The organism is Lactobacillus rodentium (genome assembly GCF_003423665.1).
Lineage (GTDB): Bacteria > Bacillota > Bacilli > Lactobacillales > Lactobacillaceae > Lactobacillus > Lactobacillus rodentium.
The window spans coordinates 1-57671 of the sequence record NZ_BFBY01000006.1 but is presented as its reverse complement, the minus strand read 5'-3'; the positions used below and the strand labels follow the sequence as shown (position 1 = coordinate 57671).

The window sequence follows — 57671 nt, the reverse complement described above, 5'->3', positions numbered from 1 at the left end:
CATTGCTCGTCTTAGTAAATCAGCTTCTCCAAGTGAAAATCCAGCCAATACTTGAGCTGTTTGCATAACTTGCTCTTGATAAACCAAAATACCATAAGTAGGACTTAAAATTTCTTTTAAACTTGGATCAGGATAGGTAATTGCTTCTTTACCATGCTTACGATCAATAAAATGATTGATATTTTGCATAGGGCCCGGACGATACAAGGCATTTACGGCAACAATATCTTCAAAATTATCGGTATGCAGGCGGCGTAGGACGTTTTTTATTCCATCAGACTCAAACTGAAAAACAGCATCAGTTTGTCCTTCTTGGAATAGCTTTAAAGTAGCTGGATCATTCAAAGGAATTTTATGGGGATCAAGCTTAATTCCCTCATTTTTTAATAATGCTAGAGTGTTGCCTAAAATAGTTAAATTTCTTAGCCCTAAAAAATCGATTTTTAAAAGACCAAGGTCTTCAACATTTAATTTGGTTTGCTGAGTAACGGGAATTCCTTCCCCACTTGCTTGCAAACCAGCAATACTAGCAATTGAGTCATCAGTAATTACCAAGCCAGCAGCATGAATTGAGTAGTGTCTTGGCAGTCCCTCCAGATGTTTAGCGGTCGCAAACAATAATTGATTAAAGGTTGAATTATTAACCAATAATTGTAGATCTTTTGATTCCCGAAAAGCACGGTCTAAAGTTATCTGAGTTTTTGAGTAGGGAATCGCCTGAGTCCATTTTTTCATTTCAAATTGATTGAGGCCAAAAATTCTACCTACATCTCTTAACGCTTGTTTGGCAGCTAAGGTTCCGAAAGTTAATATTTGAGCTGCGTGATCCATGCCATATTTATGGAACATGTATTGAATCACTTCTTCACGCCGATTATCAGGAATATCTAAATCGATATCTGGCATTTGCTGACGAGCAGGATTTAAGAAACGTTCAAACAAAAGATTATATTTGAGCGGATCAACTTCAGTAATTCTTAAAGCATAAGCTACTAAACTTCCTGCGGCACTACCCCTTCCTGGTCCAGTAGTAATATCAACAGCATGAGCAAAATTCATTACATCCCAAACAATTAAGAAATAATCATCAAACCCCATTTGATTAATTACTTGGAGCTCGTAATCTAATCGTTTTTGATAATTAACTGGTATTTTTCCATTTTTAAAACGTTTAGCTAACCCAGTTTGTGCTAGATGATGTAAATATTCTTTTGAGGTGGGGAACTTTTCTTGTTTAAACTTTGGTAATTCTGGTTCTTTAAAAGTTACTTGGGCATTAAGTTTATCACTAATCTTTTTACTATTGGTTAAAGCATCTTCAAGGTCAAGTTGATGATAATCACTTACGAGTTCAGTACTGGACTTTAAATAATGAGATCCTGCCTGTTTAGCCAGTTGTTCAACATCTTGCAAATGACTATTGTCACCGATTGCTAATAAACTTTTTTGTAAAAATTGATCACGTGGATTTAGGTACTGAACATCTTCAGTTGCAACTAAAGGAAGCTCAAACTGCTGACTAACCCCGCGTACAAAGTTGATATAATTTTGTTTCGCTTTATTTGCATAAACTCCTAAATATAATTCAGAACTTGTAGGAAGTGCAGTTTTTAACTGACGTAAATAATCGCTGGCTAAGCTTTGATTTTGTTGATGCAAAGTCAAAAGTTCACTATGGGTATTAGCTGGGACAATTACAATTAAATCTTTAAAATATTTTTTTAATTCATCAAAAGATAATACTTTTTTAGCTTCCCCATTATTAGTTAAAAGATTGATCGCGCTTGATAAGCGCAAAATATTTTCAAATCCTTGATTAGTCTTAGCTAAAACAATTAAATCATAAAGATGAGCCTGGTCAATTAAACCATTAAATCGTGCTTGCATTCCCAAAATAGGTTTAATACCAACTTCTTTAGCGGCTTTATAAAACTCCACCAAGCCGTAAGTTACATTAATATCTGTTAAAGCAATTGCTTCATAACCCCGATCTTTGGCTTTTTGAGCTAAATCCTTAACCTTTATCGGACTTTGAAGTAAAGAATAACTAGATAAATTTTGTAAACCGATTGCGCCCACTTTACTCGCTTCCTTTCTACTCTTATAAGTATACCAAAGGCTTGCTATTTTTATTTTTTTAGACTATCATTTTGTTATCGAGCTTGTGAAAGAAGGGAATTCCATGCGCTTTATCGTAACAATATTTTGGGGCGAAATCTTCTTTGAAGTTATGGGCTTTATCGCCGCAAGTTTAACTTCAATGAAATTTGATCCTGTTCAATCAGCAATTATTGGCTTAATCTTCTCTATTGCCTATGCATTAATTATTCCTGCAATTAATGCTAAAAGTCATAAAGATGATTCAAAGTTTGGTAAATTGCTTTAGTTAAAGTTGAATTAAATATTAAAAAGAGGACTAAATTTAGTCCTCTTTTTTGTTAATAAAATTTGTAATTTTTCCTAGTATCAACCTTAACATCATTCTTAGTTAAGTATTCGCTAAACATTTGAACATAATCTTGGTCAAATGTCTTTTCAATTTTGTCCATACTATAACCTGGATAAAATCCTCCACCCAGTGCACGATAATTATTTACTGCTAATTTATAAATTTTATCTGCTTCAATTTCCTTCCCATTAAGCGTTAATTTAGTTAAACGATGACCAACGGGTTTAGATAAATCTGCTTCATATTGTACGGGATAAAACATATCAAAATGATAAAGCATCGGTTTTGGCTTAATCCAGCGATCAATAAATTTAATGTGACCATCTTTATCTTTTTCCAAAAAACCACAAGCATATTCAATAATATCTCGTAAATCTTTTCCGGAAATATTCACAATGCAGAGTTGATTAGCGTAAGGATAATTTAATAAAACTTCACGCATCGTGACATTTTTTGAAAATCCTTTAGCTGTTTCAGACATAATGGCAGTAGCTGAAATATCAGCCTTAGTAAACCATAATTGCATTTGCTGAATTAAGTTAATGAATGGTGCTCCCTTAATACGTCCTTCAATTGCATTGTCAATTGGTGCGGGCTCTGAAAGATGAGCAATTGGTTGATCAAGCCACTCTTGTGTCCCCTTATCTAATGGAGCGACAATTTTTTCAATTGCTGGATCAGGTTCGTAATCCTTAGTATCAATTAATTCGGTTTGCATATCTTTAATGCTTACTTGACCATTTTTATCTTTTTCTACTTCAAGAACTACTTTGGCAACTGCTTCTCCACGATATCCGGGTTGAACAATAGCTGTGTTTTGAGTAACCAAATTAAGGCGTCGATGTTGGTGACCGGTTAAAAAGGCATCAATTTCTGGAATTTCAGTTAAGATTTTATAACCTTCGTTTTCGCCCGTATGTGGTTCTGTTGCTTCTCCACTTAGTGGATCTGATTCAAAACCACCATGATAAAGTGCTACTAAAATATCAACCTGTGGTCTTAACTTTTTAGCTAATTTTTGTAACACTTTAAATCCAGATACAAATTTTAAGCCCTTAGTATGTTCTTCTGGTTCCCAATGAGAAATATATTGGGTGGTTATCCCCATAATTCCAATCTTTAATCTTGCCTTTTCAACAATCGTATAAGCTTGTCCAAAAGCCGGTTTATCTGTATTGGTAGCTAAAATATTATCATTAATGATAGGTGCATCATTATGATCAATATAATATTTTAAATAATCTAAACCAAAGTTAAAATCATGATTACCTAAAGCACGTGCATCATAGCCAATTTCGTTATATGCAGCTGTAAATTTAGCTAAACCATCGTCTAACGGTAACTGGTGGGTATACGAAGCCAGTGGTGAACCTTGTAAACAATCTCCACTATCAGTAACTAGAACATTTTCTGTCCCATATTTTTTACGTTCTGCCTTTACTAAAGAACTAACCCTACTTAAGGAAATTGGTGCCTCATAGTTTTCTTTATCTTGATAATCAGTAGGTAATAAAAAACCATGAGTATCGCTCGAGTGAAGTAAAACTAACTTCATAATTTTCTCCTTTATTTTTGGATAAAAAAAGACACCCAACGGTGTCTTTAATTAATCGTTATTTTGTTGCTTTTCATTAGCAACTTGACGGCCTTTGTAGAAGCCCTTTGGTGAAACACGGTGGCTTAAGCGGAATTCACCAGTAGTTGCATCATAGTGCATTGCTGGAGTAGCTAACTTAATATGACCACGACGTGAACGTTTCTTTTGTTTAGAAGTTTTTCTTGCAGGAACTGCCATTGTTTAAATCTCCTTTATTATAGAATTGAGACTTTTTGGACCTAAAAATAAGTCACTAAATACTCACGTATTTAAATCATACAATCTAAGGCTTGAGAAATCAAGTCTAATCTGATTAATCCTTTGAACTTTCTGAATTTTCTTTATTTTGCAAGCGATCTATTTCACTTTCCAATTCGGAAATTTTTTGATCTTTATCGGCAATAGTTTTTTCATATTGTTTTTTCATAGCCGCTTCTTGCTTCGCAACTGATTTATTTACTTTATATTTATCTTCACTATTGCCCAAAAGCCAGGACACAATTGCACCTAAAAGCATCATCAAGACTAATACTATAATCAAAGGCATTTTAGGTTGGAAAAAGCCAAAATTGATTGCAACCGGTTCAACATTTAAAACTACAAAAATTAGTAAAATTAAGGCAATAATTAAGCCTAAGACTAATTTAAATTGATTACTTTGTTTTTTCATCCTATCCTCCGCTGCTTATTTTCTGCTACCAAATTTTAAACTAGCCCAATCTCCTAAACTAGGGAAAATTTGATACAACTTGCCTAAAAAGGCAAGACTTAGTGGCAAATTCAATTCTCGACGATTAGTACCAAAGAAATGAACAATTTGCCAAGCTACATCATCAGGATCCATTACGAAACGCTTAACATTATCTAAATACTTACCTGAATGATCAGCTATATTAAAGAAATTGGTATAAACAGGTCCTGGATTTACTGTCATTACCTTCACATTAAATGGTTTTAATTCTAAACGTAAAACATTTGAAAATTGGATAACAGCTGCCTTGGTAGCACTGTAAACTGCTGTCTTAGTCGTAGGAATAATTCCGGCCATTGAACCAATGTTAATCACTTGTCCTTGATTTTGATCCATCATGACACGGGCAACTAAACGGGTAAAATACATTAATCCCAAAACATTAGTTTGGAACATTTCAGTAGTTAATTGGGGATTCATTTCCATAAATGGTTCAAAAACTCCAAATCCCGCAGCATTAACCAAAAAGTCAATATGATCAACTTTTTGAATAATTTCTTTAAAGGCAGCATCAATCTGATCTGCCTTACTTATATCTGCTGTTATTACAAAAGCTTGGGCTCCTGATAAACGCTTAGCTTCATCAGCAATTTCTAATAATCTTTCTCTACGGCGAGCAATTAAGATTACTGTTGCTCCTCGACTTGCACTTTCCAATGTAATAGAACGACCAAGACCACTTGATGCTCCTGTAACAATAACTACTTTGTCTCTTAATGAATCACTCATATTTTACCCTCTTAAGTCAACTTCAAATGAACTCAAATCTGTAGCTAAATGAACATTTTTAAAAATTTGTCGTGCTTCTTTTTCGAGTTCGCGTCCATTTTTTCCAGTATATCGTGCTGATATATGAGTTAAATACAATGTACCAACATTGCGCTTGGCAGCCACTTGAGCTGCATCAATGCAAGTAGAATGATAATAACGATGGGCCATTTTGGCATCTGCTCCACTAAAAGTTGATTCGTGGATTAAAACATCAGCATTATCAGCTAATTCACCAATGCTTGGCGTTGGCCGTGTATCATAAATCACAGTTATAATCCGACCTGGACGTGGTTCACCAACAAAATCATGACCATCTAAAATTGTTCCATCCTCTAGCGTAACCTTTCTTTTAGCCTTTAACTGTCCAAGAAGTGGTCCGTTAGGTACATGATATTCGGTAAGTTTGTCCATTAATAATTCACCTGGACGTGGTTTTTCAACCACCCTAAATCCAAAACTAGGAATTCGATGGTCTAATTTTGCCGTATAAACTGCGAATGAATCATTCTCATATATTAACCCGCTATCTTTTAAAATAACATACTTAATCGGATAAGCAACCTTTGTGCGTGAAACACGTAAAGAAGTTTGGACGAATTGATCAATACCTGGTGGTCCAAATATTGTTAACGGGCCTCCATCTCCTTGAAAAGAACGCGAAGATAATAATCCAGGTAAACCAAAAATATGATCACCATGATTGTGTGAAATAAAAATTTTGGTAATTTTTCGAGGACGAATATTAGTCTGTAAAACTTGATGTTGGGTTGCTTCCCCGACATCAAATAACCAGATTTCGTTTAATTCATCCAATAATTTAAGTGCAATTGAAGAAACATTTCGGCCCTTAGAGGGCTGACCTGCTCCTGTTCCTAAAAATTGTATTTCCATGTAACCCTATTTCTAATATCTACCCTTTTCAACAATCACTTTAGTAATATAGGCAGAATAATATTTTGATCCAGTTGGATTTGGATGTGTACCATCACCATACAACCAACCTTGATGTTTAGAAGCTAAATCATACCAATTAATTACAGTAATATTAGAATATTTTTTACTTACGGCTTGAATTGCGGCATTGACTGATCCCTGCCAATCTTTCGATGGGACATAAGTATTAATCCAGAAAACATGACGCTTTTTGCCAATTATCTTCATTAAGTGTTCTACATCATGATTACTGAATGGTCCATTCGTACCTAAGCCAATTAATACATTTTGACTAAGTGCATCTTGATCTTTATATTGCTGAAACAAGTCAATTGTCGAATCAAGTTGACGAGATACTGCTGCATCAATGATTGCATGAGGCATTAATTGTTTTAAGTTTTGACTAGAACCTGCCATTACTGAATCACCAATTGCTGTAACTCGAACTTTTTGAGCTAACTGTAAGTCTATTTGAGAAATCCCATAATGTTCGAATTCTTTATTTACGGGATGCTTTTTAGCGTTTTCTTTAGCTTGAGCCAAAAGCTGAGTTTTACTTTCATTATTATCTTGGTGATTTTGTGCTTCTTTGATTAATTTCTTGTTATCCCGTAATTGTTGTCCCCGATTAGCCTTAATTTGTTTTGCTAACGGTGAATTATTGGGATTAACAGCCTTGGCCGTATTTGACTTGATCATCGCTGCTGAACCAACAATGAAAATAATAGTGGCTAAAACTGCGGTTGCTTTTTGGATAAGGTTCGTTTGTTGTAGACTGATCACCTGCTTAAAGTACTCTTTGGTCTTAGCCCAAGTAATTTTTCCAAGTGGCTTTTCAATGTAGCGATAAGCTACTTCTGCCAAAACTAGGATAATTACAACTTCGATTACCCGGTATAACACTACGTGATCAGCGATATTTTTCACTTTATCTTCAAAGAAGATCATTACAGGAAACTGATAAAGATAAATACCATAACTTCTTGAACCTACCCACTTAAAGACTGGATTAGTTAACCAACGATTCCAATGACTACCGGGATGAGCGATAACGGCAACTAAAATCGTTGTAAAGAAGGTAAATAGAAGCATACCCCCATGATAAACAAAGCCTTTAATTGGATTTGACAAGGGCGTCATGGCAAGCCATAACATCCCAATCAAAGAAACTGCACCGATTCCATCAAGTAAGCGGGTACTTTGCTGATCAATATCTTCTCTTAAACGCCAGCTTGGCCAAATTACAGCCAACATCGCACCTAAACCCAAAGAAAAGAAACGTGTATCTGAGCCATAGTAAATTCGACTAGTATCAACGCCTGGCTTGAATAAAAGTGCCATTTCAAGAGCAGAAAGTAACGTTAAGACAGTTAATATCCAAAAACGTGTACTCTTTTTCTTAACATATTTAACTAGCAAAAATATGGCTAAAGGCCAGATGATATAAAACTGTCCTTCAATCGACATTGTCCATAAATGAGTAAATGGTGATTCATTGGCTGCAAAGCGCTCAAAATAACTTTGTCCATTAAATATTTGCCACCAGTTATATACATTAAGTAAGTTACTGGCAACAATTTGGTTTAATTTTGGTAATAAATTTCTTTGAAAAAGAAGAATATAAGAACTACAAAGCCACAATAAAGTTATCATCTGCGGATATAGTCGTTTCAGGCGACGCAGATAAAATCCTTTATTATTATATGTACCATTAGCCTCATAGGCATGAAACATATGATCTGTTACTAAATAGCCGGTTAAAACTAAGAAAATTGGTACTCCTAAATAACCACCCATAAAACGATTAGGATCCAAGTGGTATAAAATGACACCTACTACGGCAAGAGTACGTAAACCAGCGTATCCTGTAATAAATCGGTTCTTAGTTTTCAATTTAATTCCTCATCCAACAAAAATTACTCTACATATTCAAAAGTAAAGTCACCAATTGTAACATCATCGCCATTTTGCGCACCCTTTTCTCTTAAGGCATTGTCAACACCCATATTTTTAAGCTTGCGCGCCAATAGCATAACTCCATCATTATGATCTAAGTTAGTTCTTTGAACAAGACGTTCAATTCGTTCACCCGTAATTTCGAAACTATTTTCGCCTGTACGCGTAACTTCGAAATGATCATCTAACTTCTTCTTAGCATCATAAATATAAGCTTTTTCTTCAACACTTGCTTGAGCAGGTTGTTCAGCTTCTTGCTTAGCAATTTTATCAACTAAATCTGCCGCTTTACTCATTAATTCTTTTACCCCTTGATGAGTAACACTTGAGATCGGATAAATAATAGCATCTTTACCCATCTTCTTCTTGAATTCAGCTAATTTTTCTTCACTACCTGGAATATCCATTTGAGAAGCAACAATCAGCTCTTTTTTAGCGGTAAGATCAGAGGTATAGCCAGCTAACTCCTTACGGATTGTTTGGTAATCTTCATAAGCATCACGCCCATTGTTTGGATCCATTGAAACTAGATGCAAGATAACCTTGGTTCTTTCTACGTGACGGAGGAACTGAATTCCTAAACCGACACCCTTAGAAGCACCTTCAATTAACCCAGGTAAGTCAGCCATCGAGAAATCTCGTCCATCTGGAAGTACAACCATCCCCAAGTTAGGAGTTAAAGTTGTAAATTCATAAGCAGCGATCTTTGGCTTAGCTTTGGTAACAGTAGAAAGCAAAGTAGATTTACCTACTGATGGGAAACCAACTAAACCTACATCAGCTAAAACCTTAAGCTCTAAGCGTAATGTACGTAATTCACCATGTTCACCATTTTCAGCAATTTCAGGAGCAGTTCTTGTTGGTGTAGCAAAGTGAATGTTACCACGACCGCCACGACCACCACGAGCTACTAATAATTTTTGCCCATTTTCAACTAAATCTCCGATTAATTCATTAGTATTAAAATCATAAACTGTAGTCCCCATTGGTACTTTTAAGTAAACGTCTTTAGCACCTCGACCATACTGTGATTTTATTCGGCCATTTTCTCCGTTGTCTGCTTTAAACTTACGACGAAAACGAAAATCCATTAAAGTACGAAGTCCGGAATCAGCAACAAGATAAATGCTTCCACCACGGCCACCATCACCACCGGCAGGACCACCAAGGGGTACATATTTTTCGTGACGAAAAGCTACTGCTCCATCGCCACCCTTACCGGCTTGGACATCAATTTTGGTTTGATCTACAAACATCTCTATCCCTCCTTTTAAACTATTTCATCTAATATATAATACCACATCAAAAGGCTTACTACATATGCATTTAAAGCATTTTTTATAAGCTTAATTTTACTGTTTGAGCTTGGGGTAAAGTTAGGCCGGCTGCCCTTAACTCATCAATTGATGCTTCCTTAATTTTTTTAAGTGAGCCAAATTCCCGTAAAAGTTTATTGCGACTCTTAGGACCAATTCCTTTGATCTCATCTAACTTACTTGATAAAGCATTCTTTGCATGTGTTTTACGGTGGAAAGTAATTGCAAAGCGGTGCACTTCATCTTGAATTCGCGTCATCAAGTAAAATCCTTGTGACTTGGGATCCATTGGAATTAATTTTAATTCTTCTCCCTTAGTTGGATCACCAAAAAGCAAGTGATTAGTCCGGTGATGATCATCTTTGACCATTCCTGCTACGGGAATATTTAGATCAAGTTCATTTCTGAGGACATCTAAACAAGCCTCAACCTGAATTTGTCCCCCATCCATCAAAATCAAATCTGGCATCCGCTGTTTCTCGCGCTTTAAGCGGCTATATCTACGCCTTACTACTTCACGCGTATTTCTGACTTCATCACCACCATTTTGGTGTTCCACTTCCCCTTTAAGCTTATATTTACGATATTCATTTTTATCAGCCTCTCCGTCAGTAAAGACGACTAAGGCTGAAACAGGGTCAGTTCCTTGAATATGAGAGTGGTCAAAACTTTCAATCCGGTGCCCATAAGGTAACCCTAAAGCATCAAAAATTTCTTTTTGTGCTCCTTTTGTTTTACGGTTACCTAATTCTAATAAGCGGAATTTTTCATCTAATTTAAGTTTGGCATTATCATAAGCCATATTTAACAAATCACGTTTTTGCCCTCTTTGCGGAATGCGAACTGGTACTTTTAAAACCTCACTTAAAGCTTCAGTATCAGTTCCCTCAGGCACTAAGACTTCTTTAGGTAAAACATGATTTCTTTGACCATAAAATTGCGCAATAAAAGACATAAACTCTTCTGTAGGATTGCCCGTGTCAGTTAAAGGAAAGAGTTTAGTTTCACGACGCAAAAGTTTAGCCTGTCTAATAAAGAAAATTTGAATTGAAAGCCATGATTTATCAACGTAAAAATTAAAGATATCTCTTTGCGTATTATCTTTAGAAATTATCTTTTGTTTTTCAATCGTTTGTTCAATATAGTTCAATTGGTCACGAATTTCAGCTGCGCGTTCAAACTCTAAGTTCATCGAAGCTTCTTGCATTTTTGCCTCAAGCTCTTTTTTTGCAGGTGCAATATCGCCACTTAAAAAGCGTTTAATCTTTTTGATTTGCTCATCATATACTTCTTGAGGAACTTCTTTAAAACAGGCGCCTAAACATTGGCCCATATGATAATAAAGACATGGACGGCCTTGATGACCATGACAACGTCTTAAAGGCCAAACCTTTTGGATAAATTTTAAAGTGGCTTGTGCTGCATAAACATTAGGATATGGGCCAAAATAATAGCCCTTATCTTTGCGCACGATAGAAGTCAATTTTGTTTGCGGATCTCGTTCATTAGTAATTTCAATATATGGGTAACCCGTACCTTGCTTTAACTGAACATTGTAGTAAGGCTGATATTTTTTAATTAAAGTAATTTCAAGTAAAAATGATTCTTTATCTGAAGAAACAGTAATAATGTCAAAATCTCTAATTTCTTTGACTAATTCTGCACGCCGTCCTACTTGTTTACTCTTAAAATAAGAACGGACCCGATTTTTTAAATTCTTAGACTTACCAACGTAAATTACATTACCATTTACGTCTTTCATGAGGTAGCAACCGGGCTTGTCGGGCAAAAGTTTTAATTTATTTTCAATGTGTTCAGTTGCCATTTTTAACCTCCTCATAATTTATTAGCATTAAATAGTTTATCACGTTACAAACAATAAGTAAGTATAAAAGCTTAATCATAATATTTACTAAAGAATTTTCTCCCTTTAAAATAGAAAGAAAACAATTGAAGGGACAAAATTAATTTAAATGACAGTCTGGCTTACCCACTTTATCGAACAATTTGGCTACCTCGCAATACTTCTTTTAATTACCATTGAAAATATTTTTCCACCGATTCCTTCGGAAGCTGTCTTAACCTTGGCTGGCTTCTTAGTTACTAAAACTAAATTAACTGCCTTGGGCGTAATTGGTGCCTCAACTTTAGGATCCTTGGTTGGGGCAATTATTTTATTTGCCGTAAGTCGTTTTTTAACTATAGCACGCCTAGAAAATTTACTTTCTACCAAATTTTTTAAACTTCTGGGCTTTAAAAAAGAAGATGCCCAAAAGGCAATCAACTGGTTTGATAAATATGGCACTGGATCAATATTCTATGGCCGCTGTATTCCGGTAGTAAGAAGTCTAATCTCCATTCCTGCTGGGATCGCTCACGTTTCTTGGCCTAAATTTTTAACTTTAACTGCACTTGGTTCCTTAATTTGGAATAGTGTATTAATTTTTTTAGGATTATATACAGGGAAAAATTGGCAAATAATTGTTAAAATTTTTGATGATTTCACTATAGTTATTCTATTAATCATTATTATTGCCTGCGGTTACTTTGCTTATAAATGGTACAAAAATCGCATTCAAAGTAAGTAAAAGATGCTCAATGAAGCATCTTTTTTGTTTATTTACATCAATTTTAAAATTTTTTTACTATTTAAAGACATTATTTTCCCAAGATTTTTTAAAAACAACTATACTTATAATTGAAAGGAAAGAAAAAGAGGTTATTTATATGGATAATAAAAAATCTGTACCTAAGAAGCTTTCTTTTATTTCAATCTACTTTTTAGGTATTAATGCTGTTATTGGTTCTGGTACCTTCTTGCTACCATCAACCATCTATCATTATATGAATCTAGCAGCAATCGGGGTTTTACTTTGTACTGCAGTAACGGTTTCCATGATTGCCCTTTGTTATGCTGATTTATCAAGTCGTTTTACTGGTTCTGGTGCGGCATGGCTTTATTCTTATAATGCTTTTGGTCGTTTCTCAGGTTATGAACTCGGAATCTTCACTTGGTTCTTAGGTTGTACTACTTTATCTGCCGAAGTCGTAGCGATGCTAACTATTTTACGAAGTTTCCTACCTATATTTAAAAATCCAGTAGTCTATGGTGCTGGAGTAGTAGTTTTAATTTTACTCTTCTCCATCATTAACTTCTTTGGTCGTTCATGGGTCAAGGCCGTTAATAATATTTCGGCAGCTGCTAAGATTATTACATTAATCGTCTTTATTGTTGTTGGTGCTTTCTTTATCAAGATACAACACTATACTCCAATAATTCCTAAGGCTGCCTTAACCGGTGTTGGACCATTCTTCAAACATTTTGGAGCTGCTTTTACTCCTATTTTCTATTTGTTTACTGGCTTTTCATTTATTCCAATTGCCGCAAAACAAATGAAGAATCCCGAAAAGAATGTTCCGCGTGGTTTGATTGCAGTTATGACAAGTGTAACTATTCTTGACTGTTTAATGCTTTTGGTGGCAATCGGCTTATCAGGTGATAAACTAGGTGGTTACACTGATCCTTTGGCAAGTGCCTTAAAGACCGGTGTTGGTCAATGGGGCTTTGCCTTAATGATTGTCGGAATGCTCATTTCAATTTTTGGTGTTGCCTTTTCAGCATCATTTAATACCCCATCATTAATTGCTTCTCTAGCAACTGAACATAGCATGTTACCAAAATGGATTGGTAAAAAGAATAAGCATGATGCCCCTTGGGTTGGTATTATTCTTACTGGTATTCTTTCATTAGCCTTATGTACACAAGACTATTTATTCCTAGTTAACTGTACTGTGCTTGCTTCATTTGTCCAATACGTTCCATCAATTTTGGCAGTAATCAAATTCAAGCATACTAATGAATATCCTACTCACGGATTTTCACTTCCTGGTAAGTACACTATTCCAATCATCGCTTTGCTTATTTCATGTTATATGGTTACCAACTTCAACGCTAAGACCTTGCTCTTAGGTGCTGTTGTCGCTGTAATCGCTGCAGGTTGTTATTTCTTCATTGATAAAGATAAGGGTGAAGAAAAACGTCACGAAGCTTACCTTGCTTCATTAAGAAATGATGCAAATGATTTTGGTAAAGATGTTGCTGATTTAGGAACAGATATCAGTAAAAAAATATAATTAAAATTATTTGATCAAACAAAAATAGTGAATTAACTATCCTACGCGATAATTAATTCACTATTTTTATATTTAAATTTACTATTTAATTTCACTTAAAGCTTGATCAATTGGGGTGTCGCCAGATTCCATCATAATTACTTTTCCAATTGTATTATCAAATTTTAATAAATCAGCTAAAGTTTGGGCAACATCAGGAATTGGATTAGTACTTGGCTTAAGAATGTCGACACTAATTTTACCTGTCCCCTTTTCTTCCGTAAGTACCGTTGGCTGTAAAATTGTATAATCTAATTTAGTTTGATTAATTAAATAATTGTCGGCAAAAAATTTGGCAATATCATAATCCATAATCTCTTTTAGACCAGGTAAATTCCATTTTTCTGGTTGCAAAGAGAAAATAGAACTCAACATGATGTATCTTTTAATACCAACTTTTTCTGCTGCTTCCATCGTCTTTACTGCACCGAAAGCATCAGTTTGTAATAAATCCTTACCACGTGAACCAGCAGTAAAGTAAACAACGTCATGTCCCTTTATCAATTCAGCCAAATCGTCAACACTAGTATGTAAATCTAGGTGCTTTTTTGTTACTTCTGGTAGGTCAACAATATTATCTTCATGACGAGCTGCGGCAGTAACGGTATGACCAGCAGCTACCAGGTCTTTAATCAAATCACTGGCTACTCGACCAGAACCGCCAATAATAAATGCTTTCATAAGATTACCTCCTTCTTTTCTTAATCTTATTGTAACTCATCTTACATAAAGTAAGTTAAAATATATCTCAATAATTCTTTATAATAAAAATTGTTCAAATAAGCTTTTTCTTTTATAATAAGAATAATTAGAACTAAGGAGGACCATAATGGGTTTAACTTTTAAACGAAATGATGACTTAGAAAAAATGCTCGATAAATTTGCAATTATGCCTGATGAAGACAAGGATAAAGCAAAGAAAAAACCAATGAATGAAAAGGAAAATAATAAAGAAAATAAAAAAGATTAATTTTCTAACTTGGGAAAATTCTTAGGATATTTGTCCTGAGTTTTTTTATTTTGCATCTAATATCTATAAATACTCTTACTTGTTCACTATATATTAAGTGTTTTATATTCATGGATAGTATTTTTTGTTAACAGGATGCAATTTACCCCCCCCCACTTTTTCCACAAACATGTTATGCTAATATAGTAGGTTTTAGCTACAACCTCTCACGCTCACAATCTGTAGCTTTTTAACCTAGATAATTAACATAAATTTTAAACGCTATAAAGTGAGATGAGGAATTATGGAAACACGTCCAAAATGGTTACAAGTATTTAAAATTTTAAAACAAGAAAGTGTCTTTGATAAATGGGAATATCTCTATACTCCGATGTTTAACCAAAACACATCTTCTCCCACTCCCAAAGAATTTAAACAAGACAAAGCAAGCACGATTTTTACTATTACTTTTAAAAAATCACAAGATTTGTTTGCTTCAATCGCTGGTGGAGACATTAAAGCAGAGCCGGCACTTAATAATGCTGAGTTTGATGACATGTATACTACTCTGACAGGTGGAGTGATTAGTGCTGACGAATTAAACGAAAATGTACAGTAGAATAAAGAGTTGGTCCAAGCAACCTTAGATAAAAAGATTTCAAAAATGCAAAATATTGTTAAACTTAATTTCCCTGAAGAATATAAACAGGGTGAACATGATTGGGATGCCCTATTTAAATAGCTAGTGGAATTAGTCCACTAGCATTTTTATTTAATAACTATCTGATGCTTAACATATAAAAAAGTCGTAATTCAATATAGAATTACGACTTTTGTTTATTGAATTGCTTACATTAATTTCTTTCTTTTACAGTAAGCATACCTAAACCTAAAGCAGCTAACATTATACCTGAAATTAAAGTTAAGATAGTATTTTTACTGCTAGTTTGTGGTAAAGCACCGTCACCATCAACATGGCTAGTTTCATTTTCAATTACTGCAGCTTCAGTCTTAGGAGCAATGGCTTCAGGAACATTAGAGCCATCTTTAGTAATTACTTGACCCTTTTTAACATCGGAAACAGTTACTGGAGTATCAATTTGATCAGCTTCATCAACGTTAGTATCAGCAGTGTCGTTAGTTGTTACGTCAGCATCACTTGAGTTTTCTTCTTTAACACTTGCACTATCACCAGTAGTTTTGACATCTACAGCTAAAGCAGAAGCAGAGCCATCTGGGAAGGTAACAATAATTTGACCATAACTTAATCCTGCTTTACTAATATCAGGATTCATGTTCCAAACAGCTGTAGTACCTGCAGGTAAACTAGACCAGTTTGCTACTCCTGCTTCAGCTGATGGAAGTTGACCAACAGTAGTAGTAAGTTCTTGAGCAGTTAAAGGATAATTATATGCTTGAAGATCTTTATGAGCATTTAATTGATCTTGATCAATCTTTGCTTGATCAGTAGTATCTGCAGCCTTTACACTTTGGCTACTTAAACTTAAAGTTGCAATAAGAGCAAGAGCTCCCAAACCCATAAATAATTTATTTTTCTTAGTGCTTAATTTCTTCATTTTAAAATCTCCTCGATTGGGTTTAAGTTTGACTCCAACCCTTATTTCTATGTTTTTATTATACTGCTTTATTTACAAAAATGTTACATAAAAGTAACTTTTTTTACAATTTATTTACTAGCAATCATATAGGCGAAACGTAAAATCCCAGCCGGTAAATTCTCTTCCTTAATATTAGATAAATGCAGCATCCGTTTTGCTTTCTGATAACGCATCTGGTAAGTGCCATTCTCATCAAAAAATAAATTAAAGGAAATCGGCTGATCATGTTTATTAAGTAAGCGTGTTTTAACCAAATAATTGTTAGTTTCAATGCTAGTAATTGTAACTAAATTTTGGCTCCAATCATTCCAGATGAGCTGTAGACGTTTACTTTCTTCCATTAGCGCGCATTCAATTGAGCATAATCAACGACATTATCAAGCAATTCGGCGAAGTTTTGGACGGCAGAATTTAAGTTACTTAAGCCGATACCATTATTAACAAAGGCACCTTGGTTAGCAATCAAAACACCATATTCTGCTGCCATTCGAGCCAAATCATTCATTAAGGGTCTAATATTAGTAATTTGTGAATCTACTAAATATGAAGTCAAAATTTTATCAGTTAAGGAATAAGTTCCATCATCATTTAAAGTTAAGTAAAAACTGATACCATCATTTAAACCATTAACACGATTAGTTAAAACAATGTATTCATTTTCTTCATAAGGCTTAATAGCAATGTCATCATCTTTCCAGTTGTTCCAGCTACTGGAAAGTACATCAAATAAAGAATTATCAAACATAACAATATCTCCTATCTATCACATTTCTTTACTCTTATTTTAACTTAGGTACATTACCAGATTCAAAAATTAACTCTTTATCTAAGATAAGAAATTGCTACTTCTAGTTGGGCAAGATTATTAAGCATCAAAGGCAATTCTTTTTCCTCAACATCTTGGAAGATTTCATTGATTTCTTCATCAAAATCAAAGCCTGATCCAACTGCAACATCCACTGCCGCTTCATAAAAGTCTTCATCTTCTTGATTAGGATCTAACTTATACATGAGCCAACCATCATCAGAAACACGATAGCCGTTATCAAGTCCTTCGATAAAGCAATAAACTTTTTGTCCAAATGCATCAATTAATGGGGTTTCAACTTCAATTGTACTTTCACCCATGCGATAAAATTGTAAATTACTTTTAAGCCAGTTATAACTTGCCTGCGAAATATTTTGTAATTCTTTATCAGTCATTATCTTACGCCTTACTTTACATAATTATTTTAATGTTGCTAGTATCTTTGATTTGTTTTTTATAAACGAAAGAAATCTAATGGTAAGGAAGTTTTTAACCTCTCTCTTTTGCTTTTTTATAACTGGTGTTTCAAAAATAGTGTTAATCCTTTTTTATCTTCTAAAGTTAATTCACCAATATATTTAAAATCGACATCTTCTTTCAAGAGATTAACTCTTCTAATCGTATCAATATAGGAAGCTTTCTTCAGACCCGATATCTCCCAATTTTTAATTGGATAATATTTCTTCTTTATCTTCAAACTTTTATTAGCATACTTTGAAGTAATTTTGAAAACTGTTACAGATTTTTCTCCATCTTCGATAATTAAGACTGGTCTTCTCTTTCCACCCTGATTCCAACTGACATAAGCAGTATATATTGCATTAATCTTCATCAAAGAAATCCTCTAGTTCTTGTTTGCTCCTAATTTTTTCTTCAGGGATTTTTTTAACTAATTCTTTTAATTCCAAATCAGCTAATTGATCTGGAGTTAGTTTAAAGCTAAATGGAATTTCACCTGTCGCAGCTATTTTCTTATATAATGAATTAATTACCGCCGTAGGAGTTAACCCTAATTCATTAATAATCATTTCTGCTTGAATAGCGACTTCTTTATTTACATTTGCCTGTATTCTTTTAGTTTGTGACATTTATACTCACCTCATATTCATTTTAGCACTTTTTCAACCCTATTAACCACTCCTCAGTATCAATTATCCTCACTTGCACTAAAAAATGGTCCAGATAAAACTGGACCATTCTAGTCTATTTACATCTTCCCACCAAAGACTGGGAATACACTAGCATCCCCATAATCCAATGGCTTCATCTTTTTCAAAATTTCCATATCTACTGGTGAAATTTCAAAATCAATTTCACTATTAGCTTTCATATGTGCTGGATTAGCAGACTTTGGTAACACCACAGTATTTAATTGCCAATCATAGCGAATACATAATTGAGGTACTGATACGCCGTATTTTTCAGCCATCTTAACAATCTCTGGATCCTTCATTGCTGCACCGTGAGCAACTGGAGAGAAACTTTCGACCACAATATCGTTATCTTGACTATATTTTATTAAATCAAGGGGCGTTGCTGCAATATGACAAAGAATCTGGTTAACCATTGGTTTAGTTGATGAATTATTGATCAAATTATCTAAATCTTCCTTTTCAAAAGAAGATACCCCAATTGCGCGCAACTTTCCTTCCTTCATAGCATCTTCAAGTGCACGCCAAGCTTCTAAATTACCTTCAAAATGGCGATCACTTGATTGGTTCACTTCATTCCATGGTTGGGGATTATGAATAATCATCATATCCAAATAATCCATCTTCATCTTTAGTAAAGTTTCATCAATTGAAGCCTTGGCATCCTTGTAGTTCTTTATTTCAGCCGCAACTTTAGAATTAATAAAAATTTGATCACGCGCAATGCCGCTCTTGCGAACACCTTCACCTACTCCAGTTTCATTACCATAAGCCTGAGCAGTATCAATGTGGCGGTAACCAATTTTAATTGCCTCTTCAACAGCTGTTGGTGTTTGGGCATCAGGAATTTCCCAGACACCAAGTGCTAGACGAGGAATCTTTACACCATTGCTTAAAGTATAAGTATCATCAAAAATAGTCATTTATCTTTTCCTTTCTATATCTGTACTAATCACTAATAGTTTAACAACAGATATTTAAAAAGAAAAATACTTAGAATCTATTAATTTTGATAACTTTTAGGTATGAAAACGGATAGTGATTCAATTATCGACATAACCCATCAAAAAGTATCTTAGCGAAATATTACATTCAGCAAGTTACTACGGGCTGCAATTACCATTTTACCCGTTAGTCAGCTCAATTAGTCTCATATTATTCATTGTCTTTATCTAAATTTATTAAGTCATGACTTTGAAGTTTTGCCGCATTTACTTCTCTTTGTCCTGCAACAATTTTTCTCATTAAATACTGATTAGACTGAATCTCGATTGTTTCAATCATTGCATCGTATTCATTTTTACTTAGAATTAATCTCTTCATTACACTTTCTCTTTTTAAAACCAATTGTTCTTAAATAGTCAAGAATTCTTTATAATTTTCTGGAAAATGCATATCTTGTAAAATTCCAATAAAACTAACAGATTGAAAATCTTCTTTATAGAAATCTAAAAGCCTATCTATATCTCTCGCCAACTTTTTAAATTCTGCTTTATCGAGTACTACTTTTAACGACATAATTAACTCAAATACTCCTGCTTGATCCGAAATTGGTAACTTAGGCAGATTTAAAATACTTTTTAATGATTTTAATTTCGAAGATTTATACATATATTTTGAATATGTTATTTCATTATGCGCTACAGCATTTCTAAATAGATTTACTAAGTGATTAATTGCTTCAATCGTGTCTGGTGTGATAGAGTTCATTTTCCGTTGTGAGTATTCTCGTTTATGTCTTTGGGTAAAATTCTTTGCAATATTTATTTTTACTTCATCAGTACAGTTACCGTAAAAATAATTTAAATCGCCAAATGTTAAAAAATCTACTAAAACCCAAAGTGGAACATGTCTATGCTTATTAACATAATGTTTTATCGCATTCTCTTTGTGATCGGCAACGGATCTATTTATTACTGTAGATAAAGAATTAATTGTCCTTAAGACACGTGCTACTTTTTTTGGATCATCTGTAAAATTATCCATAGCTAAATAAGAATGTCTTTCAGGATATCTTTCTGAAAAATAATATGAAATTTGGGCCCCTAAACTAGTTTCATAAAATAATAGCCCATTATATAAAATTGATCTCAATTCCTTATCTAAATTATATAAAGATAATATTTCATTAAAACTAGCTCCAGGAATAAACCTTTCAGGATGAATAACTTTTCCATGAGTATCTTTAGCCAAAAACAAAGGTTTATACCCGTTAATTAGTGTATAATATCCTATTTTTTCTAAAGCACGTTTTGGTTTACCATTAGTAGGAACTTCTAAACCTCTTTCCCGTAAAATTTTTAATTGTTGATTATAAGTTTTAAAGGGTTTGCTCTCTATCATTATTTTCTCCATAAAAACAAAAGTCTTGATATAAAATCCTAAAATAGAACTTTATTATCAAGACTTTGCTTAGTTTAGAACCTACTCCTACTGCCTCTAAACTTGATCTGTTAAGTTAATTATACTTCAATTTAGGTAACTCGTAAACTAAAATCCATTGATTAACATGATACTCTCTTAACCATACTTCGAGTAAAATAATTTAATTTACCCTTACTTCCCAAATTCATCAAAGAAACCTTGGTCTTTCAAAATTTCAAGATAGCGTGCAATGGCATCTGGCCAAGTTGGTAATTGCTTAAAGCCGTTTTCTGTCAATTTACTCTTATCTAAACGTGAATTAAAGGGACGATCAACTATTGACAAACCGCATTCTACTAACAGACAACATTTTTCAAAAAATCTTTTCCAAATGAAGTGATAATAATATCTTTATATAACCACTCTCCGTCTTGCTTATTTTGAACTTTTGTATTCAAAATTTTTACTATATTATCATCTTCTATTTTGGCTTCAAGTCTTTCGTCTGTATCATTTATAATACCGAAAGAATCTAATACATTAATAGAAGATTTAAAATCAGAAAGTACCTTCTTTTCTCCACTAAAATACAAAAAATAATCACTTACAAATTTATCGATAAAACCATTCTTAAAAAACGCCTTATGGGCATGTAATACCTTTTCACCATTTTGATGAACTAATTCTCTCAAGAAAATAGCATCGTTATATCCAAGTTGTGAAAGAATATAAATATACCGAGGAGTAATAGAACTATTTCTTCTTTTATCGGCTAAACTGGCTACTAAATTAGCAAACATTACTCTTAACTCTTCTTGGTTTAATTGATAAACAGAGTTCTGTAGGGTTTCCAACACTAATCCTAATTTACTTGAATCTCTACAGTCTTCAGGTATCTCTTTCATCTTTTGAGTCATTTGAGTTAATAGATTTTTTAAATCCTGTTCATTAACTGCCTTATACTTTATTGGTTTATGAAATATCCAGTAAAGTATTCCACTTATTCCTTCACCTAAAGTACCCAAAACAGGATTCCAAAATGCTGTAAGAGATTCATTTGGAAGTAAATTATATAATTCTTTGAACTCTCCTAAACTCATATTTTCCTCTATTCTTTTTTCCAACAAAAATTTATAATTACTTTTATATTCAAAACAATATGCTTAAAAAGTATCTAAAGTATACCATTCTTACAAATTTATTTTTGAAATCAAAATAAAAATTTCCTTACCAACTCTCAATAAGACTCCAACTTTTTCTTAGTTAAATAATATCTATCGCCATACATCGTCCACTTTAACGGGAGTGCCAAATTCCACTTGTCTTCATTAATAAATTTTCGTTGTACATTTAATCTAGACAGATCGCTATGCGCAGCTTCTTTTTTCATAATTTTGGTTCTTACCTTTAAAAAGGTTAAAAGGTATTTTCTTTCTTCAGTTCTATTTTTTGGCCTTTTACTTTGTTTTAAAGCTTCTCTCCTAATGCCACCAAAACTACTTTTATCATTTCCAGGTCCATGAACTACTAAAGCATCATAATAAATATATTGTCCTAACGGAGATAAGTTATCTTTTTTAGCATAATGAACGGCAGGATTTAAATACATTTCTTTTCCAATCTTATCTTGTGCTTCAATAAATTTTGGATCTTGAGCAGACCGTTTCCATGCTTTCACAAAGCTATTTCCCAACTTACCGTGTGAAGAAGTTCCTTCTACCTTTTTCAAGGCTGGAATAAATTTTACTAACTTATTCTTAGGTTCGAGTTTTTGATATTCCTGCACTACTTTTAATAAATCACCGGTTCGACTAGTAAATCCTACCAATCCTGCCGTATACCCTCGACCATCGCCAATATCTTCAATATAGCCATAGCTCTTTTGATAATTCAAAGTTGAATTTTCTGCACTAGCTACTAGTGAAAACACCGTATCTCTTAATAATTTATTATTACTAATAGTTTTGGCAGTATCAAAATTAGCAGAACTCTTTATATTGTTACATCCACTAAAAAGAAGAAATCCTAAAATAATAGCAATAAAATTTAATATTTTATATTTTTTCATTTTATAATTAACCTCTTACCTAATATTTTAAAGGTTAAAAAACTTTGGTACAAAAAAACACCTCATAATTATTAGATTTATCTCTAACAATTATGAGGTACTTCAAAATGTAGCCAGTCTTAGTGTGCCATTTTCATCATGATCACTTTCAGTATCAGGTAATTCTGCGTTGGTGGCATGATAATAACCATACTTATCATTTTCAATCATATCCACTAATAAACGTGCAAAGTCAAAAGTATAAGTTGTAATACTAGTGATAAAAATGATCAACGTTAAGATTATTATCCATAATAATATCTCTATAAGTAGGCGTGCTTAAAATACTATTATCATTCAAATACTTAATAATCTTTTTACATCTTGGATCGAAAAAATGTTCATTAAGAAAATCTATAAAAAATACAATATCTCTATTTACCAATTCTTCGTCTTTATCGGTAACAATTTCTTTAAAGTATTCAATCCAATTCTCTCCTAATTCGGCTATTAATAGTAATATTTGATTATTATCAATAACTGGATTTAAATTTGTAATTACAGTATCAATTAACTTGAAATCTTTTCTCCTTTTTAACCCCTTAATTAAGTCAGGCAGATTATTCCTAGAATCAAAACTCTCCGCTGAATATTCTTCATCTTCATTCAACAATACTTCTGTTATCGTTGAAGAATAAACTAGTCCGTAATTCGCTTGTGCTAAATTTAAATATTGAATTACTTTTTCTGGATTATCGACGTCTTGATCCTCCTTAATAATTTTTTGAGCTAATATATCCATTATAAATTCTCTATCTTTCAAAGTTAGATCAAAATATTGAGTTGTAGATATATATTCTGAAATATTCTTGTTTATTAAACCAGAACTTAATAAATAAGATAATAATGGATGATTTTCTAAGTAACTTATAATTGAAACAGATACTTTTGAAAAATTTTCTTTATTTTTTAATTCTTCTATAGATAAGTGAAGGAGCCATGCAAATGATAAATCTTTAAATATATTCGAATCTTCACTTGAAATTTTCTCAGGATCATTTTCCTTTTCTTTTATTTTTACTATCTCATTTCTCAATGTAATTTCATTATTGAAAATCCAATTCAATTTTGATTTTCCATATTTTAAATCATTAAAATCTTGAGGATAAACATTTTTATATACAATAGCTCCAAATAATTTATCATAATCATAAGTTTCTTTTTCATCTTCCGTTACCAATTTTTGTACAAAAGTATCTAAATCAGAAATAATATTAACAATCTCACGTCTATCATTTATAAAAATGCCCACTCCTGAAATAAAGTTCGATTTAATGCGTATTTTTCCATCTTCATCAACTAAAGAATCGTATTTTTTTATTTCTTCTTCAAAAAACTCTGCTGCATTAGATATATTATTAATTGGTACCATAGATAAGACATAATCAAAAAATTTACTCTTATCTTCTGCAGCTTTATTTTCATCTATTAATCTTAATTCATCTTCGGTTGAATTGTTTAGATCTTCACTTAAAAAAATCCCATCATCTAAGGTATATATAAACTTCACTCTAATTCCAGCATCATTTAGATTTCTATTTAAACTTCTTAATCTTTGAAAAACTGTAATATCTCCAAATCTATCCATATCTTCTAGTATCAGAAATCTCTTTTTTGATTTGATAAAATAATATTTTATTTCATCCCCATATAATATAAATAAATCTTTATTATCCGTTGTTGTAGATATAGTACTTAATTCTACCAACCCTAAATTAGCTCTTAAAGTATATGAATATTTGACCAATGCATGAGTTAGACTGGGGAATATAAAATATAGTAATATACAAAAAAGAATAAAAATGATGAAACGAACTAACTTATCTATTTCAAATGAATGGTTCCATAATAAAATGCAATAAAGTCCAATTACTGTAATACAATAAAAAAGATTTATAGTTTCCTCATCAACGGTTTTCATTCTTTTAATTCGTGAATCAGGAAAATCCTTTGGATCTTCAGAAAATAGAAGCTGATTAATAATATTTTGTTCTAGTTCTGTTTCAGAATCATCACTATGTTTATTAAAAGAAGGAACAGAAATAAATTTCACTTCATCTTTCCTATCAGTAAAAAAGCTTCTGAGAAAACTCGTCTTTCCAGTGTCATATGCAGACGTTATCGCAATATTTTGAACATTAGGATCCTCAATAGTCTCTTGAAGTTTATCCCACTGCGGTTGGCACTCTTCTTTTGTTAAATTATCTAAAGGATAAAGTGCCCCTTTTACCCTAGATTCTTTTAATTTTTTCTTATTATCTTCCATTCATTATCTCCATAAATCAAAATTTTACTAATGATATTATAATTGTTTCACATATTAATTCATACTGAATACTTAATTTCTGGGATTTAACCAAAATCTACATCTTATCTTTAAAATTCTATTCTCCAGAAATAACAGGAGTAAAAACTAATTTTGATCAAGCTATAGTGCTTCAACAAAAAGAAAAAATTATTGATTATAAATTACTTACATTGGATGAACTTAATGAAATGGTAAAACAGAGCATCATTATTGATAGTTTTTCACTTGCAAGTATTCTACATCTTAATTATAAATACAATCAAAAAGGGACCTTATAGTCCCTTTTTGATTAAGCAAGTATACTGATTAATGAAATCAATTAATTCTTTATAGCTTCACTTTTTTCATGTTCTCTTTTACCTACAACATGTCTTCTTTCTCTATAACAGGATCTATCCAATCTGCTTTGCTCCTTAAGTTTTTTAACTTCTAAATTCAACTATTTTTCCTTCTGTATAGTCCAATAACAAAATATGGAGTTTTGACCCAAAATTTCAATTGCTTTATCCTCTTTTAGATCAAAACTCTATATACTTTTTATCTTTAGTCAAAATGTGTACCCGATCTAATCCCATTTCCTTAATTATATCTTTTTGATCTGGATGATTCATTAAATAATTTCTAATTAAAATTTCTAATGAAGCGTCAAATCTTTTAAAAAGAAAATCAGGATCTAATAAATATGATAAGAGTAACAAAATTCCTATTCCACAATGATATTGTCGATCACTTGGAATCAATTTTTGACCATTATAATATGCTGTATATGGAAACCTTAATTCTGGGTCATAGTAATTAAATATTATTCCTTCATGAGCTGCCTGATTTCTATAACCTCTATATAAATTTATCATCGGCAGTAAGAATACTGTTGCCTCTTCAACATTTATTTTAGATTGAAATACTTCAAAACCAGGTCCAAATTTCATATATAAAGCAACCTTATATTTTAAATCTTCACGTAATAAACAATACCAATCTTCAATTTCATGAAAATATAATTTGGGAATTATCTCTGCTACTTTAGGCTCTCGATTTAATTTGTTTCTATATTGCTTCAATCTCTTTCTTAACCATTTTCGAGTAGTTTTAAATAAAACTTCTCCCTTTTTATTCTTATACTCATATTTTTCTTCAAAATTACCTGATTTAACATAATTATTATAGTTAGGAGAAATATAAGAAGATATTATTTCAATCATCGCAGACTTCAATCGCAGCTCAAATAGTTGCATTATACTAAATACTTCTTTTCGGAGATCTAAATCAAAGAAAAATAAATCTACTATATCTGATAATTTTGTACCAATTTTATAATTTTGAAATGAATCATAAAAAAATGGAGAATACTTTAATATTACATTTTCATACCCTAACTTTCCAATTACATCAACTATATTATATTGTGAATCTATTATTAATCCTTTATCTTCTAACTTAGCTTGAATTTTTTCTATCTTTTTAATAGAAATTGTATAATTAAAATTATTATCTGACATTTTTAACCTACCTAACTAATACCTCGTTTATATCTACTTTATTCTCTTAAATATTATTTAATAAAATATTCATAAGGATATTCTTATACGAAAGTTTCTTTATCGACTTATTGATCATAACAAATGGCCATGTCATATAAAAGGGTTTTATGCACGATAAACAATAGCCTATCAAACCAAAATTTAATAAGATAACTATTATCACTTCAGTTCATAAACTATTTAGAAATGGTTTTGCTTTAATTGCTAATAACAAACTATATAATTTGTCAAAGTAAAACATATAAATCAATTAATTAATCTTATTTTTATGCAGAAATAAGAAGTCCCAATCTTTTTACATTAAAATCTTCTACCTCTACGCTTCAGAAATTGAAATGATGGTGATTACTTATGCCTTCTCTGATTAACAAAGTTTAGAATGTTGTTCTGCTAAACTATCGGCAAACAATGCATCAACCTTTAACTACCTTCAAACATAACTATTTAGGTATATTAAATGTCTTTACTTCTACTTACTCAGACAGTGCCTTAAAAGAGTTATGCGCAAAATTAAACAAATTGGACGTACTGCTTATGGTTATAGTAATTTCAAACATTTATTAATCAGAATTAGGTTGGAACAAAATAGAGTAAAAGAAAAAGAATCAAGCGAATTAATCGCTTGATTCTCTTCTAACTCTCATCATAAACAAAATTTGACAGAGAGCCGAATTTACATAAAAAACAAAAAAATCTTATCGGAATTTTATTCTTCATAACAGTTACTTACTCCTCTTTCTTATTCCTTACTCTCATCAGTAATATCGGACTTTGGAATATTTTTCTTAAAAAATAACTTTTTACAAATATATTCTTCAATAAAAAGTAAAAATAGCGCAAATATAAAGGTTAGAAAAATAATTATTATAGTAAGAGCTATTATTTTTATATAATTGTCGATTTTATTAATATAATATAAAAATTGAGGTACAGTATTTTCTAAAAAGGGAGATAAAATTTTAATTATTTTCTGAGTAATTGTATCATTATAAAAAATCACATTTACAAAAGTAAATAAAATAGTAATATTACCCAAAAATAGCTCAATTTCTTTAGCAATCAATTCACCATTACTCTTTTTTATTAAAGAACTATCCTTCTCGAGATTATTGATAAAAACATCTTTTTGCTTTAACGTAAGCAAAATAATTGCATCAATACCATATATTGCCCCTAATATAACCTTTAATCCTGTATATGTCCCCCAAATTTTCTTTTGAATTGTCATAATAAAAATAAAAATAAAGGAAATTACACATAACATCCACGAAAAAATAATTATTTCTTTATCATACCTTTTTATATTTTCTTTATATGATTTTAAAATAATTAATAAAGTACAAGATACAGCGATTAAAGGAAACCATATGTTTATCCAATTAAAATAATAAGGAAAATAAAATATTAGAAGTGATGATATCCAAATCATTACAGTTAAATAAAAAATTGAACTTATTATTATATCAAATACTTGGAATTTTATTAAATTTAATTTTTCCCTTTTTAAAGTTCTTTCTTTCATTTTTTCTAATCTATAATACAAATAGATTAATATTCCCCAAAATATAAAAGAAGAAAAATACAAATATTTTATAGATAAAAGTTGAGATAGGCTTATTGCAATAGATAGACCAGCTAGTAAAAAAAATAATATTAAAATCCAGCATATACTTGTTTCTCGAAGAAAATCTTCTTTAATATTTTGTTTTTTATTTATTCTTCCCTTTCTTAAGTTTAAGATAATTAACAATCCAATAACTAGGAAAAAAATAATTTTTTCTAGGAGAGATATTTTCCTAATTCCTAGACTCGAATTAATAATTCCTATAGTAAGAATTCCAACGCAATTAATGGATATGAAGAATGACTCTGCATACATAATTCTTTTTGAATAAGATCTGCTCTTAGACCAAACAGATAATAATATAACTATGAAAGCAAAAGATACACTTCCACCTAGCAAAAGCCAATTTATACCTATACCAAAAATCCAATTTATGTGTTTCTGAAAAACATACAAAACTATCAATAATAATTCTATTACACTCATTCCACTAAATGGGATACTTTTTAGAAAACCATCTTTTTTCAATTTAATGCTTCACTCTAATCTCTTTAAGACACTACAATTAAACTACTTTATCTAAATTTTTTAATATTTTAACTCATAATAATTGTTTTGATACTCGTGTTCTTTTGCCCACGGAATTCTTTATAAAGAAAGTATCCCATCTAAATATTTCTTTCCTGCAATAATTGGAATAACTTCTTTGCTTAACATAACTAGTCCAACGGATGCTGGTAATCCTAAAACAGATAATGTATTAATTATTTTCCACAATAAATCAGTAATATAGAAAATATCTCTTTACCAAAAAATTTCGCTTTCCTCACCTCAGAATGAACTTTTGAAAAAGAATTAAATTAAGTCTTTAAATCTATCAAGTAGCTTAATTAAAAATATTTAACTCACTATTGTAATTATATTATTTCTCAGCTTCTTCTATAAATAAAAATATTTGTGTATAAAATGAACGATTCTCATATTTTTCCCACTCTTTAATTAGACTGCTTACGATTATAATCAATAAAGCCGCTATTATACCAAATGGGATTATTCTCACTATACTTAGTAACCCGTCACCTATACTAGTATATTTTTGTCCGTTCTCAATATTATTAAAAGAATCTATCAAAGGCTGAAAAATACTACCAAATATAATCGAATTATTTAAAGAAGATATTATTAGTGCAGTCATAGATATCAAAATAGCACCTATATTTAAAAAATGGTTTTCCTTTTTTTCTAGAATAGTATTCTTTAATTTTAAAAAAACAAAAATATTTTTCTTTTTTAAAAATTTTAAATTTCTTATAATAAGTTTTCCATTTATTTCACTTGCTTCTTCAATTTTAGTGGGTGATAAAAAAGTTCGTAAAGTATAATTATTTTTAGCAATATCCTTAAGTTTATTCAACTGCGATATTCCAAATTTTAAGTTAAAAAAATTATAAAAACTACCTATATTTTTATTTTTGTACTCTTCATTGAAATTATCATCTGAAAAGGATATTCTCATATAAAAAATTAGAACTGCTATCATTAGAATAAAATATAAAATTATACATATTAACATCCACAACTCAAAATAATAACTTAATAAATATAATATAAGATATCCTAAAAACAATAGTACATCATTAAATTTTAAAAATTGTATTAATACTTTAATACAAATACCTAAAATAGAAGGAAAATAAAAAGATATCAAACTATATATACCCACTATTCCTATATATTTTAACCAAGTATACCTTGTTATAACATATACTTCTTTTAATTCAAGAATAATATTATTTAAGTTATCAATGTATGCATTACAAAGAATGCATTGCAGAATACTGTTTCCCAACATAATGAGAATACCAATAATTTCGGATGGATTATGACTTAAAAATGTTAAACTTAGTAATAACAGACCAAATGCGCAAAAATATATTATTAATGATATAAATATTTTATCCTGATAAACTCCTTTACTTGTAATTTTATAAGAATTTGAAGTTGTTTTTATCTCTTTATCTTTTTTTGTAAATGTAATTTACTCTCTTTTTTCATATATATTTAATTAGTAACTTACCTCATGAGTATTTTCAATTTGTACCTATACTAATATTAAAACTATCCAATCAATCTATTTTCTTCCAAGAATCCTTTATCTCTTTATCAAACTCTTCAAAAACTTAAATTGTCCTGTAATTATTACACCAAAAATAAATAAGATCGAAATATAAATTCCCTTAACTATTAGTGACAAAAATAAACCAGAAATATGAAATGGATAAAAAATAGTAGCAAATTCCATTAAGATTCCAAGACAGATATATGGAAAAAGTTCTTTCAAAAATTCAAGAATACTCTTTTTAAAACCAAGTTTAATCAAGAAATAAAAACTAACTACAAAATTCAAAATATAAGAAATTGAAATCCATAATGCTAAACTATAAATAGTTTTACCTATAAAAATTCCGCCAATTATTGAAAGAACTGTTGTTACCGTATTAATACATCCTGTAATAAACAGCATCCGTGTATTTCCTAAAGCTTGAAACAAACCACCATTACTTGAATTAATGATTTGAGTTGCAATTGAAATACCTAATAATTGAAAAACTACTACCGAATTTTGCCACTGTTTACCATACAAAATACCTATTATTTCAGGAGCAGCAAAAATACATACTGTTTGCGCATAAATACCAACAGTTGCCAGTAATTTTACTACACGCATATATTTCTTATACATCAAATCAACTTGATGTTGATAATCAGATAAAACTGGATGCAATACTGGTGTCAAAATTCCTGTTAAATTACCTACTGGATATTGCATTAAGTTATATGACTTATTGTAGTATCCTAAATCCGTACTTCCAAAAAATTTTCCAGCTAGTAAGTTATCTAAATTTCTAGAAAAATAATTTAATAAACTAAAAGCAAATTGATATCCTGAATAACTTGCAACTCTTTTTAATGGTGCAAAAGAAAATCTTAAACTAAATCTTGGCTTTGTTGTAATAAAGTTCCAAACAAAAGTTAAAACAGCTACCAAAATTGCCTGTGCTACTAAAGCGTAATATTTCCAGCCATAATATGCCAATCCAATTGTTATTACTACTGAAATCACATAAACAGCAACTGTTCGTACCGCAATCGTACCAAATTTCTTTTCTCTATTTAAAATTCCATTTGGCACCATATTAAGCCCATTAAAAAGTAGCGCAATACTAAGTAATTGCCCAATACCTACATAAACATGATTATGATAAAAGCTTGCAATCCAGTACGCTAATAACGCAAAAACGCTCATCAAGGCAACAGATAAATATACTGTAAAACTATAGATATCATCTATATCTTTTTTTGTTAAGGACTTAACTTGAATAATTGCCGCACCTAATCCCATATCTGCTAATGTTGTAAAAAAAGTAGTAAACACTGTTACGACAGCAACTATACCATAATCGTATGGAGTTAATAAACGTGCTAAAATTACTTCAACAATAATTTGAAGTAATATTTTAGAATATTTACCTGCTGCATTGATAATTGCAGCTTTTTTTAATGAATATGGTTTATTCTCCATTAGTTGCTCCAATATTTTCTATTTCTTTATGGGATGCTAAATAGGCAGCAAATATAAAAATTGAAAAGTTTAATGCGTAATTCATCATATAATTTTCAGTTAATCCCATTATTGCAAATAAAGTTAAGTAAATTTCTATTCCCAAATTTCTATCTTCAAAAGCTTTTCTTTGGGCAAAATAATACATAATCCCAAACAAAATTAATACTATTAGTCCATTTACAATTGCAATATAAGCATAAGAATTATCTATTCCAAACCACTTTAAAAGTCCATAAGAACGACTTGCTTCATTCCACGAAACAAATTCAATATTTTTTGTTCCCCATAATTTTAGGCCATATAAATTATAAAATGAAGTAATATAGTCTAATCTATTACTGACTAAATTATTGATCCCATAATAAATAGAATTCTGTGTATTTGAAAAGTAAATCATTGCACTTAAAGTGATTATTGCATTAAAACAATACATTAAAATTGGAACTTTATAAATTATTTTATTTAATACTAATGAAATAACTTGATATTTCTTTCCAATTACCAAAATCATTATAAGGAGACCAAAATAAAAAGAAGCTCTCGAGTTTGCATAAAAATATGTATAACCTATTAAGATAAACCAAATCAGAATAGAATACCATTTCCACTTTTTATTCCATCCATAGCATAATCTTATAAATAAAAGAATAATGATTTTATTTCCATAAGAATTTGGAGTAACAAAACCCATAGAATGTCTTGTAAGCCCATTTCTATATATAACACTATCGATTATTAAATTGCTCCAGCAACCTACAAAAACTAATAAAATACTTGCAAACATCGTAAAGTAAGTATACCTAGCAAAATCTTCTATTTTTAAAGTACTGGGATAAGCTATGATTAACAAGAAAAATGATATTGGTAATAATAGACCATCATTTATTTTGATTAATATCTCTACAATCATAAAAATAAGAATAAAGAAAAACTTCTTATTAGTTAACTTCTTAAGTTGAATAATTAAGCTAATAAGAAGTATCATCATCAAAAATAAAGAGAGCCCTTTATTTATTTTGTTGAACAAAGCTCTTTGTCCCAAACTAAAATTTGCATCCCTAATTATTCCTAAGAAAATATATAATTCCGCACCAAATATGTATAAAATCTCAGAAATATCAAATTTATTAACTTTTTTAACCATTTTTCTCCAATTATAAACATACAGAATTACTTTTTATTTATATTTTGTAAAATACCTTTTGAAAAACTGTATTCTTTCTCTAGTTTTTTTAAAGCTGTATCATTATTATTTTCATTAACATTAATATTCGATAGAGCTGTAGCTTGAGTATGAGGTATATCAATCCTATTTCTCTCAAGAATTGCTGCTCCATCGCAAATTACTGTTGATACTCTAGAAATTACCTCAATATTTTTCAACCATAAGTCATCTACTTGTATATATTTTTTTATCTTTTCTTTATCGGTAAGTAATTCTTTTTTCAATAGATGCGGAGGATATAATATGCCACCCACACCAGTAGCAACAAGATCCATTCTCGGTGTATTTTCAGACTTACTATTCCAGCTCCATTTATTATAGGGGTTAATTAAATTATTTGTAAAAGTTATTTGATGAGCACGGGTTGCAATCACACTCTTTTTAAAATTTAAATGACTATTCCATAAATATTCAATTAAATGCTTATCATAAATAACATCATCGTCTACTGTGATAATAAAGTCATTGGGGAATTGTTGCATGGCATAATAATATTTTTTATGCGGTCTTAAATCCTCATCTACCCATTCTATTTTTAAATTATTTTTATCAACTAATTTAGTTAGTGCCATGGGCAAATTTTCTTTTTCGTCTTTATAAAGATAAAGAATTATTTTATCGGGTACCTTTGTTTGTTTCAACAAACTCTTTATCGTTAATACCACACTTGCTAAACGTTTATTATAACTTGTCAAAGATACAATAATTCTGGGAGATCTTGTTTCCCATAATTTAATTTTTGGAGTAGATTTCTTAATAAAAAACACTTTAATTTTATTATCTAATTTGTTAGGAATATGCTTTAACTTTCGCATTCCCTTTGTTACTACATTCACTTTTTATTACTAACTCCTTAAAAATTAAATGTAATGTCTACCTAATCTTCTCTAAAAATATCTCTAGTATAGACTTTTCCTTTTACATCATCTAAATTATTACTATATCGATTAGCAATAATACTATCAGATAATTTTTTGAATTTATCTAAATCATTTACCACTTTATTACCAAAGAATGTTGAACCATCTTCTAAAGTTGGTTCATAAATAATTAACTCTGCACCTTTAGCCTTTACACGTTTCATAACTCCCTGAACAGAGCTTTGACGGAAATTATCACTATTTGCTTTCATAGTTAAACGATAAACACCAATCGTAACTTTCTTTTCTTTACTTGCATCAAAAGTATTATCTTCATCATATGCATAATAGCCGGCTTTATCCAAAACTTGATCAGCGATAAAGTCTTTACGAGTATCATTCGATTGGACAATGGCACTAATAAGATTTTGAGGTACATCTTGGTAATTAGCTAATAATTGCTTAGTATCCTTTGGTAAGCAGTATCCACCATACCCAAATGAAGGATTATTATAATAATCACCAATACGAGGATCTAAGCCAATACCATCAATAATTTCTTGAGTATTAAGTCCCTTTTCCTCCGCATAAGTATCTAATTCATTAAAGTAACTTACACGAAGAGCTAAATAAGTATTAGCAAATAGTTTAACTGCTTCTGCCTCAGTAAAACCTAAAATTAAAGTAGGAATATCTTTATCTTCTGCACCTTCTTGAAGTAAAGACGCAAAGGTATTAGCCGCTTTTACTAACTTAGGATTCTTCAAATCAGTTCCGACAATGATTCTAGATGGATGAAGATTATCATAAAGTGCATGACCTTCACGTAAGAATTCCGGACTAAAGATAATATTTTCAGTATTAAATTTTTCACGAATTGATTTAGTATATCCAACAGGAATTGTTGACTTAATAATCATAATTGCATTAGGATTTACTTCTTGAACTAACTTAATTACAGCTTCTACAGCAGATGTATCAAAGAAGTTCTTTTCACTGTCATAATTAGTAGGAGTAGCAATTACTACAAAATCTGCATCCTTGTATGCACTCTTACCATCAGTAGTAGCCTTTAAATTTAAATCTTTGTTTGCAAGAAAATCTTCAATTTCTTTATCAATAATTGGAGAGTTATGGTTATTTATTAAATCAACCTTCTCAGACACAATATCAACTGCTGTTACCTTATTGTTTTGTGCTAATAAAGTCGCTAAACTTAAGCCAACATATCCTGTACCTGCAACTGCAATTTTTAAATTCATTATTGACTTTCTACCTCTTATAATTAATTTTCTAAAATTTCCTGATAAACCTCAAAAACCTTTTCTGCATTTTTCTTTGCTGTATAGTTTTTTACCACATATTCTTGCCCCTTCACGGCAATATCTTTTGCTTCTATCTGCTGAGTGAAAATTCTTTTTAAAATTCCAGCTAAATCTTCTTCATCATTAAATAGTAACCCGTATTTATTATCTTTCAGAATTTCTGCTGTAGCAGCTGAATTACGCCCAATAGTAAGTAGCCCATTCATCATTGCTTCAACTGTTACTCTACCAAATGCTTCCGAAACTGATCCTAAGATAAATATATCTGCTTGTTGATAATACGGACGTGGATCTTGAGAAAATCCACAAAATTCTACATTTTTCTCGAGGTTACATCTAAGTACTTGTTTTCTTAAATTTTCTTCTTCTTCTCCCTTTCCAACAATTTGATATTTAAAATTAGATATTCCATTTTTTTTCAAAATAGCTAGAGCTTCAATAACTAGTTGATGTCCTTTCCCCGGATAAAGACCACCTACCGTTAAAATTTTTATATCTTTATTTTTAAATAAGTCATGTGAAGAAAAAAATTTATTATCGTCTATTCCATTATAAATAGTTTGGATTTTATTACCAAAAAGTGGTTTGTATTTTTTATTTATAGAATCCGAAATAGCAATTATTTTATCTGATTTATTCATTAATGCATAACCACTTTTTTTATTCCATATTCTTCTTAATTGATCTTCTTCTAAAAATTCTCTTATATGCCAAACTACTGGAATCTTTAACTCAAATGCAGCTTTTGCTCCTATGTAACCCCACGAAGTATTATCGTGAACAATATCTGGCTTAAATTTTTTCAATTCTTTCTTTATTTTATTTTTTGCTTGATTATTTAATATCTTTTTTATATTCCATTTAATTCTTTTATTTAAAGAATAATATTCATTAATAGAAATTGTCCAACCATATGAAGGAATAATTTCATACTCTAAATTATTCTCTTGTAGTAATTCGATCCCATTTCCATCATACGGTAAGTATACTTTAGCAATTACATTATAATTTTCCTCAAGGATTTTTATTAAAGTAACCATACTTCTAAAAGCACCTGATACCAAGTCATTATCTGATGGAAAAAATGCGACTCTCATTTATTTCTCCTCTAAATTTCTTGAAAGATTTAATGCTTCATCAATAACTTTATCCATATTGTAATACTTATATTGACCAAGACGACCGCCAAAAACAACTTTATCTTGTTGTTCAGCTAATTCTTGATATTTCTTATATAAATCATTATTACGCTCATTATTGACTGGATAATATGGTTCATCCCCACGTTTCCAATCTGCTGGATATTCTCGGGTAATAATGGTCTTATCTTTATCACCTTTACCAAATTCAAAATGCTTATGTTCAATTACACGAGTATATGGAATTTGACGTTCAGTATAATTAATTACTGCGTTTCCTTGATAGTTATCTAAGTTCTTTTCTTCAGTTTCAAAACGCAAAGAACGGTATTCAAGCTCACCCAATTGATAGTCAAAGAACTTGTCAATCATTCCCGTATAGACAACTTTATCAAAGTTATTTATATACTCATCTTTTTTATCGAAAAAGTCAGTATTTAATTTTATTTCAATATTTGGATAGTCTAACATTTTCTCAACCATCTTGGTATATCCACCAACTGGGATACCTTGGTAGTCATCATTAAAGTAATTATTATCATAAGTTAAACGAACAGGAAGGCGTTTAATAATAAAAGGTGGAAGTTCTGCAGCACTTCTTCCCCATTGCTTTTCAGTATAACCCTTGACTAATTTTTCGTAGATATCTCTACCAATTAATGAAATAGCTTGCTCTTCAAGATTTTGTGGCTCTTTTCCAGCCATTTCTTGACGTTGCTCATTAATTTTATTCATTGCTTCTTGCGGTGTTCTTACTCCCCACATTTGACTAAAGGTATTCATATTAAAAGGTAAGTTATACATCTTACCTTTATAATTTGCGACTGGACTATTCGTATAACGATTAAATTCAGCAAATTGTTGGATATAATCCCATACTTTTTTGTTTGATGTATGGAAAATATGCGCACCATATTGGTGCACTTGAATTCCATCTACTTCTTTGGTATAAATATTTCCTCCAATATGATTTCTTTTTTCGATTACAGTTACTTTATGTCCTTTTTTGGCTGCTTCATGTGCAAAAACTGAGCCAAAAAGACCTGAGCCCACTACTAGATAGATTTTCATTTTTTCAATCCTCTCTTTAACTTTATATATGCTTTCATAGTTATGACGCTCCACGTTGGGCTCATCAATCCCCTAAAAATTACCCTATTAATTTTTGAACTATCATCAAAAGCCAAAATTTTCAAATCTTTCTTTCTCAATAATTTAATCATATTATTATTTTTGGTATCAAAATTATTTTTTACAAATTTGCTGGGTAATTGAGCTTCTAGACTGAGTATTATTTTTAGCAGTATATACATAAAATACATGTAATCATTATCAGCCTGCACATTATTTAATTGGTCATACAAAGAATTCCATACCTCTAAAGTGTGCTCAATCCGTTTCTTGACTTGAGCTGTCATTGTATTTCCAGGTCTATCCATCAAATAATATGCCAATGGTTTATCAATGTAACCTACGCTTTTAGCTTCACTTAAAGCCATGACATAAAGAATTGTATCTGTATAACTTATTTTATGAGGAAATTTTATTTTCTGGGTAATATTCGTGCGGTATAACTTTGCATGTGGTGACACTTCTCCAAAAGCAAACATAGCGATTTGGTGGGAATCAGTATATTTTTTATTTGGAACTATGTGTAACTTTTTTGGAAAACTAGATATATATTTTTTACCTTTTTTGTAAGAATAAACTTTATACTTATCTCCTATTGCAATATCTAAAGTGTTTTTTTCAGTAAAATTATATAGACTTTCTAGAGCATCTTTTGTTAACCAATCATCAGGGTCACAAATTAAAAAATATTTTGATTTAATATGCTTTATACCATATTCTAGAACTGATCCATATCCTCCATTTTCTTTTTGCTTTAATTTAAATCTCGAATCCTTTTTCACAAATTTTTTAGCTATTTCTTTTGAATTATCAGGTGACCCATCATCTATAATCCAAGCTTCAAAATTTTGATAAGTTTGTTTTTCTATACTTTTTAAACATTTTTCTATATAATTCTCTACATTATAAGTTGGTATAATAATTGTTATATCAGGTTTCATTAAACTCTCACTTTAAATTACTATCAAAATTTATATGGTACAAGTACGTGGTATATTTCCTTTAATTTAACATATAAAATTCCTAACTTTTTTCTATTATCTTTTAAACACTTTATTTTTATATTTGTGGTTAATCCTCCTTCTACATTTAACTCATCAATAAATTTATTGATTTTTTGTAAGTATACTTTTTTAACGTAGCCCTTTTTAAAGACATTATTTGCATAAATTGCAAATAACGAACTAATTGCTTCCTTTTTTAAAGATAAATTATCTTCAATTCCTAAGTAGTTTAAAATCTTTAACCTTTGAAAATATAATTTTATAGTATCATCTATACTTTTAGATGGATTTATCAGCATTCTATTTATACTTGTATTTGTATCCAAATCGTAGTAATACAAATTTTTCGGTACATATAAAATACTAGGAGAAGTTAATAATAATTCTGTTACAAACTTTAAATCTTCTCCAGAAGAAATATTAGTATCAAATTTTAATTTATTTTTAATTAAATACTTTTTTAAATAGAATTTACTGACAGACCAATTCATAATACCATCTCTTAAAGCCAGTTTTAATAAGTCCTTGGATGTCGGTAAATTTTTTTCTATGTCAAAATATTGTACTTTTTTTGCTTGATTTGTATTTACGATAACATTATAGATTATCAAATCTTTTTCTTTATTAAAAACGCTACTATTAAGATTTTTAGCAATTAAGTAATCATCTGAATCAACAAAAAATATGTACTTTCCTGTTGAAACATTAATTCCTTTATTTCTAGCTTCACTCACTCCCTTATTCGACTGAAAAACATAAAGTTCATTGTCTTCATGTAGATATTCCCTATACTTTTCACTGTTTACTTGTTTAGAGCCATCATCTATTAATATTATTTCATACTTGATTGCCTTAATTTTTCGAATCGAATCAATACATCGTTGAAATTTTTTTAATGGCGTATTGTACACCGGGATGATAAATGAAACGACCTTCTCTTCTCTATTCATCTCGACAAATCTCTTTTCTAATCATCTACGATTTAATTATAAGCTCCCTTTTATTTTTCTATGATAATTCTTATAACTAAATTTATATATTGAATCTAAAATAGATTTTTGATTAATAAAACTCTTGCTATCTAGAAGATTACTTAATACATTGGATAGTTCTAATACATTTCCCGGTTTATATAAAAAGCCATTGTTTTTAGTTACAATATCCTTTACTCCAGTTGGACAATCTGAAGCTACAAGTACAATACCCCTACTTGCTGCCTCACACAATACCATTGGTAATCCCTCATATTTTGAAGTTAATACAAGAGCATCAGCTTCTTTAATTTTCTTCCATACATTTGTACTAAATCCATGAAAAATGATATTTTTTCTTTTATTTTTATCATCAATTAAATTTAATAACTCTTTTTTTAATTCGGAATCAACGGCTCCATATAAATCTACTTTATAATCTTCTTTTACTAAATTTAATGCTTTCATCAATTCAGACACATTTTTTTGTCCATCATAATCTATACGACCAATATAAATAAAATGATTATGGATCCTACTTCTTTTTACTAAAGGTACATTCTTTAAATCAATCGGATTGAAAATGACATTTATTTTTTCAGATGGAACTCCCAATTCTTCTAATTCTTCTTTAATTCCACTACTTATAGCCCAAAATTTATCTACATTTTTTAAATATTTTGGATTTACATTTTTCATTTTATAAGAATAGTGATACCAGGCAATAATTTTAGTAGTTGGAGAATACTTTATTTTAAATTTCGATGCTAAATTCCAAATTACAGGATTTGTGGCAATAAAATAATCCGGTTTTTCATTTTTTATTATTTTTCGTAATAAATTTGGCATTATAGTTACATACGCACCTAATTGAATAATTCTCTTATCAGAAAAGTTATATACTCTTTTTTCCCAATTTTTTATCCAATCTAGATATTTACTTCCTCCAAAACTTACTAATTTCCAGTCAATTTCAGAATCATTAGCAACGACAGCTTCATAAAAATTCTTTATAACTGTTTCTGTGCCTCCTTTCCCTGAGAGATAAGGAACAGCGACAATTGCTTTTTTCACAACACTACCTCTATCTTTTTTTCTAAAAATGCGTCTGTTTAGGTCCAATTCCTAATTTTCGATTTACAAATCCTATAGCTTTTTTTACAGTCTGTTTAGGTCCAATTTGCCCCCAACTTATTTCTTTATAATTTTGTTGGGTGGTGTAAAGCCAAACATCCATTAATAACTCTGAAATATATCCAAAAACTCGCTGTTCTTGAACAGAATAATCAGAAATATCTATTTCTTTTTCTACCTTTTCAAGAACTCCAAAAATAAAAGATGCATATGAATTAAATGCTTCTTTTCTCATTATAAACATATTAAACATATGCGCTTTTCGTTTTTTCATTACTTTATCAAAAGCAGCTAAATACTTTGGAAAGAATTCTTCAATAACTTCTCTAGTTTTGTCCAATGGCTCTTGGTGATGCGCATGAATATAATGAGAGTAATTGGTTTCAATATAATAATTTCTCTGCTTTGGAAGTAATACACTGTATTTTTTTAATAAAGTATTTACCGTTTCAATATCCAGTACATTATCCAAATTATATGGTTTAGATTCAAAAAAAAGACGTCGATAATGAACTAATCCAATTGCATCGACATCTTTTAAGTTCTTCCATGCCCAATAAATAGCAGTTAGCTCATTATAATAAGGATTTTTAGAAGAAATATTAATTCCTTCATCATCTCTCTGATACTCTATTCCTTGAGTATAATTTTTTTGTGCCCCCACCAAAATGGGGAGATAATCTTCTTTTGTTGGCATTTGAAATTTTTTATGAGCTGCTACCAGGATTTTTGTTTTCATATAAATTCTTTCTTTTCTTCAATTATCTATCTCAAACAAAAAAGCAGTTGCTACCCCAGCTAACTGCTTTAAAAAGCCCCATCTTTTTTAATGATACTTTTGATTGTTTTAAAAAATATCTTTAAATCATAGCTTGCTGATGCTTTATCAACATATTCTAATTCCATATCACATCTTTCAGGATACTTGATATTGCTACGTCCACTTGCTTGCCACAAACCAAATACTCCAGGTTTTACAGACAATAATTTTTTCTTACGTTGACCATACTCATTTAGCTCTTCTTTAACTACTGGTCGTGGACCCACCATACTCATTTCACCCTTAAGTACATTAAGGAACTGCGGCAGTTCATCCAAAGATGTTTTTCTTAACCAACTTCCAATTTTAGTAATCCTGGGATCTTCTCCTTCCGGAAACTTATAACCGGCAGCAACATATTTCTCATATAACTGAGGATCAGCTTTCAACTTTTTCTCAGCATTCATGATCATTGATCGAAATTTGTAAATTTTAAAGAATTTACCGTTTTTTCCTACTCTGACTTGTTTATAAAAAATTGGTCCGTGATCTTGTCTTTTAATCAAAAACCCAATTATCACAAAAATTGGTGATAGTACAACTAAACTACATCCACTGACGAAAATATCAAAACTACGTTTCAAGAAATGATAAGTAGGACGTTGATTAACTTTCCTAGAAGAAAACATAACTTTTTTCATTTCGTTATCTTCTCTCCTTTTATTATCTAAAATATCCAAAATCTCTTCTTTTTTCTCAACGTTTTCCAATCTAAACTCACTTGCTCCCCATTAATAAAGTTCTTCGCATTTTGTTTAAATTTTTCTACATCCGATTGATTTTGCTTAGCTAATTTATTATAAGCTTCAGTCATCTTTGATTCACGTTTAGCTAAGCTATGAGCATCAGAAGCAAAGGTTGCTACCTGACCAGCATCAATTAAACGTTCACTCAAATCCGCAATTTCTTTACCAAAAACGCCAACATAAGAACTTGCAGTGACTTGAGTTAAACACCCTTGCTTTAAGAAAGTTTCTAATACTTCTGGTTCATGTAAGATCCGATTATTTCGTTCCGGATGGACAATGATTGGTGTAATACCTCTTCCCAACAAATTAAAGGTCATATTCTGTGCGTAAGTTGGTACATCTTCACTAGGAAATTCTAGTAACATGTACTTGCCATCTTCATCACAAAATAAAATATCATCATTATCCAAGGCATCAGGAATATCAGCTGATAACCTGACTTCTTGACTAGCAAAAACAGTCAGTGGAATCTCAGCTTCATCTAGCGCCTGTTGGAACTCACCAGTTAATTTAATGACATCATTTTTATGGTTATTATGCCTACCATTTAAATGGTGTGGTGTCATTAAGGCATGAGTAATCCCATCAGCTACAGCTGCTCTAGCTAGGTCTAATGAAGTTGCCATATCAGGCGAACCATCATCAATTCCTGGCAAAATATGCGAGTGAATATCAACTAAAACCATGACTTAAGCCTTCTTTGAATCTTGTTCATAACCATAGCCGTAGCCATAACCGTAACCATAGCCATAGCCATCAGCACCTGTCCGCACATCATTCATAATGTAGCCAAGAATTCTTGTTTTAGATATCTTAAGCATTTCAACTGCTCGTTTAATTCCAGCCTTTTGGGTGACATTTTGACGAACTACTAAAACAATCCCATCCATTTCACCAGCAAGCACTTGCGAATCTGAAATTTCTAAGATTGGTGCCATATCAAAGATCACTACATCATAGTGACTTGAGACATTCTTAAGAAAAGCTTTCATTCGCTTAGAAGATAATAACTCTGCTGGATTAGGTGGAATCGGACCAGAAGTTAAAACTGAGAGATTAGGAATCACATCAGCATTAACTACTTGGTTCATGTAGATTTCATCAGCTTCTGAAGTTAAGACCGTGGTTAAACCAACAGCATTTCGTAACTCAAAGGTTTGATGCATGGTAGGACGGTGCAAGTCAGCATCAATTAATAATACTTTCTTACCCGCTTGTGCCATTGTAATTGCCACATTAGCAGTTACGGTTGATTTACCTTCAGAAATATTAGCCGAAGTAAAGGCCATCGTTTTAACCTTTTCATCAACACTCATGAAGTTGATATTAGTTCGAATAGTTCTAAATTGTTCCGCAATCGGACTCTTAGGTTTTGCAATCGTGATTAATTTGGCACCATGCTTCATGGTTTCATTGGTACCACGTTTTTTTCTAAATAAAGCCATTGATGTCCTCCTTAAACACGTTTATTACGGCGATTGCCCTTATCTTTATCTTTGTTAAGACTAAAGCTATTTGATAAGGCAAAGTGAGTCACAGTACCTAAGTTAGTTAAACCAAGTTCATTACTCAAGTAATCATCATCGCGCACAGTAGTATTCATTGCATCCCTAGTAATGATAATAGCTAAAGCAATGATAAAGCCAAGCACTAAACCAGCTAAGGTGAATAACTTAGTATTAGGGAAACTCTTAATACCCTTAGTCGCACGAGAAACAATCGTTACGTTGTTAACATTCATAATCTTAGGAATTTTGTTCTTGAATGAGTTGGCAACCGCATTGGCAATGGCCTTTGATTGATCTGGTGTAACTGCAGTTGCAGTAAGAGTAAAGACCTGTGAATTTTGTTGAGTTTGGACTGAAACAGCCTTATTTAATTCCTTAGCTGAATAGTCATAACTTTGACCATCACGTTCAGTCACAGCTGGCTTAGCCGCACGAACTCGACGACGTACGCCATCTGCACCAACAACATACTTAGCCTTTTGTGCTTTTTTAACAACCTTAACTGGGTTAGCTAAGTAGTCAGAAGCATCATTCAAAATTACAGGACTAGTAATAATATCCTTATAAGTATTGATCATTTGCACATCAGCTTGTTGGGCATTGTAAAGTGCGTTCGGATCACGGTCTTTTTTCTGGTTAACCAAAATTTGAGCACTAGAACTGTATTTTGGTTGAATAACAAATTCTGATAAAGCAAAACCAATAATGCCTAAGCCCACAGTCCAAATAATGACTGATAAAATATGTTGTTTAAATAATCGCCATAAGCGCAACAAGTCAATTGAATTATTTTGCGTTGCGTTGTTGTTATTTTCCAATCCTATTCTCCATCCTCTACTACGGTTATTTTGTTAAGTCCTAAGTTAGCACGAATTTCGTTACTTATCCGTTGACGTTCTTTTTGGTTAATGAATTCTTCTTCCATTTGACCAAATCTTGGTGTGTCAATCATTTGACCCTTACCTTGAGCATGATCAGTTGAAGTGTGATCAGTAGCTTTACGATAGTTCATTGCAATCTTCATCATTTGACCCATGGTTAAGTCAGTTTGCATGTTACTTGCCATAGAATTCATGAACTTTTGATTCAATAAAGTAGTTGGTGAAACTGACTTCTTAAGCAGGGCAACAATCACACGACGTTCACGATCTTGACGACCATAATCATTATTTGGATCACCATGACGAGTTTGGGTAAATGCCAAAGCCTTCTTACCATTGAGGTGGTACTTGTGACCTTTAACAAAGCTGTAACCCATATTGTTAAAAGTTAATGGTGAAACAACATCAATACCACCAACTTGGTCGACACCCTTAACTAGACCTTCCATATTAACTAAGATGTAACCATCAATTGGCACACTGTAATACTTATCTAAAGTCTTAATGGTTTCAGCCACACCACCTTCGGCGTAAGCAGCATTAATCTTAGTGAAACCATCTTCAGGATAACCTGGTAGCTTTGCCTTCATATCACGTGGAATTGAAACAATCTTGGTTTGATTAGTCTTGGGATTGATGCTGACCATCATGATCGTATCGGTTCTACCTTTATAATCACGACCCATCGCACCAGTATCAGTACCTAATAACAAAATATTGATTGGTTTCTTTTCATCAAGTAACTTATCAAGCTTAGCGCGGTTTTTATTACTTTGATTAGTTTTGGCAACGGGTGAATAAGAACTATTAGTAGCATCCCGCAAGTTCTTATACATAAACCCACCAACTAAAACTGCAGCAATAAATAAAACACCAATAATACCGCATAACCACCACCAGAATTTTCTCAAACGGCGGTGATGATGATGTCTATGATGTTTCTTCTTCACATTGTTATTTTTATTTTCATCCATGTTAGAAAGTGACTCTCTCTTCTCTAAGATTGTAATGTCAGCAATGTTGCTGTGATAAGTTTACAATAAATTCATACTTTTTACACCCTCTATTTTAAATTTGTTATTAAGATTTGAAGTTTTACTTGTTTTTTAAAATTGTTGTGAATCACTGCTATGCCAGTTATAATAACACTTTTTGATAGTACAAGTTGGTCCAAATTTTTGCATTAAAAATTTTCTTTTTGTTGTTTAAATACTATAAGCGTTATTTTATAATTTGAAGAATTTTTAGTTATAAAAAAACAACCTCCATCAATGAAGGTTGCTACTTTAATTTTTTGATTGAACTTCGTTAGTTTCTTTTTTATTGGCTGTTAATCTCAAAATAGTGATTACTAAACCAATCACCATATTTACAATTGAAAAGATCAAACTAATTCGTTTTAATGTAGAAATTTCTTTATCTTTCTTGTTCATAACTTCCACTCCACTTCTATTTTTATTTTAATTGTAACGCTGGGAAGTTCTATCTGCTAGTAAAAGCTTTTTATCGTTTGAAAAAGACGGTCAAAATTGACCGTCTTTACTGTATGTGTCCTATTTTGCTTTCATTTAGATGTTAATTAAAGTTGCTCACGTAATTTGAGCAAGAGTCTTTTCTTAACTCGCTGTAAAGTAATTCTAGGTATGCCAGATTCTTGGGCAAGTTTAGTAATAGTTTTGTTGGCAAGTAAATGTTCAAATAAAATTACAAATTCAACTGAATTGAGTTTTTTGATTTCCTCTTTTAATACAACTAAGTTATCCCAATCAAGTTCTTTAGCAGTTAAGGTAAAACCTTCTTCTAGATTAGTGTTCCGTTCTTGGCGTTTTTGCACCTTCCGCAAACTATCAATTGTTTGCCAAATAATTTTTCTAAAGGCCAACTTATTTACTTCCTGTTCTTCTTTATCGGCCCACTTGTCTAATAATTGCGCGTACAGCAGAATTCCATCTTGAAGTAAATCTTCATAATTAATGTAATCTCGCCTTACTGAAGCTGCCTTTAATGCTCCAGCGACTAACTTTTTATTATTCCAAGCTTTCATAAAACTTGTCTGACTAATCATCATGTGACAATCTCCTTTTTTCTTGTCACAAGCGCTTGTGCACTATTAGATTAGCAAGGATAGTTTTTGAGCAAAAACCAAGGTGAATTGCAGTTCAAAAGGCATCCCTCCACAAATCTAACCCTCAAATCAAAATGATATTTTTGATTAAATCAACCTTAGTTTCGATTTAACCTGGAGTACAAAAAAATCAGCAAACTTAATTGCTGATCTAATATTTATCTATTTTTGCTTCATAAAATTGTAAGTTGCCTTACCATCAAGACTAGTATAAAGAATTTTACTTTGATCTGTAGGGTCAATTAGTGAAATTGGCTCATGGACCTCTAAAGTATCATAAATATTACTGGAGAGGTCATCAAGGACCTTAGTTAATTGCCTCCATCCCTCAGGATCCAATCCTTCTTTTATTTCAGTAATATTCTCTTTTACACTTTCCGTAAGTGGCAGGAAAGTGAATATTTTCTTATTTTCATCGTAGCCAAATTGAACTTCGCCGTTAAAGTTATCATTCAATTGCTTTACTGCTTCATTAATCAAGAATTTTTTACTTGCCTTTTCCTTATAAGCTTGACTAACATGACCAGTCGCAAAAGCCTCGATATTTTTATCTTCTTTCACTTTATATGGTTTAATATCGGCCTGTTTTACTGCATGGTCAAGATCTTTTGTAATTTTAAGTTCACTGTACTTTACGTTATAGCCAGTAACAGCAAATATCTTAACTTTCATATATTTATGCTCATCGAGATTTTGATTTTGTAAAAGAACTAAACCGGTTGAAATACATAATTTAAATTTATGATTCTTTACTTTGGCATAGCTTGTATCTTCACTAGAACCAAGGTTAGAAAATTTACTGCGTCCTGATATAGGTGCCTGTGCTATCACTTTTGCACCATCAGGTGCATTGGTTGTTCCAGTTACTTCAACAATTGAACGAATATCAAGATCTGATGTTTTCACACTGTTTATCTTAGTTGGATAAACTGTTAGCCCTTTATAAGTGGTACCACCCCTACTTACGTTTTTCTTAGTGCCACACGCAGCACTTACAATCCCAATCAAGGCAACTATCGCCACTAAAGAAAAATATCTTATTTTTTTCACAACTTTTATCCTCATTCTTTCATAAAATAACTCGCATTATTTTATCATTTTTAAGAATAAAAAAACAACCAGCATTTTTCTAGCTGATTGTTATTAAAGCTTAGTAAATAGAATCTGGGCGTTTACTTGCTCTTCTTATTAACTTTAGATCACTTTCATTGATCGGCAAATCAAATAGGTTACTCATCGCGCGTCCAATTTGTTTAAAGTCAAGGTCTTCCAATCGGGCCATAATCTGTTTGAGCATAATTTCATCTTGATTAAGAGTTGGCTTAGGAATTAAATAGCCTTCATTATGTAAGATTGATTCTCCGCGCCTAATTCGCTTGCAGGTATGGAGGTGCAGGCCCATCTCACGAAAACTCTCTTTAATAATCTTACCCAAAATCCAATTATGGGTAATGCCCTCTCCAATTCTTAGAGGTAAATGATGACAGCAATTACTGAATTCAAAACGATAACCACTAGCAGTAATAAACTGAATTACTTGTTTTCTTACTTGGTAATCACTCATTTGGTGCAGACTGATCCAATCAGTATTTTGATCAAAATAGCCATTGAGTGAAAAATAGGCCGTCTGCCACACCGAAATAATGTGGTGATATTTAAAACCTAACATCTCATTAATATGTTTTTGAAAACTAGCACCAAAAAGTAACTTATTCTTAAACAAGTCATGCACTAGCTGCTGACTCGACTTTTTACATAAAACAATTCCTTTTTCTTGGTCAAAAATAACCGCCTTAAACTTGCCGAGCAATGGTTCGTCAGCAAAATTATAAAGGGCAATCATCTTGGGATTAATACTATAAGTAGAATCCTCATGCATATACTCTGCCAAACCCTGCTTAGCTTCAACTTCCTTCTTAATCTTTTCTTTTGACCAAATCTTCTCTTGGGGCAAGCCAGCTTGGTATAAACTTAAGTTAGTTTGTCCTTTCATATTTTTCTCCTCTTCAATATATTTTTTATAAAATATAGCATAGCAAGAAATAAATTTAATAGGAACTGTTATTTTTGATTTTTTGCAATTTGTATAGTAATAATAGATAAGATGAGGTGAAAAAATGAGCTTAATTTACACAAGAATGGCTAAAGAAGCTGATCTTAATGAAATTATGGTAATTATTAGCAGCGCCAAGCAATTTTTAAAAAATGCTGGTTCTTCTCAATGGCAAAATGGCTATCCTACTGGTGAAGATATCCTGCAAGATATAAAGCAAAAGCAGGGCTTTGTGTTAATTGTTGATGGCAAAATCGCTGGTTATTGTGCTACTATTGTGGGAATTGAACCTACTTACCTTGATATCAAAGGAGAATGGCATAATGATACTGATCCCTATGCCACCATTCACCGGATGGCAATTGCAAGAGAATACCGTGGTCAACATTTAGCAAGTTTTTTATTATCGGATATCATTTCTATCTTTGTTGCCCAAAAAATTAAAAACTTTCGCATTGATACTGGCAAGCAAAATCAAATTGTGCAGCACTTAGCTACAAGCCACAATTTTAAACAACGAGGAATTATTTCAGTGACCGAAGACCCAATTGATCCTGAACGTCTTGCTTTCGAATTAAATCTATAAGCAAAAAGCTGCAACTTCAAGAATAAGTGAAGTTACAGCTTTTTTAATTATCTGTTGCCGCTACATCGGCTATTTGGCTATTGTCATAGCTTCTAATTTTTTCTGCCAATTTAAATTTTCGATCTAGATCTTTTAAATGAATGTCATTTTCATTTTGCCCGACATTATGATTAAAAAGACCTTGAGCCTGGGTATGAGGAATTCCCTGTCGATTGGCCTCTAATTTTTGATCACAAATTACTGTAGGAACTTGGGCTTGAACTTCGGCCGCTTTTAACCATAAGTCATCCACCGTGAGATAACGTTTGATTTCGCTTAAGTCTAATAAAAAGTCATAATCGAGCAAATGTGGTGGATACAAGATACCGCCAGCACCAGTTGCAATCAAATCCATTCGGGGTTCATTCGTTATGGTTGCTTCCCAGTCCCATTGATTATAAGGCTGAAAATTCCCATCTTCAGTAAAAGTGATTTGATGTGCCCGCGCGGCAATAATGCTTTGTGGGAATTTTAAATAAGTAGCAACTAAAATCTCTAAGAGTTCTTGATCATAGATAACATCATCGTCGACAGTCACAATTAAGTCATCCGGATATTCTTGGATTGCGTAATAATATTTTTTATGTGGGCGTAAGTCCTGGTCAATAAAGTGGAATTCTACTCCAAATTGTTTTAAGTCCAATAATTTACTTGGCAAATCGGCTTCAGTTAAATCGTTGGTAAGATAAACTATGATTTTGTCTGCTTTTTGAGTTTGATTGATTAAACTTTTAAGACAGATATCTAAGGTTTCTAAGCGTTCACCATAACTAGTGACAGATACAATTAATTTTGGTTTCAGTGTTAGGTCAGATTTTTTCATATGGCCTCCCGCTAATTTTAAATCTTCCTTTTCTTACCTTAATTATCCGCGATCTGTCCCCTAACTCATATTTTAATGCCCACAAATTATCACTCTTAACTTTTTCTCAATAAACAAAAAGACTACTAGATAAAACTAGTAGTCTAATTTTTACCAAACGAACAAGCCCATCATTGCTGCTGTTAATAAGGAAACCAGAATTCCTGATAAAAGCAAATAAGCAACATTCTTTGAAATTAAAGTATTCTTTTCTTTATTTACAATTCCTTTGAAACAACCGATAATCATCCCCAAGGTGGAGAAGTTCGCAAAACTGGTCAAGAACGCTGTTAAAACTGCTTGATAGTGTGGTGCATAGGATTTTACATGGTTAGTAACTTGGCCCATGACTACGAATTCATTGGTTACCAACTTGGTTCCCATATGTTGTGCGAATTGGAAAGCATTAGTAGGATTAAGTCCCATCAGCCATGCAAATGGGTACATTACAATACCTAACAAGTGTTCCAATGAAAGCCATGGGTTGACCAAGCCTAAGAGTTTATTAATCAAAGCTGCTAAAGCAACGAAGGCAACTACGTTGGCAGTAATAATTAAGATTAATTTACCTGCCCCTAAGATTGAATCGCCTAAGAATGAAAAGAATGGTTCTTTACCAGGCTTTGGCTCCTCAGCAGCCTTCCCACCTTCAACTTCTTCTTCAGCAATTTCTTGACTACTTTGCATCTTGGCAATTGTATCTTCTTCGGGCGTAACCTTAACTGGATTAAGCATTGCAGTTACAATCAAGGCATTAATCACATTCAAAGGTACGGCAGTTAAAATATATTGACCAGGCATCATCTTGGTGTATGATCCAATAATTGAAGCTGTCACACAAGACATTGACATCATGGCTAAAGTCAAATTACGTTTCGCATTAATTTGTTTTAATTGTAATGATGAAACTGCTAAAGCCTCAGTGTTACCTAAAAACATCATCTCAACTGCGAAGAATGATTCAAACTTTGGTTGACCCGTAATCTTTGATAGGCCTTTACCGATCCATTTTACTACCCAAGGTAACACTCCGATGTAAGTTAAGATATCGAACAAAGGAACGATCATCAAAATTGGCATCAAAACTTGGAAGAACCAATCCATTTGTTTGACCTCAACCATGCTTGGAAAGGCAAATTTAATTCCTTCGTAGGACACTTCCATCAGCTGATTAAATCCAGCTGCTGCACCTTCAACAATCGCACGACCAACTGAGAAACTAGTCAAAAACCAGGCCAGAACCAGGTTGAGCACCACCATTGTAATTACGCCACGCCAATTAATCTGCTTTTTATTTTTTGAAAAAATAAAACCGATCAAAAGGAAAATTAACACACCGACAATATTGACTGCTAAATACATTGTGTCCCTTTCTTTTCCTAACTTTCTAATATTAAATTAATGTAAGTTTACCCGAATATTTGAAAGCTGTAAATATTAAATTGTTAATTTTTTATTATAACGCCGTTTTAAGATCTTAACCCATAAAAAAGAACCCAGTTTGATTACTGAGTTCTAGGATAGCTTAATTTTAACGAAAGCTGCATGAAGCCAGATGGTCATTTATTAAACCGACAGCTTGCAAAAAGGAATATATTGTTGTCGGCCCTACAAATTTAAAAGCAGCCTTTTTCATTGCCTTTGAAATTTCTTTAGCTAAATCTGTACTAGCTGGTACTTCTGCCAAGGTTTGATAATGTGAATCAATTGGTGTTGATATATAGCTAGTTAAAAAATCAGCAAATTTTTTGCCATTTTTGTGCCAATTTACTAAGACTTGAGCATTATTAATGGCAGCCCTAATCTTTAATTTATTGCGGACAATACCTGCATTTTGCATTAAAGCCTGGTAGGTTGCTTCATCAAACTGAGCAACTTTTTCAACTTCAAAATTAGCAAAAGCCTGACGGAAATTCTTACGCTTATGTAAAATCGTTGACCAAGAAAGACCTGACTGAAAGCTTTCTAAAACAAGCATTTCATATAAATATTTTTCATCTAGGTTTAATTTACCCCATTCTTGATCATGGTATTTGCGATACTGTTCATCATCAGTTTCACCCCAGGGGCAACGAATTATTTCTGACTTAGTTATTTCAAATCACCGCCGATTTTATCAGCTAAGGCAGGATAAATTGGGACAATCTGTTTTTCCCAGTCTGCACGACTAATTCCTAAGGCAATCGCTGGAATAAAGTTATTAATATCATCGGCCGCAGTTGCTGATAATTCAGCTGCTCCAACCAAACGATCATCACGATCAAAGACCAAGGTAAGTTTAGCAGGTTTCTCATTTAACCCGGCATAAAGACTAGAACCTGAGAGATCGTGTTCTTCAAGAGTATAATGTTCTTCATCTGCTTGAGCTACTTCCGGGTTAATTCCGACTTGAGCAATTTCTGGAAAAGTAAAGGCAGCGGTACCGACGGTTGGTTTAAAGTAAGGATCACTTACGCCACGTTCAAGGTAATTGAATAAGTAACCTGCTTCACTTTCTCCTACCGTAGTTAATTTTGGCAATTGAAGGTTCGCAACATCACCAATGGCATAAACTCCAGGTACGCTAGTTTCAAGATGAGCATTAACTTCAATTCCATTTTTAGAATACTTAATTCCTACTTGATCAAGATCGAGTTTTTCAATATTTGGAATGCGACCGCTAGCATCGAGCACATAATCAGTCATGAAGACAGAACCATCTTTAGTTGTGATTACCATCCCATCACCATTATCAGCATTTTCCAGGGTATTTACTTCACTAAAGAGACGAATATGAATATTGCGTTTTTCCATGGCTTCAATTAATTGAGTAGTGTATTTATGATAAAAGCCACGCAAAACCCGATCAGAGCGAACCAGAATTGTTACTTCACTACCAGCAGCCGCTAAAAATGTTCCTAGTTCCATACTGATATAGCCACCACCAATAATGGCTGTCCGCTTTGGGACATTATCTAATGACAAAACATCATCAGAGTTATGGGTCTTATCATCGCCTGGGAAACGAACCTTATGGGAATGAGCACCAGTAGCAATGATAATCTTGTCCCCTTCATACTTTTCACCATTTACTTCAATCACATGAGGTTCGACAAATTTACCATAACCTTCAGCCACATCCCCCATTTGGTAAAAGTTAGCTTTAGTTTCTTCAGGCCATGAATTAAAGCGAGCCTTCTTATATTGCATTAATTGGTGCCAATCAATCTTAGCTGGTTGGACCAAACCACGACCAGCCAATTTTTCACTCATTAAGGCAGTGTGCACAGTTCCTTCTAAAAAGATTTTGGGTTCACAACCAACATTAGGACATGTACCACCAAACATGCCACCTTCAACTGCCAAAATACTTTTACCAGCAGCAGATAATTCACCAGCTAACTTATAACCAGCTGGACCAGTACCTAAAATAATATAGTCATATTTCTTCATCGTTACGACCTCTTTTTATTTAATTAATTTCACTTATAGAATACTATTTTTTAATGGTGGATTAAATTTTTTTGCTTTATATATTATTTAGCTGAAAAAGTTTATAATTAAATAAAATACTTTTTGGAGGAAATGATGAAAAAAATAGTTTTAGGCTCAATCATGGTTCTGCTTTTAACTACTGCAGGCTGTCGTGAAGATCCAGATGCTCACATTATTAAACATCCCAAAGAAACTAGCAAAGTAAAAACAAGTCATAAGAAAAAGACACCTAAAAAAGAAACTCATAAAAAAGAGCAAGCAAAAACAGAAAAGAAAAACACCGACACTACTGATGCTGCTACAAATTCTTCATCAGTTAGTTCTGACGGTAATCAAAATCAGCCTGATAATTCACAGGCATCAAGTGCCCAAAATGCAAGTCAGAATCAAACTAGTTCTAATTATAATAACAACACTAGTCCTAATTATTATCAACCAAGCCGGCCAGCTTATAACTACACTCCTAGTTATACGGCACCGGTTAGTCGACCAAGTACGTCGAATGCTAACAATCAGACTCCTACTCAACCTAGTGTTGATACTAGTGATAATAATGAAACAGTCGATTCCGAAAGTGATATGGCAGAATAAAAGCGAAGGTTATCAAACCTTCGCTTTTTTGATTATTTTTCTTTTTTAATCGCAAAACTCAATAAAAGGCCAATGATTACTAAAACAACTGTAAAGTAGAACCCGTAGTGAGCACCATTAGTAAAGGCCACTGCTTTATTAGCAGTGTGAGCTGTACTTTGACCAGTTGCAAGTAAGATAGTTGCAATCGCAGTAGCAATGGCACCAACGATTTGTTGTAAGGTATTCATGATAGTACTACCATCAGCTGATTGTGGACCTTGTACTGCATTTAAAGCATAAGTTTGAGCTGGTGACATAGCTAATGGACAACCAATCATCAAGATAACTTGAGATAAAATGATGTACCAAATTGGTGAAGTAGTGGTTACGCAAGCAAGCATAATTGCTCCAACCAAGGCTAAAATAAAACCAATAATAACTGGAGCCTTGGCACCAATTTGATCATAAATTCGACCACTAATTGCAGATGTAATCGCATTTATTAAACCACCAGGTAACATAATAATCCCAGTCAAGGCAACTGCTAATAAGCGGCCACTTTGAATGTATTGTGGTAGTAAGTACATTGATGAAAGAATAATTGCAAAGTCGACCATTACAATTAAAGCCCCTACTCTAAATTGCGGAATTGCGAAAATACGCAAGTTTAAAGTTGGATTTTGGGCTTTAACTTGACGATGTACGTAAAGTGCTAAAACAATTAGAGCAATAATAATTAATGCCCAAACTAAAATTGAGCCTAAGCCCATATCGCCGGCTAAACTTACTCCACTAACTAAGGCAGAAAAGCCCACTACTGATTCAATAATTGAAATAAAATCAATTTTTGGTTTAGTAACTTCATTAACATTTGCCAAACTAGTAATTGCAAAAATTAAGGCAACAACTAGGAATGGAACAAACATCCAGAAGATCCAGTTCCAGCTTAAAATTCCTAAGATTAAACCAGTAACAGTTGGGCCAATCGCAGGAGCCAGCATAATTACCATTGCACAAGCACCCATTGCCGCACCTAATTTTTCCGGTGGGAAGATAAGCATTGCTACAGTGAACATTAAAGGTAAAACGATCCCGGTTCCAATACCTTGAATCATTCTTCCTGTTAACACGATGCCAAAGTTTGGTGCAAGAGCTGAAATAATCGAACCGATTAAAAAGGCACAAAGTCCAAAGATAACTAATTGTCTAGTACTGAACCATTTTGTTAATAAACTTGAGAGTGGTAAGACAATTCCGATCACTAACATATATCCAGTAACTAACCACTGAATGGTACCGGTTGGCACATGAAAGGCCTTCATTAATTGTGGTAAAGCGATGTTCAGTGAAGTTTCTGAGAGCATTCCCACGAAAGCTCCAAGCATTAGAGCTACCATAGCTGCCCAAGGATGATCCACTTGGACAATAGCTTGGCGTTTTGATGTTGTATTTTCCAAAAAAATTTCCTCCTCATTTTTGGGTCGTTGATCATCATACACTAAAAAAATTTTCTTCGTAAGTAATTTTTTTGGATATTTTCAAAAAATAATTCTATAATAGAAAGTTTTATTCAAAATGATAGAAAGATGTAGTTTTAGAGAGAAATTTAGATAATTGTTTTTATTAATAATTTATTAGAATCCTCTTTTCTTTTTCGAATTATCTGATAAAATTTTTAACAGAATTATTATAATATAGAAAGGGATAAATTATGGGTCCAATTGATGTTCAAGAAGAACTATTAGCACGTGAAGAACAATTACCTGATCAACTAGATGAAGTGAGTTTGACTAAATTTATGTCAACATTTGCTGAAGATTTAAGAGAAACATATAACTTTACTCCTCGTCAAATTTCCTGGACCATCAAAATCTTCTTCTACGAAAGAACTATTGATTCTCTTTTAGACGAGTTGGATGAATTAGAAGTTAAAGACAAAGAATTATCCGAAAGTGAAGAAGTTAAAAATATTGATACACAAATTGCTAAATTAGAAGGTAAAATCTGTGTTAAAAAATGTTACGAACAAAATTTTCGTATTAATTTAACACAAGCTCTTAGAGAAGCAAATGTCCCCAAAGAAATTAGGCAACAAATATTAATCGATATTTGTGGTTTTAATCCAAGTCAATTTGATAATCCCGAAGATCAAATTCCCAATGTTTCAGTTGCTCTTGCACCTTGGCTTGATGATACTGAGGCAAGTGATCTTGGTTGGCAAGCTGGGTTAAGTGAAGAATTTGATGAAATTATTAATACTTTCGGCCCACTTATTCTTTCAGTATTGAATAAATATCTTCCTGAAGAAAAAATTGACGAAATTTTTGATCAAAGTTTTAACCTCAACTAAAAAAGATGACCAAGCGATGGTCATCTTTTTCTTATCTTCAAATTTAGTTCTTACCCTCTGTTTTGGCCATACATTGCTTAAGAGTAGCAAGAATATGATTATAGGTTTCAATATATTCATTGGCTTGTTGCTCTTGTTCAGAATTCAAATTAGGCTTAACTGATAAAGGTAAATAAGTTTCTTCACCCTCAGCATTCTTTTCTACTTCTTCTTCCACATAGTTATTTACTCCCTCTTGTTTAAGGCTAGCAAGATGTTCACATGCTGGACGAAGAGCATCAACTTCTTGTGTAATTTCTGACTTTAAGCTTTCATCATCTAAGTCATCTACGATTAAAAAAAGCATATCTACTGTGTCATAAAATCTTGGTATTACTCTAAATTCAGCGAAACGCTTCTTACTCTTCTGTGATGCAATTAAACCAAAAATTAATACTAGAGCAATAATTATTACTATTACAAATATTAAAAATGTCACTTGTTTAATTCCTTCCTCTATTCAAATAACATGAGTAGTTATATTTTACCTAATATTATTCCGTAAAGCTATAAAATAATTATTGATCTTGCAGACACAAAAAAACGAGATAGTTAACTATCTCGTTTTTTTAATGCTTATTATTTAATCGATAAAGACATGTAAATGGTTTGGGAAGACAATTAGATGTTTGCCTTAGTGTTGAAGACACGACGGTTAGCAATGTATCTGTCTGCAACACCCATAAAGTGAACTGAAATTCTTGACTTGTTAGTCTTTAAACCTGAGAAACTAAGACCAAAGTACTTAGTTGGAGCATCAGCACCTCTTAAACTTCTAAGACCTAATAAGTCACCGGCATGTTGCCATTCAGTATAATGTGAAGCGTCATTAAAGTTAGTC

At 31.9% G+C, this 57671-nt stretch carries 59 protein-coding genes and 3 pseudogenes (1 of these 62 running past the window's edge); 9 read left to right on the top strand and 53 right to left on the bottom strand.

What is annotated here, in order from left to right; all coding sequences use genetic code 11:
* On the bottom strand, nucleotides 1–2079 hold the 5' portion of the coding sequence (locus LrDSM24759_RS04805) for a DNA polymerase III subunit alpha (RefSeq protein WP_117118357.1). It extends 1041 nt beyond the left edge of the window; 2079 of the gene's 3120 nt are visible here — the first part of the coding sequence; its start codon is at nucleotides 2077–2079; the stop codon falls past the left edge of the window.
* Nucleotides 2080–2182: 103 nt separating this feature from the next.
* On the opposite strand from LrDSM24759_RS04805, the gene LrDSM24759_RS04800 reads away from it, so the two are divergent.
* On the top strand, nucleotides 2183–2386 hold the full coding sequence (locus LrDSM24759_RS04800; RefSeq protein ID WP_117118356.1) for a YjzD family protein: 204 nt from the start codon (nucleotides 2183–2185) through the stop codon (nucleotides 2384–2386).
* 52 nt (nucleotides 2387–2438) lie between these two features.
* Here the strand turns inward: LrDSM24759_RS04800 and LrDSM24759_RS04795 are convergent, their stop codons facing one another.
* From LrDSM24759_RS04795 to uvrC, 8 genes are all read right to left on the bottom strand, one after another.
* Nucleotides 2439–4004, bottom strand: a complete 1566-nt coding sequence (locus LrDSM24759_RS04795; RefSeq protein ID WP_117118355.1) for a bifunctional metallophosphatase/5'-nucleotidase — start codon at nucleotides 4002–4004, stop codon at nucleotides 2439–2441.
* A 51-nt stretch (nucleotides 4005–4055) separates the two neighbouring features.
* Nucleotides 4056–4244 carry a 50S ribosomal protein L32 gene (gene rpmF / locus LrDSM24759_RS04790; protein WP_117118354.1) on the bottom strand — a complete coding sequence of 63 codons (189 nt, stop codon included), beginning with the start codon at nucleotides 4242–4244 and terminating at the stop codon, nucleotides 4056–4058.
* Nucleotides 4245–4359: 115 nt separating this feature from the next.
* Entirely contained in the window at nucleotides 4360–4716 is a 357-nt protein-coding gene (locus LrDSM24759_RS04785; RefSeq protein WP_117118353.1) for a LapA family protein, read from the bottom strand.
* A 15-nt stretch (nucleotides 4717–4731) separates the two neighbouring features.
* Nucleotides 4732–5526: an SDR family NAD(P)-dependent oxidoreductase gene (locus LrDSM24759_RS04780; RefSeq protein ID WP_117118352.1), complete on the bottom strand. Its 795-nt coding sequence runs from the start codon at nucleotides 5524–5526 to the stop codon at nucleotides 4732–4734.
* Between the two features lie 3 nt (nucleotides 5527–5529).
* Nucleotides 5530–6459 (bottom strand): ribonuclease Z, encoded by a 930-nt coding sequence (gene rnz, locus LrDSM24759_RS04775; protein ID WP_117118351.1) that lies wholly within the window; start codon nucleotides 6457–6459, stop codon nucleotides 5530–5532.
* A 12-nt stretch (nucleotides 6460–6471) separates the two neighbouring features.
* Entirely contained in the window at nucleotides 6472–8394 is a 1923-nt protein-coding gene (locus LrDSM24759_RS04770; RefSeq protein WP_117118350.1) for an acyltransferase family protein, read from the bottom strand.
* A 23-nt stretch (nucleotides 8395–8417) separates the two neighbouring features.
* Nucleotides 8418–9719, bottom strand: a complete 1302-nt coding sequence (gene obgE / locus LrDSM24759_RS04765) for a GTPase ObgE (protein ID WP_117118349.1) — start codon at nucleotides 9717–9719, stop codon at nucleotides 8418–8420.
* Between the two features lie 76 nt (nucleotides 9720–9795).
* Nucleotides 9796–11598 carry an excinuclease ABC subunit UvrC gene (gene uvrC / locus LrDSM24759_RS04760; RefSeq protein ID WP_117118348.1) on the bottom strand — a complete coding sequence of 601 codons (1803 nt, stop codon included), beginning with the start codon at nucleotides 11596–11598 and terminating at the stop codon, nucleotides 9796–9798.
* A 148-nt stretch (nucleotides 11599–11746) separates the two neighbouring features.
* Between uvrC and LrDSM24759_RS04755 the strand changes: the two genes are divergently transcribed.
* Together LrDSM24759_RS04755 and LrDSM24759_RS04750 are read left to right on the top strand one after the other, a co-directional pair.
* A complete protein-coding gene (locus tag LrDSM24759_RS04755) occupies nucleotides 11747–12361 on the top strand; it encodes a DedA family protein (protein ID WP_117118347.1) in 615 nt (204 codons plus the stop codon).
* 139 nt (nucleotides 12362–12500) lie between these two features.
* Entirely contained in the window at nucleotides 12501–13907 is a 1407-nt protein-coding gene (locus LrDSM24759_RS04750; protein ID WP_117118346.1) for an APC family permease, read from the top strand.
* An 81-nt stretch (nucleotides 13908–13988) separates the two neighbouring features.
* On the opposite strand, the gene LrDSM24759_RS04745 is transcribed toward LrDSM24759_RS04750, so the two are convergent.
* A complete protein-coding gene (locus tag LrDSM24759_RS04745) occupies nucleotides 13989–14627 on the bottom strand; it encodes an NAD(P)H-binding protein (RefSeq protein WP_117118345.1) in 639 nt (212 codons plus the stop codon).
* A gap of 148 nt (nucleotides 14628–14775) precedes the next feature.
* Between LrDSM24759_RS04745 and LrDSM24759_RS07770 the strand changes: the two genes are divergently transcribed.
* A complete protein-coding gene (locus LrDSM24759_RS07770) occupies nucleotides 14776–14916 on the top strand; it encodes an SPJ_0845 family protein (protein ID WP_170133360.1) in 141 nt (46 codons plus the stop codon).
* A 283-nt stretch (nucleotides 14917–15199) separates the two neighbouring features.
* Nucleotides 15200–15514 (top strand): hypothetical protein, encoded by a 315-nt coding sequence (locus LrDSM24759_RS04740; protein WP_117118344.1) that lies wholly within the window; start codon nucleotides 15200–15202, stop codon nucleotides 15512–15514.
* A gap of 235 nt (nucleotides 15515–15749) precedes the next feature.
* Here the strand turns inward: LrDSM24759_RS04740 and LrDSM24759_RS04735 are convergent, their stop codons facing one another.
* From LrDSM24759_RS04735 to LrDSM24759_RS04675, 15 genes and pseudogenes are all read right to left on the bottom strand, one after another.
* Nucleotides 15750–16472: a Rib/alpha-like domain-containing protein gene (locus LrDSM24759_RS04735; RefSeq protein ID WP_117118343.1), complete on the bottom strand. Its 723-nt coding sequence runs from the start codon at nucleotides 16470–16472 to the stop codon at nucleotides 15750–15752.
* A 110-nt stretch (nucleotides 16473–16582) separates the two neighbouring features.
* The gene (locus LrDSM24759_RS04730; protein ID WP_117118342.1) at nucleotides 16583–16855 is read right to left on the bottom strand and encodes a hypothetical protein; all 273 of its coding nucleotides are present in this window, start codon (nucleotides 16853–16855) and stop codon (nucleotides 16583–16585) included.
* Nucleotides 16855–17259, bottom strand: coding sequence for a hypothetical protein (locus tag LrDSM24759_RS04725; RefSeq protein WP_117118341.1), 405 nt, complete (start codon nucleotides 17257–17259; stop codon nucleotides 16855–16857). The genes LrDSM24759_RS04730 and LrDSM24759_RS04725 overlap by 1 nt, the downstream gene beginning before the upstream one ends.
* Nucleotides 17260–17336: 77 nt before the next feature.
* Nucleotides 17337–17717, bottom strand: coding sequence for a DUF1828 domain-containing protein (locus LrDSM24759_RS04720; RefSeq protein ID WP_117118340.1), 381 nt, complete (start codon nucleotides 17715–17717; stop codon nucleotides 17337–17339).
* A 116-nt stretch (nucleotides 17718–17833) separates the two neighbouring features.
* Nucleotides 17834–18154 carry a MazF family toxin-antitoxin system gene (locus LrDSM24759_RS04715; RefSeq protein WP_117118339.1) on the bottom strand — a complete coding sequence of 107 codons (321 nt, stop codon included), beginning with the start codon at nucleotides 18152–18154 and terminating at the stop codon, nucleotides 17834–17836.
* Nucleotides 18144–18410 (bottom strand): type II toxin-antitoxin system RelB/DinJ family antitoxin, encoded by a 267-nt coding sequence (locus LrDSM24759_RS04710; RefSeq protein WP_117118338.1) that lies wholly within the window; start codon nucleotides 18408–18410, stop codon nucleotides 18144–18146. Before LrDSM24759_RS04710 ends, LrDSM24759_RS04715 begins: the two co-directional genes overlap by 11 nt.
* Before the next feature lie 119 nt (nucleotides 18411–18529).
* Entirely contained in the window at nucleotides 18530–19396 is an 867-nt protein-coding gene (locus tag LrDSM24759_RS04705) for an aldo/keto reductase (RefSeq protein ID WP_117118337.1), read from the bottom strand.
* Between the two features lie 232 nt (nucleotides 19397–19628).
* Nucleotides 19629–19796, bottom strand: coding sequence for a type II toxin-antitoxin system Phd/YefM family antitoxin (locus tag LrDSM24759_RS07725; RefSeq protein WP_157964243.1), 168 nt, complete (start codon nucleotides 19794–19796; stop codon nucleotides 19629–19631).
* 30 nt (nucleotides 19797–19826) lie between these two features.
* Entirely contained in the window at nucleotides 19827–20816 is a 990-nt protein-coding gene (locus tag LrDSM24759_RS04700) for an Abi family protein (protein ID WP_157964242.1), read from the bottom strand.
* Between the two features lie 213 nt (nucleotides 20817–21029).
* Nucleotides 21030–21182 carry a hypothetical protein gene (locus LrDSM24759_RS07720; RefSeq protein WP_157964241.1) on the bottom strand — a complete coding sequence of 51 codons (153 nt, stop codon included), beginning with the start codon at nucleotides 21180–21182 and terminating at the stop codon, nucleotides 21030–21032.
* Between the two features lie 11 nt (nucleotides 21183–21193).
* Nucleotides 21194–21937, bottom strand: a complete 744-nt coding sequence (locus tag LrDSM24759_RS04695; protein WP_117118335.1) for an Abi-alpha family protein — start codon at nucleotides 21935–21937, stop codon at nucleotides 21194–21196.
* Between the two features lie 137 nt (nucleotides 21938–22074).
* On the bottom strand, nucleotides 22075–22905 hold the full coding sequence (locus tag LrDSM24759_RS04690) for a chitosanase (protein ID WP_117118334.1): 831 nt from the start codon (nucleotides 22903–22905) through the stop codon (nucleotides 22075–22077).
* 97 nt (nucleotides 22906–23002) lie between these two features.
* Nucleotides 23003–23151, bottom strand: a pseudogene (locus LrDSM24759_RS04685) (dTDP-4-dehydrorhamnose reductase); the annotation flags it as partial.
* 7 nt (nucleotides 23152–23158) lie between these two features.
* Nucleotides 23159–25210 (bottom strand): YobI family P-loop NTPase, encoded by a 2052-nt coding sequence (locus tag LrDSM24759_RS04680; protein ID WP_117118333.1) that lies wholly within the window; start codon nucleotides 25208–25210, stop codon nucleotides 23159–23161.
* Between the two features lie 560 nt (nucleotides 25211–25770).
* Nucleotides 25771–26751, bottom strand: coding sequence for an Abi family protein (locus LrDSM24759_RS04675; RefSeq protein WP_117118332.1), 981 nt, complete (start codon nucleotides 26749–26751; stop codon nucleotides 25771–25773).
* 435 nt (nucleotides 26752–27186) lie between these two features.
* Between LrDSM24759_RS04675 and LrDSM24759_RS04670 the strand changes: the two are divergent.
* A pseudogene (locus LrDSM24759_RS04670) lies at nucleotides 27187–27419 on the top strand (transposase); the annotation flags it as partial.
* A 113-nt stretch (nucleotides 27420–27532) separates the two neighbouring features.
* Here LrDSM24759_RS04670 and LrDSM24759_RS04665 read toward each other — a convergent pair.
* From LrDSM24759_RS04665 to LrDSM24759_RS04570, 21 genes are all read right to left on the bottom strand, one after another.
* Nucleotides 27533–28885: a hypothetical protein gene (locus tag LrDSM24759_RS04665; protein WP_117118331.1), complete on the bottom strand. Its 1353-nt coding sequence runs from the start codon at nucleotides 28883–28885 to the stop codon at nucleotides 27533–27535.
* Nucleotides 28886–29279: 394 nt separating this feature from the next.
* Nucleotides 29280–30209, bottom strand: a complete 930-nt coding sequence (locus LrDSM24759_RS04660; RefSeq protein ID WP_117118330.1) for a hypothetical protein — start codon at nucleotides 30207–30209, stop codon at nucleotides 29280–29282.
* A gap of 300 nt (nucleotides 30210–30509) precedes the next feature.
* Nucleotides 30510–31940 (bottom strand): lipopolysaccharide biosynthesis protein, encoded by a 1431-nt coding sequence (locus tag LrDSM24759_RS04655; protein ID WP_117118329.1) that lies wholly within the window; start codon nucleotides 31938–31940, stop codon nucleotides 30510–30512.
* The gene (locus tag LrDSM24759_RS04650) at nucleotides 31930–33126 is read right to left on the bottom strand and encodes a hypothetical protein (RefSeq protein ID WP_117118328.1); all 1197 of its coding nucleotides are present in this window, start codon (nucleotides 33124–33126) and stop codon (nucleotides 31930–31932) included. Before LrDSM24759_RS04650 ends, LrDSM24759_RS04655 begins: the two co-directional genes overlap by 11 nt.
* Nucleotides 33127–33152: 26 nt before the next feature.
* Complete coding sequence (locus LrDSM24759_RS04645) at nucleotides 33153–34043, bottom strand: glycosyltransferase (RefSeq protein ID WP_245953340.1); 891 nt, start codon at nucleotides 34041–34043, stop codon at nucleotides 33153–33155.
* Nucleotides 34044–34084: 41 nt separating this feature from the next.
* Nucleotides 34085–35329 carry a nucleotide sugar dehydrogenase gene (locus LrDSM24759_RS04640; RefSeq protein ID WP_117118327.1) on the bottom strand — a complete coding sequence of 415 codons (1245 nt, stop codon included), beginning with the start codon at nucleotides 35327–35329 and terminating at the stop codon, nucleotides 34085–34087.
* A 23-nt stretch (nucleotides 35330–35352) separates the two neighbouring features.
* A complete protein-coding gene (locus LrDSM24759_RS04635) occupies nucleotides 35353–36489 on the bottom strand; it encodes a glycosyltransferase family 4 protein (RefSeq protein ID WP_117118326.1) in 1137 nt (378 codons plus the stop codon).
* Nucleotides 36490–37602: a UDP-galactopyranose mutase gene (glf, locus tag LrDSM24759_RS04630; RefSeq protein WP_117118325.1), complete on the bottom strand. Its 1113-nt coding sequence runs from the start codon at nucleotides 37600–37602 to the stop codon at nucleotides 36490–36492.
* Nucleotides 37599–38603: a glycosyltransferase family 2 protein gene (locus LrDSM24759_RS04625; RefSeq protein WP_117118324.1), complete on the bottom strand. Its 1005-nt coding sequence runs from the start codon at nucleotides 38601–38603 to the stop codon at nucleotides 37599–37601. The genes glf and LrDSM24759_RS04625 overlap by 4 nt, the downstream gene beginning before the upstream one ends.
* A 23-nt stretch (nucleotides 38604–38626) precedes the next feature.
* Nucleotides 38627–39616, bottom strand: coding sequence for a glycosyltransferase family A protein (locus LrDSM24759_RS04620; protein WP_117118323.1), 990 nt, complete (start codon nucleotides 39614–39616; stop codon nucleotides 38627–38629).
* A gap of 36 nt (nucleotides 39617–39652) precedes the next feature.
* Nucleotides 39653–40711 carry a glycosyltransferase gene (locus LrDSM24759_RS04615; RefSeq protein ID WP_117118322.1) on the bottom strand — a complete coding sequence of 353 codons (1059 nt, stop codon included), beginning with the start codon at nucleotides 40709–40711 and terminating at the stop codon, nucleotides 39653–39655.
* A gap of 22 nt (nucleotides 40712–40733) precedes the next feature.
* The gene (locus tag LrDSM24759_RS04610) at nucleotides 40734–41510 is read right to left on the bottom strand and encodes a DUF4422 domain-containing protein (RefSeq protein ID WP_117118321.1); all 777 of its coding nucleotides are present in this window, start codon (nucleotides 41508–41510) and stop codon (nucleotides 40734–40736) included.
* Nucleotides 41511–41578: 68 nt separating this feature from the next.
* A complete protein-coding gene (locus tag LrDSM24759_RS04605; protein WP_257575145.1) occupies nucleotides 41579–42232 on the bottom strand; it encodes a sugar transferase in 654 nt (217 codons plus the stop codon).
* Nucleotides 42233–42258: 26 nt separating this feature from the next.
* Nucleotides 42259–43026 (bottom strand): tyrosine-protein phosphatase, encoded by a 768-nt coding sequence (locus LrDSM24759_RS04600; protein WP_117118320.1) that lies wholly within the window; start codon nucleotides 43024–43026, stop codon nucleotides 42259–42261.
* Between the two features lie 3 nt (nucleotides 43027–43029).
* On the bottom strand, nucleotides 43030–43785 hold the full coding sequence (locus LrDSM24759_RS04595) for a CpsD/CapB family tyrosine-protein kinase (protein ID WP_117118319.1): 756 nt from the start codon (nucleotides 43783–43785) through the stop codon (nucleotides 43030–43032).
* Nucleotides 43786–43796: 11 nt separating this feature from the next.
* Nucleotides 43797–44666, bottom strand: coding sequence for a YveK family protein (locus LrDSM24759_RS04590; protein ID WP_117118318.1), 870 nt, complete (start codon nucleotides 44664–44666; stop codon nucleotides 43797–43799).
* Nucleotides 44667–44668: 2 nt separating this feature from the next.
* Nucleotides 44669–45703 (bottom strand): LCP family protein, encoded by a 1035-nt coding sequence (locus LrDSM24759_RS04585; protein WP_117118317.1) that lies wholly within the window; start codon nucleotides 45701–45703, stop codon nucleotides 44669–44671.
* A gap of 312 nt (nucleotides 45704–46015) precedes the next feature.
* Nucleotides 46016–46162 carry a hypothetical protein gene (locus tag LrDSM24759_RS07715; RefSeq protein ID WP_157964240.1) on the bottom strand — a complete coding sequence of 49 codons (147 nt, stop codon included), beginning with the start codon at nucleotides 46160–46162 and terminating at the stop codon, nucleotides 46016–46018.
* A 146-nt stretch (nucleotides 46163–46308) separates the two neighbouring features.
* A complete protein-coding gene (locus tag LrDSM24759_RS04580; RefSeq protein ID WP_245953339.1) occupies nucleotides 46309–46797 on the bottom strand; it encodes a sigma-70 RNA polymerase sigma factor region 4 domain-containing protein in 489 nt (162 codons plus the stop codon).
* Between the two features lie 219 nt (nucleotides 46798–47016).
* Nucleotides 47017–47904 carry a hypothetical protein gene (locus tag LrDSM24759_RS04575; RefSeq protein ID WP_117118316.1) on the bottom strand — a complete coding sequence of 296 codons (888 nt, stop codon included), beginning with the start codon at nucleotides 47902–47904 and terminating at the stop codon, nucleotides 47017–47019.
* Nucleotides 47905–48004: 100 nt separating this feature from the next.
* Entirely contained in the window at nucleotides 48005–48847 is an 843-nt protein-coding gene (locus LrDSM24759_RS04570; RefSeq protein WP_117118315.1) for a hypothetical protein, read from the bottom strand.
* A gap of 124 nt (nucleotides 48848–48971) precedes the next feature.
* Here LrDSM24759_RS04570 and LrDSM24759_RS04565 point away from each other — a divergent pair, with 124 nt between their 5' ends.
* Nucleotides 48972–49493, top strand: coding sequence for a GNAT family N-acetyltransferase (locus LrDSM24759_RS04565; protein ID WP_117118314.1), 522 nt, complete (start codon nucleotides 48972–48974; stop codon nucleotides 49491–49493).
* A 43-nt stretch (nucleotides 49494–49536) separates the two neighbouring features.
* Here the strand turns inward: LrDSM24759_RS04565 and LrDSM24759_RS04560 are convergent, their stop codons facing one another.
* The 4 genes from LrDSM24759_RS04560 to LrDSM24759_RS04545 all read right to left on the bottom strand — a co-directional run bounded on the left by LrDSM24759_RS04560 (nucleotide 49537) and on the right by LrDSM24759_RS04545 (nucleotide 53826).
* A complete protein-coding gene (locus tag LrDSM24759_RS04560; RefSeq protein WP_117118313.1) occupies nucleotides 49537–50355 on the bottom strand; it encodes a glycosyltransferase family A protein in 819 nt (272 codons plus the stop codon).
* A 150-nt stretch (nucleotides 50356–50505) separates the two neighbouring features.
* Nucleotides 50506–51756 (bottom strand): NupC/NupG family nucleoside CNT transporter, encoded by a 1251-nt coding sequence (locus tag LrDSM24759_RS04555; RefSeq protein ID WP_117118312.1) that lies wholly within the window; start codon nucleotides 51754–51756, stop codon nucleotides 50506–50508.
* Between the two features lie 169 nt (nucleotides 51757–51925).
* On the bottom strand, nucleotides 51926–52489 hold the full coding sequence (locus LrDSM24759_RS04550; RefSeq protein ID WP_117118311.1) for a DNA-3-methyladenine glycosylase I: 564 nt from the start codon (nucleotides 52487–52489) through the stop codon (nucleotides 51926–51928).
* Nucleotides 52486–53826, bottom strand: a complete 1341-nt coding sequence (locus tag LrDSM24759_RS04545; protein ID WP_117118310.1) for a dihydrolipoyl dehydrogenase family protein — start codon at nucleotides 53824–53826, stop codon at nucleotides 52486–52488. Before LrDSM24759_RS04545 ends, LrDSM24759_RS04550 begins: the two co-directional genes overlap by 4 nt.
* 135 nt (nucleotides 53827–53961) lie before the next feature.
* Between LrDSM24759_RS04545 and LrDSM24759_RS04540 the strand changes: the two genes are divergently transcribed.
* The gene (locus LrDSM24759_RS04540; RefSeq protein ID WP_117118309.1) at nucleotides 53962–54459 is read left to right on the top strand and encodes a hypothetical protein; all 498 of its coding nucleotides are present in this window, start codon (nucleotides 53962–53964) and stop codon (nucleotides 54457–54459) included.
* A gap of 32 nt (nucleotides 54460–54491) precedes the next feature.
* On the opposite strand, the gene LrDSM24759_RS04535 is transcribed toward LrDSM24759_RS04540, so the two are convergent.
* On the bottom strand, nucleotides 54492–55838 hold the full coding sequence (locus tag LrDSM24759_RS04535) for a DHA2 family efflux MFS transporter permease subunit (RefSeq protein ID WP_117118408.1): 1347 nt from the start codon (nucleotides 55836–55838) through the stop codon (nucleotides 54492–54494).
* A 314-nt stretch (nucleotides 55839–56152) separates the two neighbouring features.
* On the opposite strand from LrDSM24759_RS04535, the gene LrDSM24759_RS04530 reads away from it, so the two are divergent.
* Complete coding sequence (locus LrDSM24759_RS04530) at nucleotides 56153–56791, top strand: hypothetical protein (protein WP_117118308.1); 639 nt, start codon at nucleotides 56153–56155, stop codon at nucleotides 56789–56791.
* Between the two features lie 43 nt (nucleotides 56792–56834).
* On the opposite strand, the gene LrDSM24759_RS04525 is transcribed toward LrDSM24759_RS04530, so the two are convergent.
* Nucleotides 56835–57269 carry a hypothetical protein gene (locus LrDSM24759_RS04525; protein ID WP_117118307.1) on the bottom strand — a complete coding sequence of 145 codons (435 nt, stop codon included), beginning with the start codon at nucleotides 57267–57269 and terminating at the stop codon, nucleotides 56835–56837.
* 182 nt (nucleotides 57270–57451) lie between these two features.
* Nucleotides 57452–57671 (bottom strand): annotated as a pseudogene (locus LrDSM24759_RS04520) (SEC10/PgrA surface exclusion domain-containing protein); the annotation flags it as partial.

Coding starts and splice junctions, on each gene's coding strand:
- LrDSM24759_RS07715 (WP_157964240.1), bottom strand. CDS start 46,162: ATGAACAAGAAAGATAAAGAAATTTCTACATTAAAACGAATTAGTTTG.
- LrDSM24759_RS04655 (WP_117118329.1), bottom strand. CDS start 31,940: ATGGAGAATAAACCATATTCATTAAAAAAAGCTGCAATTATCAATGCA.
- LrDSM24759_RS04780 (WP_117118352.1), bottom strand. CDS start 5,526: ATGAGTGATTCATTAAGAGACAAAGTAGTTATTGTTACAGGAGCATCA.
- LrDSM24759_RS04620 (WP_117118323.1), bottom strand. CDS start 39,616: ATGAATAGAGAAGAGAAGGTCGTTTCATTTATCATCCCGGTGTACAAT.
- LrDSM24759_RS04800 (WP_117118356.1), top strand. CDS start 2,183: ATGCGCTTTATCGTAACAATATTTTGGGGCGAAATCTTCTTTGAAGTT.
- LrDSM24759_RS04755 (WP_117118347.1), top strand. CDS start 11,747: ATGACAGTCTGGCTTACCCACTTTATCGAACAATTTGGCTACCTCGCA.
- LrDSM24759_RS04785 (WP_117118353.1), bottom strand. CDS start 4,716: ATGAAAAAACAAAGTAATCAATTTAAATTAGTCTTAGGCTTAATTATT.
- LrDSM24759_RS04605 (WP_257575145.1), bottom strand. CDS start 42,232: ATGAAAAAAGTTATGTTTTCTTCTAGGAAAGTTAATCAACGTCCTACT.
- LrDSM24759_RS04720 (WP_117118340.1), bottom strand. CDS start 17,717: ATGACTGATAAAGAATTACAAAATATTTCGCAGGCAAGTTATAACTGG.
- LrDSM24759_RS07770 (WP_170133360.1), top strand. CDS start 14,776: ATGGGTTTAACTTTTAAACGAAATGATGACTTAGAAAAAATGCTCGAT.
- LrDSM24759_RS04695 (WP_117118335.1), bottom strand. CDS start 21,937: ATGAGTTTAGGAGAGTTCAAAGAATTATATAATTTACTTCCAAATGAA.
- LrDSM24759_RS04540 (WP_117118309.1), top strand. CDS start 53,962: ATGAAAAAAATAGTTTTAGGCTCAATCATGGTTCTGCTTTTAACTACT.
- LrDSM24759_RS04625 (WP_117118324.1), bottom strand. CDS start 38,603: ATGAAACCTGATATAACAATTATTATACCAACTTATAATGTAGAGAAT.
- LrDSM24759_RS04675 (WP_117118332.1), bottom strand. CDS start 26,751: ATGTCAGATAATAATTTTAATTATACAATTTCTATTAAAAAGATAGAA.
- LrDSM24759_RS04700 (WP_157964242.1), bottom strand. CDS start 20,816: ATGATAGAGAGCAAACCCTTTAAAACTTATAATCAACAATTAAAAATT.
- LrDSM24759_RS04565 (WP_117118314.1), top strand. CDS start 48,972: ATGAGCTTAATTTACACAAGAATGGCTAAAGAAGCTGATCTTAATGAA.
- LrDSM24759_RS04705 (WP_117118337.1), bottom strand. CDS start 19,396: ATGACTATTTTTGATGATACTTATACTTTAAGCAATGGTGTAAAGATT.
- rnz (WP_117118351.1), bottom strand. CDS start 6,459: ATGGAAATACAATTTTTAGGAACAGGAGCAGGTCAGCCCTCTAAGGGC.
- LrDSM24759_RS07725 (WP_157964243.1), bottom strand. CDS start 19,796: ATGAAGAGATTAATTCTAAGTAAAAATGAATACGATGCAATGATTGAA.
- LrDSM24759_RS04560 (WP_117118313.1), bottom strand. CDS start 50,355: ATGAAAAAATCTGACCTAACACTGAAACCAAAATTAATTGTATCTGTC.
- LrDSM24759_RS04535 (WP_117118408.1), bottom strand. CDS start 55,838: ATGGTAGCTCTAATGCTTGGAGCTTTCGTGGGAATGCTCTCAGAAACT.
- LrDSM24759_RS04585 (WP_117118317.1), bottom strand. CDS start 45,703: ATGGATGAAAATAAAAATAACAATGTGAAGAAGAAACATCATAGACAT.
- LrDSM24759_RS04650 (WP_117118328.1), bottom strand. CDS start 33,126: ATGGTTAAAAAAGTTAATAAATTTGATATTTCTGAGATTTTATACATA.
- LrDSM24759_RS04730 (WP_117118342.1), bottom strand. CDS start 16,855: ATGGAAGAAAGTAAACGTCTACAGCTCATCTGGAATGATTGGAGCCAA.
- LrDSM24759_RS04750 (WP_117118346.1), top strand. CDS start 12,501: ATGGATAATAAAAAATCTGTACCTAAGAAGCTTTCTTTTATTTCAATC.
- LrDSM24759_RS04690 (WP_117118334.1), bottom strand. CDS start 22,905: ATGAAAAAATATAAAATATTAAATTTTATTGCTATTATTTTAGGATTT.
- LrDSM24759_RS04795 (WP_117118355.1), bottom strand. CDS start 4,004: ATGAAGTTAGTTTTACTTCACTCGAGCGATACTCATGGTTTTTTATTA.
- LrDSM24759_RS04580 (WP_245953339.1), bottom strand. CDS start 46,797: ATGATGATTAGTCAGACAAGTTTTATGAAAGCTTGGAATAATAAAAAG.
- LrDSM24759_RS04595 (WP_117118319.1), bottom strand. CDS start 43,785: ATGGCTTTATTTAGAAAAAAACGTGGTACCAATGAAACCATGAAGCAT.
- LrDSM24759_RS04640 (WP_117118327.1), bottom strand. CDS start 35,329: ATGAATTTAAAAATTGCAGTTGCAGGTACAGGATATGTTGGCTTAAGT.
- LrDSM24759_RS04740 (WP_117118344.1), top strand. CDS start 15,200: ATGGAAACACGTCCAAAATGGTTACAAGTATTTAAAATTTTAAAACAA.
- LrDSM24759_RS04745 (WP_117118345.1), bottom strand. CDS start 14,627: ATGAAAGCATTTATTATTGGCGGTTCTGGTCGAGTAGCCAGTGATTTG.
- uvrC (WP_117118348.1), bottom strand. CDS start 11,598: ATGGCAACTGAACACATTGAAAATAAATTAAAACTTTTGCCCGACAAG.
- LrDSM24759_RS04710 (WP_117118338.1), bottom strand. CDS start 18,410: ATGTCACAAACTAAAAGAATACAGGCAAATGTAAATAAAGAAGTCGCT.
- LrDSM24759_RS04530 (WP_117118308.1), top strand. CDS start 56,153: ATGGGTCCAATTGATGTTCAAGAAGAACTATTAGCACGTGAAGAACAA.
- LrDSM24759_RS04635 (WP_117118326.1), bottom strand. CDS start 36,489: ATGAGAGTCGCATTTTTTCCATCAGATAATGACTTGGTATCAGGTGCT.
- glf (WP_117118325.1), bottom strand. CDS start 37,602: ATGAAAATCTATCTAGTAGTGGGCTCAGGTCTTTTTGGCTCAGTTTTT.
- LrDSM24759_RS04660 (WP_117118330.1), bottom strand. CDS start 30,209: ATGTTGGGAAACAGTATTCTGCAATGCATTCTTTGTAATGCATACATT.
- LrDSM24759_RS04545 (WP_117118310.1), bottom strand. CDS start 53,826: ATGAAGAAATATGACTATATTATTTTAGGTACTGGTCCAGCTGGTTAT.
- LrDSM24759_RS04680 (WP_117118333.1), bottom strand. CDS start 25,210: ATGGAAGATAATAAGAAAAAATTAAAAGAATCTAGGGTAAAAGGGGCA.
- rpmF (WP_117118354.1), bottom strand. CDS start 4,244: ATGGCAGTTCCTGCAAGAAAAACTTCTAAACAAAAGAAACGTTCACGT.
- LrDSM24759_RS04570 (WP_117118315.1), bottom strand. CDS start 48,847: ATGAAAGGACAAACTAACTTAAGTTTATACCAAGCTGGCTTGCCCCAA.
- LrDSM24759_RS04555 (WP_117118312.1), bottom strand. CDS start 51,756: ATGTATTTAGCAGTCAATATTGTCGGTGTGTTAATTTTCCTTTTGATC.
- LrDSM24759_RS04610 (WP_117118321.1), bottom strand. CDS start 41,510: ATGAAAACAAAAATCCTGGTAGCAGCTCATAAAAAATTTCAAATGCCA.
- LrDSM24759_RS04735 (WP_117118343.1), bottom strand. CDS start 16,472: ATGAAGAAATTAAGCACTAAGAAAAATAAATTATTTATGGGTTTGGGA.
- LrDSM24759_RS04715 (WP_117118339.1), bottom strand. CDS start 18,154: ATGAAGATTAATGCAATATATACTGCTTATGTCAGTTGGAATCAGGGT.
- LrDSM24759_RS04725 (WP_117118341.1), bottom strand. CDS start 17,259: ATGTTTGATAATTCTTTATTTGATGTACTTTCCAGTAGCTGGAACAAC.
- LrDSM24759_RS04600 (WP_117118320.1), bottom strand. CDS start 43,026: ATGGTTTTAGTTGATATTCACTCGCATATTTTGCCAGGAATTGATGAT.